The sequence below is a fragment of the Streptomyces sp. URMC 127 genome, assembly GCF_051386535.1.
Classification (GTDB): domain Bacteria; phylum Actinomycetota; class Actinomycetes; order Streptomycetales; family Streptomycetaceae; genus Streptomyces.
In genome coordinates this window covers 1-52,712 of sequence record NZ_JBPQTW010000029.1, presented here as the reverse complement: position 1 = coordinate 52,712, position 52,712 = coordinate 1, and the positions used below count along the sequence as shown (strand labels likewise).

Below are 52,712 nucleotides of genomic sequence, written 5' to 3'. Positions count from 1 at the left end.
CCCCCGCCCCGGGCGCGTGCCCCGGCCCGCCGTCCGGTCCGGCGGGCCCCGCGGCGGGGGTCGGCGGAGGCTCCGGCAGCCCCGCCGGAGGCGTCCCCGTTCCGTCCGTGACCGTCGGTGCGCCTCCCTCCAGGTCCAGCAGTTCCACCGCGCGTCTGCTCACCCGCTCCACCAGCACGCGCGGCAGCCAGCCCGCCCCGGCGAGCGCGCCCGCGCCCTCCGGGGCCAGGGCGGCGGCGATCTCCCGCGGAGCGGGCCGCTCCACCGGGTCTTTGGCCAGGCAGGACTCCACCAGGGCGCGCAGGTCCCCCGCCAGGCCCGGCCCGAGGACGGGCGCCTCGTGGACGACCTTGTACAGCAGGACCGCCGCGCTGTCGCCGGGGAACGGCGGCTCGCCCGTCGCCGCGTAGGCGAGCACCGCGCCGAGGGAGAAGACGTCCGCCGCGCCGGTCACGGCCTGCCCGAGGATCTGCTCCGGGGCCATGTAGCCGGGCGAGCCGACGGAGACGCCGGTGGCGGTCAGGGACGCGGTGCCGTCCGTGGCACGGGCGATGCCGAAGTCGATCAGCCGCGGCCCGTCGAGGGTGAGCAGCACGTTGGACGGCTTGACGTCGCGGTGGACCAGGCCGAGCGCGTGGACGGCGGCCAGGGCCTGCGCGAGACCCGCTCCGAGGGCCCGTACGGTCCGCTCCGGCTGGGGGCCGGTGGCGAGGACGGCCTCGGTGAGGGACGGGCCCGCCACGTAGCCCGTGGCGACCCAGGGCACCGGGTCGTCCGGGCCGGCGTCGAGCACGGGCGCCGTCCACGCCCCGCCCACGCGGCGGGCCGCGGCCACCTCCCGCCGAAAACGCGCGCGAAACTGGTCATCCAGGGCAAAATGGGGATGTACCACCTTGACGGCCACGGTGCGGCCGCCGGCGCTGCGCCCCAGGTACACCCTTCCCATACCGCCCGCGCCCAGCCGCCCCAGCAGCCGGTACACGCCGATGACCTGCGGATCTTCCGCCTGCAAGGGCTCCATCGGGCCTTTCGCCTCCCCCGGCGGGGGCCCGTGGGCCCCGGTGTCGGCCTATGACTCAATTCACGGGGTGCCCCAGGAACCCCCCAGGGCGGTTTCCCCATCCACCTGGACGGAACAAACCGTCATGTCCTTCGGGGCAGCAGCAACGTCCGGAGCGACGCGATGACGTACCAGCAACCAGGGGTCTGCCCGACCTGCGGCCGGCGCCGCGGATCGCGCGGCAAGAAATGGACGATCATCGTGGCGTCCATAGCCGTGGTGGGGCTCATAGCCGCCGGCATCCTGAACTACTTCAAGATCGGCCCGTTCTCGGACAAGGGCAAGCCGGTCAGCTTCGGCCAGGAGCAGACGGGCAACGGCGGCGGCCAGGCCGGCGGCTCGAACGCCGCGAAGCCGGACTCCCCGGTCCTGATGCCGACCGGGCCGGCGGCCGAGTTCAAGAACACCAGCACGCTCTCCGACGGCACCCAGGTGGCCGTGACCACGCTGGACGGCAAGAAGTCCGGCTTCAAGGGCAAGGTGTGGGTCTGGGCGCCCAAGGCGTACAAGGACCCCAAGTTCAAGGACCACGGGTTCCCGGTCCTGATCGCGCTCCCGGGCGGCCCCGGCTTCCCGAACAACTACTGGATGGACGACGGCGGCCTGCACCTCGAGTCGTCGATCACCAAGTGGTACAACGAGGGCAAGGGCAAGCCGTTCATCGTGGCGATGCCGGTCCTCAACCCGCAGCCGGACACCGGCGGCCTCTACTGGGACGGCAGTGACATCCCGGGCCAGCCGAAGATGGGCACCTGGCTGACCGAGGACGTGCCGGACCTGATCAAGGCCAACTTCCGCACGGTGAAGTCGCGCGACGGCTGGGCCTTCATGGGCTCCTCCTCCGGTGCCTTCGCCGGCATGAAGGCCGTCCTGAAGCACCCGGACAAGTTCAAGGCCGCGATCGCCTCCGGCCCGGACATCGTCCCGGACTCGCGGCTGTGGAACGGCCACGAGAAGGAGAAGGCCGAGAACAACCCCGAGGTGCTGGCCAAGCGGCTGATCGCCGAGAACAAGCCCGGGACCGACGTCTACCTCGCCTTCCAGTACGGGACGAAGGAGACCAGCGTCATCCCGCACGTGGACAAGTTCATCGCCACGTACGGCAACAAGGGCCCGATCCACACCCGGCTGCAGAAGATCGAGGGCGGCAAGCACAACGCCGTGACCTACATCCAGGGCATGGACATGGGCAGCATGCAGTGGATCAGCGAGCAGATGACGGGGCCCGTCGCCCCGTGAGCGCGGCCCCGTAAGCCCGGCCGCGTACGTCCGGCCCCGTAGGCCCGGCCGCGCGGGCCCGCTGCGGTTTTCGTTCCTGCCAGGAGCCCTGGCCCCCGCCCGGGGGTCAGGGCTCCAGCAGTTCCACCCGCACGTCGGCCGGGAAGCCCGTCGTCGGGCCCGTGCGGCGCGCGAACTCGGTCACGCCCGCGAGCTGCTCCGGCCCGAAGCGGAAGTCCAGCGTCGTGAAGTAGCGCTCCAGCAGCCCGGCGTCGAAGGACTCCCAGCGCGCCGCCTGCTCGGCGACCTTCGCGACCTCCTCCAGGGAGACGTCCCGGGAGGCGAGGAAGGCCTCGTGCACCTGGGCGACGATGTGCGGCTCGCGGGCCAGGTAGTCCTTGCGCACGGCCCACACCGCGAAGACGAACGGCAGCCCCGTCCAGTCCTTCCACATCTGCCCGAGGTCGTGGACCGCAAGGCCCAGCCGCGGGGCGTCGTGCAGGGAGGCCCGCAGCGCGGCGTCGCCGATCAGCACGGCGGCGTCCGCCTCGCGCATCATCAGGCCCAGGTCCGGCGGGCAGGTGTAGTAGTCCGGGCGCACGCCGTACCGCTCGGCCAGCAGGAGCTGCGCCAGGCGCACGGAGGTGCGGGAGGTGGACCCGAGCGCGACCCGGGCGCCGTCCAGCTCCTCCAGCGGCACCTGCGAGACGATCACACAGGACATGACCGGGCCGTCGCAGCCCACGGCGATGTCCTTGAGGGCGACCAGGTCGCCGGCGTTGCGCAGGAACTCGACGAGGGTCACCGGGGCGATGTCCAGCTCGCCCTCGATCAGCTGCCGGCTGAGCTTCTCCGGCGTGTCCTTCGTGAGGTCCAGGTCCAGCAGGCTGCCCGTGCGGGCGAGGCCCCAGTACAGCGGCAGGCAGTTCAGGAACTGGATGTGACCCACGCGCGGACGGCTGCGCTGCGGGGCGGCGGAACGGGGGTCGGCGTCGGAGTCGGTCGTTACGGCCGAGGCTGAAATGTCCACATCGGGAGGCTAGTCCCGGACCGCCGGGCCGGTGGGAGCGGGGTGCCGCTCCGCGCGGTGCCCGACCGGGGATCTTTTCCGTCAGGAACACCGGGAAAACCATCCGACAGCGTGATCTTCAACTCCTTCCGCGGGAGAACCTCGCGTGCTAGGCTCGCCGCAAGTTGCAGTTTGGTTTCCCTTGCAGTACAGAGCCTGCGGAGCATGTGACCCGCAGGCTTTTGTAGTTTTCAGACTTCTCGCAGGTTCTGGAGCAGGGCAACCCTTTGGGCCCAAGGAGGGCTTTATGGCTACCGGAACCGTGAAGTGGTTCAACGCTGAAAAGGGCTTTGGCTTCATCGCCCAGGACGGCGGGGGCCCCGACGTCTTCGTCCACTACTCCGCGATCAACGCCTCTGGCTTCCGCTCCCTCGAGGAGAACCAGACGGTGACCTTCGACGTCACGCAGGGCCCGAAGGGCCCGCAGGCGGAGAACGTCACCCCGGCGTGATCCCCGGGCCCTCCGGCCCGAACTCCTGCAGTACCCAAGGAGCCCGGCCTTCCGCTTCGGCGGAGGAGCTGGGCTCCTGCCTTTTTCCGATCGTTCATGTTGCGATCGTTCATCAACTCTTAGCGAGTTCTTATCGATCAATTTTCTTCGAAGCCTTTCGCCGATGTACGGATTTCGATCACCGGGCGGCCGATCAGGCGGGTGCGGGCGTTTCGGAGTTTCGTCGGCGGGTTTCGCGACGAGACATGAGTGACCGGACACAACGGAACGGTCAGGAGAGCCGCATGCACTTGCGCACGCACCTGCGATGGCACCTCCGCACGAAAGCCCGGGCCGCCGCCTGCGCCCTCGCCCTCACCCTGGGTCTCACGGGCCCCGCGGCCGCTGCCGGGCCCCTGCCCGCCTCGGCCGCCGCCCCGGGCGACGTCGTCACCTCGGCCCTCGCCCCGGGTGACATCGTCACCTCGGCCCCCACCTCCTTCCACCCCCTCCCCGGCCAGCCCACCCGCACCAGGGCGTGGCACATCACCTACCGCTCCACCACCGCCAGGGGCGCCCCGGACGTCGTCTCCGGCACGGTGATCGTCCCCCAGGACGGCAGAACCGGGCCCCGCCCGCTCATCACTTACGCCGTCGGCACCGTGGGCCTCGCCGACCACTGCGCCCCCTCGGCCGGCTTCCCGCGCGGGACGACCGCCGAGGCCAACCTGATCCAGCTGCTCACCCAGCGCGGCTGGGCCGTGGCCGTCACCGACTACGAGGGACTCGGGACGCCCGGCCCCCACACGTACACCGTCGGCCGCTCCGAGGGCCATGCCGTCCTCGACGCCGCCCGCGCGGCGCTGCGGCTGCCCGGGACGGGGCTCGCCCCGGACAGCCCCGTCGGCATCATGGGCTACTCGCAGGGCGGCCAGGCCGCCGGCTGGGCGGCCGAGCTGCACGACTCGTACGCGCCCGAGCTCGACGTCAAGGGGACGGCGGCGGGCGGCGTCCCCGCCGACCTCCTCGCGGCCGCCGCCTACAACGACGGCCGCATCGGCGCCGGCCTGATCCTCATGGGCGCCATCGGGCAGGACGCGGCCTATCCCGAGCTGGACCTCGGCTCGTACCTCAACGACAAGGGCCGGGCCAAGGTCGCCTTCCTCCGCGAGCACTGCGTGGCCGCCGCCACGGTGGCGGGCCTGTTCAACCGGATCTCCGACGTGACCGTCCGCAACCCGCTGCAGCAGCCGGACTGGCAGCGCGTCCTGCACTCCTCCGACCTCGGCACGCACGCCCCCGGCCGGCCCGTCCGTCTCTACCACGGCACCAAGGACGAGCTCGTCCCGTACGACAGCGCCGCACTGCTGCGCGCCGCCTGGTGCGCGAAGGGCGCCACGGTGGACTGGCGGCCGCTGCCGCAGGGCGGGCACGGCTCCAGCGTGATCGCCGAAGCCGTGCCGGCGGCGAACTGGCTCGCCGACCGGTTCGCCGGCAAACCGGCGGCCGGCAACTGCTGACGTCCGCGAGCACGTTCCGCGAGCAACTGCTGACGTCTGCCGGCCGGCAACCACTGACGTCCACGCACGAGCGCTGAACGCCCCGTTCAGCGCTCGTACAGCCGCTCCACCTCGTCCGCGAAGTCCCGGGCGATCGCCGCGCGCTTGAGCTTCAGTGACGGCGTCAGGTGGCCGGCCTCCTCCGTGAAGTCCACGGTCAGGACGGCGAAGCGGCGTATCGACTCCGCCCGCGAGACCGTCGCGTTCGCGTCGTCCACCGCCGTCTGCAGCTCCGCGAGCAGCTCGCCGTCGCGCGCCAGCTCCTGCGGCGCCAGCCCCTCCTTGCGGTGCATGCGCGCCCAGTGGGCGATCCCGTCGGGCTCCAGGGTCAGTAGGGCCGTGATGTACGGGCGGTCGTCGCCGACGACCATGCACTGGCCGACGAGCGGGTGTGCGCGCAGCCGGTCCTCCAGCGGCGCGGGGGCGACGTTCTTGCCGGCGGAGGTGACGAGCAGCTCCTTCTTGCGGCCGGTGATGGTGAGGTAGCCGTCGGCGTCGAGCGCGCCCAGGTCGCCGGTGGGGAACCATTCCCCCGGCGCCGCGGGCACCGCCTCCCCCCGCTCCCCGTCCCAGTACCCGGCGAAGACGTGCCCGCCGCGCAGCAGCACCTCGCCGTCCTCCGCGATCCGCACGGCGCCGCCCGGCAGCGGCCAGCCGACGGTGCCCAGGCGCGGGCGGTGCGGCGGGGTGAGGGTGGCGGCGGCCGTGGTCTCGGTGAGGCCGTAGCCCTCGAAGACGTCGATGCCCGCGCCCACGCAGAACGCCGCGAGGCGCTCGCCGAGCGGGGAGCCGCCGCTGATCACGTAGCGGACGCCGCCGCCGAGCGCGGCCCGGATCCGCCGGTAGACCAGCGGGTCGTACAGCGCCCGGGCGAGCCGCAGGGCGGGGCCGGGCCCGGGGCCGCTGCCGTGCCGCCGGGCGAGCTCCGCCTCGCCGTAGCGCCGCGCGATCCGGGCGGCGCGGTCGAAGGAGGCGGCGCGGCCCAGCTTCTCGGCGGTCGCGCGGCCGGTGTTGTAGACCTTCTCCAGCACGTAGGGGATGACCAGCAGGAACGTGGGCCGGAAGCCGGCGAGGTCGGTCAGCAGGTCCTCGGTGCGCAGGGACGGGGCGTGACCCACGCGGACGCGGGCGCGCATGCAGCTGACGGCGACGGTCCGGCCGAAGACGTGCGAGAGCGGCAGGAAGAGGAGGGTGGCGGCGGGCGCCTTGCTGACCGACTTGAAGACGGGGTGCAGCAGCTCGGTGGTGTTGTCGGCCTCGGCGAAGAAGTTGGCGTGGGTGAGCACGCAGCCCTTGGGGCGGCCGGTGGTGCCCGAGGTGTAGATGAGCGTGGCGACGTCGCCGGGGCCGCGGGCGGCGCGCGCCTCGGTGACGGCGTCGTCCGGCAGGCCGCGCCCGGCCGCCATCAGGCCGGGGACGGCGCCGGCGTCGAACTCCCACAGGTGCGCGAGGCCCGGCAGCGCCGCGCGCTCCCCCTCGACCAGGCGCGCCTGGTCCGGGCTCTCGACGGCGCAGGCGGCGGCGCCGGAGTCCTTGAGGATCCAGCGGACCTGGGAGGCGGAGGAGGTGGGGTAGACGGGGACGGTGACCAGCCCGGCGGCCCAGGCGGCGAAGTCCAGCAGCGTCCACTCGTAGCGGGTGCGGGCCATGATGGCGAGCCGGTCGCCGGGCCGCAGCCCGTGCGCGATCAGGCCCTTGGCGGTGGCCAGCACCTCGGCCGCGAAGGTGGCGGCGCTGACGTCGCGCCAGGTGCCGTCGGGCTGCTTGCGGCTGAGCACGGGGTCGGCGGGCGCCTCGGCGGCGTTGTCGAACGGCAGGTCGCCGAGCGAGCCCCGCGCCACGGGCGGCACGAGCGGGGGGAGGGACGCTTCGCGGACGACGCCGTCGACGAAGGTGATGCGGGGTGGGGCAGCGGTGTGCGGAATGGACACGTGCGGCTCCCTACGGGGGCTACCAGTCGGTAAGTGGCGGCAATCTACGCCCCGCAAGCCCCGCGTTGAAGACCGCCGCACGGCCCGCACGCCCGGTATCAGCCGCACCACGGCACGGCCCCGCGCCGCCGCGGAAACCCGCCGCAACGGCGCCCCCACGACGGCGAGGGTCCGGCGGAATGCCCGTCCGCCGGTGGCTACGCCCGCGCGATGCCGCCCGCGGCGACCGGCGCCCATCGCCGCCCGTTCGCCAGGTTCTCCAGGCCGTTCCACGCGAAGTTCATCAGGGTCGCCGCCGTCTCCTCCTCGGACGGCGCGGCACCGTCGCGTTCGTTGGACCAGCCGGCCAGCGACTCGGCCGCGCCCACCAGGGCGTGGGCGATGCCGGCGACCTCCGTCGCGGGCAACGGTGCGCTGCAGCCGCCGTCCGCGGCCGACTCGGCGATCAGCTGGGTGACGACGTCGACGAGCTGCTGCCGCAGCGCGGCGATCTCCAGGGCGAACGGTTCGCCGTGGGTGCGCGCCTGGCAGTGCAGCACCGCCCAGCCGTCGGGGTGCGCGGCCGTGTGGGCGAAGAACGCCCGCAGCCCGTTCCACAGCCGCCGGTCGGCAGGCTCCCCCGGGTCCACGGCGCCCCGCACGGCCGCGATGAGCGCCTCGGCCTCGCGCCGGATGCAGGCGCTGAAGAGGTCTTCCTTCGAGTTCAGGTAGAGGTACACCAGGGGCTTCGACGCCCCGGCGAGCTCGGCGATCTCGTCCATCGACGCGGCCCGGTACCCGCGCCGCGCGAAGACGGCCACGGCGGCGTCGAGCATCTGGCGCTCACGCACCTCCCGCGGCATCCGCTTGGGCCTGGTCTGTGCAGTATTCACGACAAACATCCCTCCGCCCCCGTCACGTTACCGGCAGGTAATGTTACGGGGCGGAGGGACGCGGGATAGGGCCGTTCGGGCACTCCCTGCTGACGAGTCAGTCAAGATCTCGTCAGCAGCGGCTCCGGCACGCGGACCGTCAGGCGGCCACGGGCTGCGGCGCGGCCTCCACACGCGGCTCGTCGTCCAGGCGGGAGCCGTCGGCCGTCGCGTACGCCTCGCGGTCGAGGATGCCCTCGCGGGAGGCCACCAGGATGGGGACCACCGACTGGCCGGCGACATTGGTCGCCGTACGCATCATGTCCACGATCGGGTCTATCGCGAGCAGCAGACCCACACCCGCCATCGGCAGGCCCAGCGTCGACAGCGTCAGGGTCAGCATCACCGTCGCTCCGGTCAGGCCGGCCGTCGCGGCCGAGCCGATCACCGAGACGAAGGCGATCAGGATGTAGTCCTTGAGCTCCAGCTGCACGTCGAAGACCTGCGCGACGAAGATCGCGGCGATGGCCGGGTAGATCGAGGCGCAGCCGTCCATCTTGGTCGTCGAGCCGAACGGCACGGCGAAGGACGCGTACTCCTTGGGCACGCCGAGGCGCTCGGTGACCTTCTGCGTCAGCGGCATCGTGCCGACCGAGGAGCGGGAGACGAAGGCCAGCTGGATGGCGGGCCAGGCGCCGCGGAAGAACTGCAGCGGGTTGACCTTGCCGACGCCGGCCAGCAGCAGCGGGTAGACCACGAAGAGGACCAGGGCGCAGCCGACGTAGATGTCCGCGGTGAAGGTCGCGTACTTGCTGAGCAGGTTCCAGCCGTACGTGGAGATGGCCGTGCCGACGAGGCCGAGCGTGCCCAGCGGGGCGAGCTTGATGACCCACCACAGGGCCTTCTGCAGCAGCTCCAGCACGGAGTGGCTGAGGGTGAGGACCGGCTTCGCCTTCTCGCCGGTCTTCAGGATCGCGATGCCCACGACCACGGCCATGAAGACGATCTGCAGGACCTTGAGCTGGGTGAAGGGCGTGACGACGTCGGTCGGGATGATGCCCGTGAGGAAGTCCAGCCAGGAGCCGTGCTTCTTGGGCTCGGCGCCGTCGGCGGCGGTGAGGCCGGTGCCCGCGCCCGGGTCGGTGAGCAGGCCGATGCCCAGGCCGATGACGACCGCGATCAGCGACGTGATCATGAACCACATCAGGGTGCGGGTGGCCAGCCGGGCGGCGTTGGACACGTTCCGCAGGTTGGTGATCGAAACGAGGATCGCGAAGAACACCAGCGGCGCGATGACCAGCATCAGCAGCTGGACGAAGATGTCGCCGATCTTGCCCAGGGTGGTGGACAGCCAGGAGATGTCACCGCTCTTGGCGGCCCAGCCGAGCAGGGCGCCGACGACGAGGCCGAGCAGGATCTGGGCCCAGAACGGGACCTTGGGTATGCGCCCGCGGACGGACGCGGCGGGGGACGGGGGTGTCGATGACAACGGAAACTCCGGTTACAGACGGAAGAAAAAGGGCGTGAGGCGCCGAGGAAATCCGTTTGCGCAGGATCTCCGGCCGCGGTGGACATGCGTCAGCGGCGACAACAGGCCGCGGTGACACAGCGGCAAAGATCGACGTGCAGGCGCGCCACGAGCACGGGGCCCGTGGGGAACTGGTGCGCTGCTGCTGTCTTCATGTCCAACACGTTAACACTTGGACTTTGAGGAGCTCAAAGATCTGCTTTGGGCTCGTGATGCCCGCGGGGGCGTGAAAATACGCCGGTGCCCCCGCGTGGAGCGGGTTGCTCCACGCCGGGGCACCGGCGCGAAATCGGGCAAACGTGACGAGGCTTACACCTCGGTGACGAGGCTTACACCCCGGCGGCGAGGCTTACACCTCGGTGACGGGGCTTACACCCCGTCCTCCTGTCCGGCGTTGGCGTTGATCGCGGCCTTGGCGCGGTCCACGCGCTCGACGATCTGCGCGGACATCGCGTCGCGCTGCTTGCGCAGCAGCACCCAGCTCAGCGGCGCGGACAGGACGAGGGCGAGCAGCACCATCCACATGAGGTTCGAGCTGCCCACGCCCAGCGGGATGACGTGCGCGTAGGCGAGCACGTAGACGACGGCGAAGCAGCCGATGAGGAGGCCGAATCGCAGGGCGGTGTAGCGGAGCGACGCGTACTTCTGGCTACTCACGGACGGGACCTTCTTCTCGACGACGACCGAAGGGGGCATGTTCAGTCAAACACAGCCAGTACAGCACGCCCCGGAGTGGATCTCAGACCCGCATCGGCTGCGGCGATTCGCGCAGCGAGGCGTCCGGGCCGGGGTACTCGCGGATGACCTCGTAGCGGGTGTTGCGCTCGACCGGGCGGAAGCCGGCCTCGCGGATCAGCTCCAGCAGGTCGTCGCGGGTGAGCTTGTTCGGCGTGCCGTAGTTGTCGGCGTCGTGCGTGATCTTGTACTCGACGACCGAGCCGTCCATGTCGTCCGCGCCGTGCTGCAGCGCGAGCTGGGCGGTCTGCACGCCGTGCATCACCCAGAAGACCTTGACGTGCGGGACGTTGTCGAACAGCAGCCGCGAGACCGCGAAGGTCTTCAGCGCCTCGGCGCCCGAGGCCATCGTCGTGCGCGCCTGGAGCCGGTTGCGGATCTTGCCGTCCTTCATGTCCACGAAGTCGTGCTGGTAGCGCAGCGGGATGAAGACGTGGAAGCCGCCGGTCTCGTCCTGCAGCTCGCGCAGCCGCAGGACGTGGTCGACGCGGTGCCGCGGCTCCTCGATGTGGCCGTAGAGCATGGTGCACGGGCCCTTGAGGCCCTTGGAGTGCGCCAGGCGGTGGATGCGCGACCAGTCCTCCCAGTGGGTGTCGTGGTCGACGATGTGCTGGCGGACCTCCCAGTCGAAGATCTCCGCGCCGCCGCCGGTCAGCGACTCAAGGCCCGCGTCGATCAGCTCGTCGAGGATCTCGTCGGCCGGCAGGCCGGAGATCTTCTCGAAGTGCATGATCTCGGTGGCGGTGAAGGCCTTCAGCGAGACGTTCGGCAGCGCCTCCTTGAGGGCCTTCAGCGAGCGCGGGTAGTAGCGCCAGGGCAGCGTCGGGTGGAGGCCGTTGACGATGTGCAGCTCGGTGAGGTTCTCGCTCTCCATCGCCTTGGCGAGGCGGACGGCCTCCTCGATGCGCATCGTGTACGCGTCCTTCTCGCCCGGCTTGCGCTGGAACGAGCAGTACGCGCACGACGCCGTGCACACGTTCGTCATGTTGAGGTGACGGTTGACGTTGAAGTGGACGACGTCGCCGTTCTTCTGCGTGCGGACGTGGTGGGCGAGCCCGCCCAGCCAGGCCAGGTCGTCGGACTCGTAGAGGGCGATGCCGTCCTCACGGGTCAGCCGCTCCCCGGCGAGGACCTTCTCCTCCAGCTCGCGCTTGAGCCCCGCGTCCATGACGTCCGCCTCTCCGATACTTCCGCTTTACGAACCCTCCCGAGCGTATCCCTACGCCTCGTCGGGCAGTTCGCCGACCCGGTTCTCCCACTTCGTGGACAGCACGATCGTGGTACGGGTGCGGCTGACGCCCTTGGTGCCGGACAGCCGGCGGATGGTGCGCTCCAGGCCGTCGACGTCGCTGACGCGGACCTTGAGCATGTACGAGTCGTCGCCGGCGATGAACCAGCAGTCCTCGATCTCCTCCAGGTCCCGCAGCCGGCGGGCGACGTCCTCGTGGTCGGCGGAGTCCGAGAGCTGGAGGCCGATCAGCGCGGTGACGCCCAGGCCCAGCGACGCGGCGTTCACGGTCGCGCGGTAGCCCGTGATGACGCCCGCCGCCTCCAGGCGGTTGATCCGGTCGGTGACGCTCGGCCCGGAGAGGCCGACCAGCCGGCCCAGCTCCGCGTACGAGGCCCGGCCGTTCTCCCGGAGGGCCTGGATGAGCTGCCTGTCCACCGCGTCCATAACCTGGCACCTTTCAATAATCGGCGAACTCGCCGTTTTTCATGTAGAATCTAAGGCATGCAGGGCTCGAAGTCCTGCAAATCTTCGCTCAACTCGCTAGATCAACGACGATCCTTCAGGAGTGACGTACACCGTGTACACGATCGAGATGGCCTACGCCCGCATGCGCGAGATGCAGGACCTGGCCAACCGCTCGCGTGCCCACCAGACCGCCGAGCGCCGCGCCGAGGCCAAGGCCGCGCGCGAGACCAGCCGCACCGCGCGCGCGAAGAAGCGCTAGTCCCCCTCCCGGGAGCGCGCCTCACCCAGCTCTCCCTTCCACCGGCGGTACAGCCGGTGCGGCACGCCCGCCGCATCCAGCACCCGCCCCGCGACGAAGTCCACCAGATCCTGGATGTGCGTCGCCCCCGCGTAGAACGCCGGAGAGGCGGGCAGCACCACTGCGCCCGCCTCGTCCAGCGCCACCAGCTGCTTCAGCGACTGACCGCCGAGCGGCGTCTCCCGCACCGCGACCACCAGCGGCCGCCGTTCCTTGAGCGTCACGCTCGCCGCCCGCTGCAACAGGTCCTTCGACAGGCCCAGCGCCACCCCGGCCACGCAGGCCGTGCTCGCCGGGACGATGAGCATCCCCTTCGCCGGATACGAGCCCGACGACGGGCCCGCGGCGAGATCGCCCGCGGGCCAGTACCGCACGTCATCCAGACCGGCGGCCGCGAAGTGCGGCTTGCCGTCCGCGCCCAGCGCCAGCCACTCGCGCAGGTCCTCCCGCCAGTGGGCGTCGCGGAACTTGATCCCGGTCTCGTCCAGCAGCGTCAGCCGCGACGCGCGGCTCACCACCAGATCGACGGCCTCACCGGCCGCCAGCAGCCCCCGCACCACGGCGGCGGCATACGGCGTGCCGGACGCCCCGGACACCCCGACCACCCACGGCCGGCGCTCCGGGCGCTGCGCTACACGTTCGTACGGCTCCACGCCCTTGAGCCTAGCCGCAGGCCCACGACCGCCCGCGCGAGGCGGTACCGGCTAGACGCCGAGCCCCCGCGCCACAAGATCGAGCAGTGCACACACGAAAAGCGCAATGCCGATGAAACCATTGACGGTGAAGAATGCCCTGTTCAGGCGGGACAGGTCGTGCGGCTTGACGATCGTGTGCTCGTAGAGGAAGGCCGCGGCCACCACGGCCAGACCCACCCAGAAGAACGCCCCCGCGTCCGTGATCGCCCCGTACCAGGCCAGCAGGCCCGTCGTGATCACGTGGCAGACGCGGGCGCCGTGCAGCGCCGCCGGGACGCCGAAGCGGGCCGGGGTCGACTTCACGCCGTGCGCGCGGTCCGCCATCACGTCCTGGCAGGCGAAGATCAGGTCGAAGCCGCCGATCCACACGCCCACAGCGAGGCCCAGGACCACCGCCTCCCACGACCACTCCCCCGTCACCGCGAGCCACGCGCCCACCGGGCCCATCGCCTGGGCCAGGCCCAGGATCGCGTGCGGGAAGTCGGTGAATCGTTTCCCGTACGGATAGACCACCATCGGGACGACCGCGATCGGGGCCAGCGCCAGGCACAGCGGGTTCAGCAGCGCGGCCGCGCCCAGGAAGAAGAAGACGGCGATGCCGGCGCCGGTCCACGCCGAGCGCACGGACACCGCGCCCGTGACCAGCTCGCGGTTGGCGGTGCGCGGGTTCCGGGCGTCGATCTCGCGGTCGATGATGCGGTTGCAGGCCATCGCGAAGGTGCGCAGGCCGACCATCGCGACGGTGACCAGCAGCAGCCGCGTCCAGTGGACGTTGCCGTACGTCTTGAACATCGCGGTGAGGGTGGCGATGTAGGCGAAGGGCAGCGCGAAGACGGAGTGCTCGATCATCACCAGGCGCAGGAACGCGCGGGTCCGGCCCGGCTGCGGGATCGCGGCGGCGGAGGCGCTCACAGCCCGTACTCCGGTTCATCCCCACAGGCGCGGGGAGCAGACCCTGCCCCCGCGCTGCCCATGAACGCCGTGTCACGGACACTCACAGTCCGTACTCCTTCCACCGCTTGGTCACCCGATCGGCGACTTCCGGATCCGACTCGACCATCCGAGGCCACCCCCCGTCCCGCGTGTAGCCCTCCTCGGGCCACTTCGCCGTCGCGTCGATGCCCGCCTTGCCGCCCCAGAACTGCTGGTACGAGGCGTGGTCGAGGTGGTCGACCGGGCCCTCGACGACGGTCAGGTCGCGCGCGTAGTCGGTGTTGCCCAGCGCCCGCCAGGACACCTCGTGCAGGTCGTGCACGTCGCAGTCCGCGTCCACCACGATGATCAGCTTGGTCAGCGACATCATGTGCGCGCCCCAGATGGCGTGCATGACCTTCTGCGCGTGCTTGGGGTACTTCTTGTCGATCGAGACGATCGCGCAGTTGTGGAAGCCGCCGGACTCGGGCAGGTGGTAGTCCACGATGTCCGGAATGATGATCTTCAGCAGGGGCAGGAAGAACCGCTCCGTGGCCCGGCCGAGCGGGCCGTCCTCCGTCGGCGGGCGGCCGACGACGATGGACTGCAGCAGCGGCCGCTTCCGCATCGTCACGCAGTCGATCGTCAGCGCCGGGAACGGCTCCTGCGGCGTGTAGAAGCCGGTGTGGTCGCCGAAGGGGCCCTCCGGGAGCATCTCGCCCGGCTCCAGCCAGCCCTCGATGACGACCTCCGCGTTCGCGGGGACCTGCAGCGGGACGGTCTTGCAGTCGGTCATCTCGATCCGCTTGCCCGAGATGAAGCCCGCGAAGAGGTACTCGTCGATGTCGCCGGGGAGCGGCGCCGTGGAGGCGTACGTCACGGCCGGCGGGCAGCCGAAGGCGATCGCGACCGGCAGCCGCTCGCCGCGCTTGGCGGCGACCTGGTAGTGGTTGCGGCTGTCCTTGTGGATCTGCCAGTGCATGCCGATGGTGCGCTTGTCGTGGCGCTGGAGGCGGTAGAGGCCCAGGTTCCGCACGCCCGTCTCGGGGTGCTTGGTGTGGGTCAGGCCCAGGTTGAAGAAGGAGCCGCCGTCCTCGGGCCAGGTGAAGAGCGCGGGCAGCTTGTCGAGGTCGACGTCGTCGCCGGTGAGGACGACCTCCTGGACGGGGGCGTCCTTGACCTTGCGCGGCGGCACGTGGGCCATCGCGCCGAGCTTGCCGAACGCCTCGCGCATGCCGGTGAAGCCCTGCGGGAGCTCCGGCTTGAGCAGGCCGCCGATCTTCTCGCTGATCTCGTCGTAGGAGGCGAGGCCCAGGGCCTTGAGCAGCCGGCGGTCGGTGCCGAAGACGTTCATGGCCAGCGGCATGGCCGAGCCCTTGACGTTCTCGAAGAGGAGGGCGGGGCCGCCCGCCTTGTTCACCCGGTCGGTGATCTCGCCGACTTCCAGGTACGGATCGACTTCCGCCTTGATGCGCTTGAGGTCGCCGTCGCGCTCCAGCGCCCGGAGGAACGAGCGAAGGTCGTCGTAAGCCATGCGTTCCAGTATCAAGCACGGACTACCCTGGCTGGGTATCGGGGCCGCGAACCGGCCCGTACCGCCGTCTTCGGGGAGCCGTCCACATGCTCAGGTATCTGCCGTTCCTGCTGATCCTGGCGTTGTGGATCTACGCCTTCGTCGACTGCCTGAACACCCCGGAGAAGGAGGTCCGCGGCCTGCCGAAGATCGCCTGGGTGTTCGTCATCCTGCTCTTCGGCGAGGTGCTGATCGGGCCGGTCGCCTGGCTGATCGCGGGGCGCCCGCGGGCCGCGGCCCGCCCGCGCGGCGGCGGGCGGCAGTGGGTCGCGCCCGATGACAACCCGGAGTTCCTGAAGTCGCTCCGCCGCGACCAGGGCGACCCGCCGCCCGCGGGCTGACCGCGCAGGCGGCCCTGCCCCGCAGACCTGCCCCGCAGACGGGAGCGGGGCTGACATCCCGTCAGACGATTCGCCCGACCGGCCGTCACCCGCCGACGGGCACGTCACCGGCCGTACGGCGTAGCAGCCCATCCCCCGATCGGGTCATAAGAAAAGCGGATTCCGGGCCCCGCACACCGTCCTCCGGGTCAACTCCTCCCTCTTCACCGCCATTTGGCACCCCGTTCACACCCCGTCTCCTGTGCTCGGCACACCCGTGCCGGGAGAGTCCGAGAGGCCACACTGAGGCCTCACGCGACTCCAGGGAGAGGGGCACACGCCATGCCCGACATGACCCGACGCAGACTCCTCGGCTCCGCCGCGGGTGCCGTCGGCGGCGCCGCCGCGCTGTCGCTGCTGCCGCCGAGCGTGCAGCGGGCCGTCGCCACCGGCCCGGCCCGGCGCGGCTCGCTGCGCGACATCGAGCACGTGGTCCTGCTCATGCAGGAGAACCGGTCCTTCGACCACTACTTCGGCACCCTCAAGGGCGTGCGGGGCTTCGGCGACCCGGACGCCATCAAGCTGCCGGGCGGCAGGGACGTCTTCCACCAGCCCGACGAGAAGAACCCCGCCGGCTACCTGCTGCCGTTCCGGCTCGACACGCACAAGTCGAGCGCCCAGGCCATCCCCTCCACCAGCCACGCCTGGTCCGTGCAGCACGAGGCGTGGAACGGCGGGAAGATGGACCGCTGGATGCCGGCGCACCACAAGGCGGACGGCAAGAACGGCCCGTACGTGATGGGCTACCACACCCGCGAGGACATCCCCTTCCAGTTCGCCCTCGCCGAGGCGTTCACCCTCTGCGACAACTACTTCTGCTCGGTCATGGGGCCCACCTGGCCCAACCGGCTGTACTGGATGACGGGCACCATCGACCCGGGCGGCAAGCGCGGCGGCCCCGTCATCGACAACACCGCGCCCGAGCCGTACCGCTGGACGACGTACGCGGAGCGGCTGCAGGCGGCGGGGGTCAGCTGGCGCGTCTACCAGGAGGAGGACAACTACGGCTGCAACCTGCTGGAGCAGTTCCAGCAGTTCAAGGACGCGAAGCCGGGCGATCCGCTGTACGAGCGGGGGATGCGCAGGCTGCCCGCGGGGACCTTCGAGGAGGACGCCCGCAACGGCAGGCTGCCGGCCGTCTCCTGGATCATCCCGACCGCGGCGCAGTCGGAGCACCCGCGCTACCTGCCGGCCGCGGGCGCGGACTACGTGGCGCGGAAGATCGAGGCCATCGCCGACAACCCCGACGTGTGGGCGAAGACGGTCTTCATCCTGAACTACGACGAGAACGACGGCCTCTTCGACCACGTGCCGCCGCCGGTGCCGCCGGAGGGCACGGCGGACGAGTTCGTGGGGAAGCTGCCGATCGGCGGCGGCTTCCGGGTGCCGTGCCTGATCGTGTCGCCGTGGACGGTGGGCGGCTGGGCCGCGGGCGACCCCTTCGACCACACCTCGGTGCTGCGCTTCCTGGAGGTGTGGACGGGGGTGCGGGAGCCGAACATCAGCGCCTGGCGGCGCCGCGCCTTCGGCGATCTGACGTCGGCGTTCGGCTTCACGGACCGGGCCAAGCGGCCGCCGCGGCTGCCCGCGGACACGGCGCGGCAGCTGGAGCAGGCCAAGTGGGACGTGGCCCACCTGCCCAAGCCCGTGCTGCCGGGCGCCCGGCAGCAGCCGCCGGAGCAGGAGAAGGGCTCGCGGCGCAGGCGCTGAGGAGCCTCACTCGGCGCCGCCGGGCGGGGCGCCGGGGTCGCCGGAGCCGCGCAGCTCGTACTCGGCGCGGAGCTTGCGCCAGCGTTCGAGGGTCCACCCCGACCAGTCCGCGGGCCGGCCGGCGAGGGCCTCCAGCAGGTACTCGAAGTGGTGGTGCCAGCCGGCCAGGCAGTCCAGGCGTACGGTGTCGGGTCCGGTGAACTCGTTGGTGAAGTGCAGCAGGGTGCCGCCGACGCCCGCCGGGGCGTCCTCCAGCTCGAAGCGGATCCGGCCGTGGATCTCGACGGTGTACTCGGCCAGCCGCTGCGGCTGCCAGGCGGTGACGCGGCCGGGCGCGACGGTGGCGTGCCCGGCGGCGTCGGTGTTCAGCCAGCGGAGCGTGATGGCCCCGCCCTCCCGCTGCTCGAAGGGCTCGGCCGCGGCCAGCCAGGTGGGCAGGCCCTCGGGCGTGGCGACGGCCAGCCACACCTCGGCCCGCGGGTGGGGCAGCGACAGCTCGTAGCGCAGGAGGTGGCTGTCCTCACCCCGCGGCTCGGACTTCCCGTAGAGGGAGGGGATCTCCATACCCTCAAGCTCTACCACCGCGGCCCGCCCCGCGCGCTTCGAGGAGCGTGCGGGGCGGGCCGTCCGAGGGGATGGGCGCGGTCAGACTCCGGCGTACGAGTGCTTGCCGGTGACGAAGATGTTCACGCCGTAGTAGTTGAAGATGTAGCAGCCGAAGGCGGCGAGGGCGATGTAGGCGGCCTTGCGGCCCTTCCAGCCGGCGGTCGCGCGGGCGTGCAGGTAGCAGGCGTAGGCGACCCAGGTGATGAAGGACCAGACCTCCTTGGGGTCCCAGCCCCAGTAGCGGCCCCAGGCGGCCTCGGCCCAGATGGCGCCCGCGACGATCGTGAAGGTCCACAGCGGGAAGACCGTGGCGTTGATGCGGTAGGCCAGCTTGTCGAGGGTGGCGGCCGAGGGCAGGCGGGACATGGGGTTGTCGGTGCGCAGCGCGAGCTTGGCCTTCAGGCGGGCGTAGCGGCGCTCCTGCGGCAGCTCGCCGAGGTAGCGGCGCAGGCCGGCGCCGGTGCGGCCCTCGACGAGGCGGGCCTCGTAGCCGTCGCGGAAGAGGTAGAGCAGCGTCGAGCAGGCGCCGACCCACAGGGCCGCGCCGGAGAGGATCGCGCAGGAGACGTGGATCCACAGCCAGTACGAGTGCAGGGCCGGGACGAGCTGGTCGCTCTCGGTGTAGAGCACGGAGACGGCGAGGCCCAGGTCGAGGAGGATCGTGGTGGTCAGCGGCAGGCCGAGCCAGCGCACGTTCTTCTTGGCGGCCAGCAGGCCGAGGTAGACGCCGACGACCGTCATGCCGAAGGTCGTGGAGAACTCGTACATGTTGCCCCAGGGCGCCCGCTCCACGGACAGCGCCCGGGTGAGCACCGAGCCGGCGTGCAGCAGGAAGGACAGCACGGTCAGCGAGACGGCGATGCGGCCGTAGACGTCGCCCTTCTCGCTGCTGCCGGCGGCGCCGGGGCCGTCGGGCACGTCGCGGGCGCCGGCGCCCGCGCGGGTGACGACCTTGGGCCGCTCCAGGACGGCGGTGCCGCCCCCTTGGGCGCTCTGCACGCCCGCGGCGCCGGAGCGGGCCGCCCCGGCTTCGGTGGTGATCGCGGCGGCGGTGCGGCCGACGGCGCTCCGGCTGCCGAACACCCACTCGGCGATGTGGGCGAGGAAGGCCAGGGTGTAGACGGCCATGGCCGAGTAGATCAGCACGTTGCTGATGTGGGCCAGGTTCTCGTTGGCTGCGGCAGCGATGGCGGTCACGCGCGCGCTCCTTCGGATGCTGCGGAGGAATCCGCGGACTCGGCGGACTCCGCGGGGTCGGGGGCGTCCGTGGCGGTCACGGGCGGGGCGTCGGCCTGCAGGGCGGCGGCGAGGTCGGCGAGCTCCTCGGGGAGCTTCGCGGACTCGCTGCGGCCGAGGCCGGCCAGCTCGACGACGGTGTGCCCGTCCGCGGCGCGCACGGCCCGCACCCAGACGCGGCGGCGCTGGATGAACAGGGAGCCGGCCACGCCCACGAGGGCGGCGACCGCGCCGGCGAGCGCGGTGGCGTTGCCGGGCTGCTGGGAGATCTGGAAGGTGGCCCAGGGCTTGATGCCCTCGAACTTCAGGGTGCCGCCGTCGGGCAGCGTCATGGTGTCGCCGGTCTTGAGGACCTGCGCGAAGGGGTTGCCGTCCTTGTCCTTGAACTGCTTCATCTTGGACACGTCGAGCTGGTAGACGTTCTGCGGCGTGCCGCTGTCGGTGCCGAGGCTGCCGTGGTAGGCGGTGAGGACGAGGCGCGGATTGTCCAGGTCGGGGAACTGGGACAGCATGGTGCCGGTCTTCAGGTCCAGGGTGGGCACGAAGTTGCCCTTGAAGCCGATCTGGTCCTTCTTGCCGTCCTTGGTGCGGTAGTCGCCGACCTTGAGGACGGTCGACTCGGTGATGTTGTTGTCGATCGGCAGGGACGGGATGCCGCCGCGGAAGGCGATGTCCCCCTGGCCGTCGCGGACGGTGACGACGGGCGCGTAGCCGTGGCCGATCAGGTAGACCTTCGAGCCGGAGGTCTCCAGCGGCTCGTTGACCTTCACGGTGGCCTTGCGGCCGGGCCCGTCGGCGCCCTCGTGGTAGGTGACGTGCGCCTCGTAGGTGCGCGGGGTGCCGCGCTGGGGGCCGGTGCGCTCGTACGTCGCCTCGAAGTCGTCCAGGTAGAAACTGAAGGGCTTGAGGTCGTCGGCCGTGAACAGCGAGCCGGACTTGAAGTCGTCGTACTGCACGAGCGTGTTGGCGAACCCGTCGCCCTCGACGATCAGCTTCTGGCCCTCGGACTTCCACAGCTGCCCGGAGGCGAAGGCGATGAGCAGCACGATCAGCGCGATGTGGAAGACGAGGTTGCCGGCCTCGCGCAGGTAGCCCTTCTCGGAGGCGACGGAGCCGTCGCCGGCCTCGGTGCGGAAACGGCGCTTCTTCAGCAGCGCGCGGGCCGCGGCCAGGACCTGCTCGGGCTCGGCGTCGGTGCGCCAGGTGGTGTGGGCGGGCAGCCGCTTGAGGTTGCGGGGGGCGGCCGGCGGGCGGCCGCGGAGCTGGCCCACGAACTGCCAGGTGCGCGGGACGATGCAGCCGACCAGCGACGTGAACAGCAGGATGTAGATCGCGGAGAACCACACCGAGCTGTAGACGTGGAAGAGGCCGAGCTTGTCGTAGAGCGGCCCGAGCGTCTCGTGGGCCTTCCGCCACTCCTCGGCCTTGACCGCGTCCACGCTGGTCTGCGGGACGAGCGAGCCGGGGATGGTCGCCAGGGAGAGCAGGAACAGCAGGATCAGCGCGACCCGCATGGAGGTCAGCTGGCGCCAGAACCAGCGCGCCCAGCCGATCGCCTCGCGGCCGGCCCAGGCCGCTCCCCCGAGCGCGCCCGGCTTGCGGACGCCGCCGAAGGAGCCGGGCACGGCCTGGCCGCGCTCCTCCTGGGGCGTCGTGGACAGCCGCGCGCCGGCGGCGGCGTCCGTCTCCTCGGCGGCGCGCTCGGCGCCGGGGGTTGTCTCTGTCGTGCCCATGAAATCAGACCTCGGGGGAGAAGGAGCTGGACCACGTCTGCAGTTCGCGGATCATGCTGTCCCACACCCCCGTGACGAGGAGCACGCCGACCACGACCAGCATCAGCCCGCCGGCGCGCATGACCCATGCATAGTGCCGCTTGACCCAGCCGAACGCACCCAGCGCGCGCCGGAAGGCCACCGCGCTGAGGATGAACGGCAGGCCCAGGCCCAGGCAGTAGGCGACGGTCAGCAGCGCGCCGCGCCCGGCGCTGGCCTGGGTGGAGGACAGGGAGAGGACGGAGGCGAGCGTCGGGCCGATGCACGGCGTCCAGCCGAGCCCGAAGAGCGCGCCCAGCAGCGGCGCCCCCACCAGGCCCATCGTCGGCCGGGTGTGGAAGCGGAACTCGCGCTGCCCGAACCGGGTGAGCAGCCCCATGAAGGCGAGGCCCATCGCGATGGTGAGGACCCCCATCACCTTGGTGATGGTCTGCTGGTAGGTCAGCAGGGCGTGGCCGATCCAGCCGAAGAGCGTGCCCGTGGAGACGAAGACGAAGGTGAAGCCGAGGACGAAGAGGGTGGACCCGGCGAGCATCCGGCCCTTGCGGGACTCGGCGAGGTCCGCTCCGCTGACCCCCGTCACATAGGAGAGGTAGCCGGGGACCAGGGGCAGCACGCACGGCGAGAAGAACGAGACGAGCCCGCCGAGCAGCGCGACGGGCAGGGCCAGCAGCAGCGCCCCGGAGAGCACCGTCTGGTTCATCTCGCCGACGGCGACCGTGACGGCGGCGGAGGTGGCGGGGGTCACGGGGTCACTTCTCCGCGACCAGCGGGTCGAGCGTCTTGCGCAGCTCTTCCTCGGTCAGCGCCTTGATCGCGCGAGCGGCGATCTTCCCGTCGCGGTCGATGAAGACCGTGGAGGGGATGGACTGGGGGTTGAGGCTGCCCGCGGGGAAGCGCAGCAGGAGCTTGCCGGCCGAGTCGTACAGGCTCGGGTACGGGACCTCGAACTCCTTCTCGAACTTGATCGCCGGGGCGGGGTCGGAGTCGCGGGTGTTGAGCCCGACGAACTGCACGCCCTTGTCCTTGTAGTCGTTGGCGACGTTGACGAGGTTCTTGGCCTCGGCCCGGCAGGGGGCGCACCACGAGCCCCAGACGTTAAGGACGACGATCTTGCCCTTGTAGTCCTTCGCGACGTCGAGTTCCTTGCCGTCCAGCGTCTTGCCGGAGAGGTCGGGCGCGTCCTGCCGCCCGCTCTTGTCGCTGACGACGCTCACACCGCCCGTGCCCTGCACGAACTGGGTCTGCCCGCCGCTCTTCGGATTGCTGCCCGAGCCGCAGGCGGTCAGGGCCAGGGCCGCGACGGCGGCGAGGATGGCCGGCATGGTGATACGCCGGTGTGGTCCGGGGCGTCGGAAGGCGCGGCAGGCACTCATGTGAAAAGTTTCGCATGGTCCGTTTAGGGATCTTCCGCGCCCCCCTGTGAGGCGAGCCGCCGCCCGGCCGGGCTTCGCAAGGCCCCCGCGGCACCGCTCAGGCGCCCACTCCGGCGTGCCACTTCTCGCCGACCTCCAGCCGGCGCAGGCCCCGCAGCACCGCCGGGTCCTGGGCGTCCAGCCAGTCCGTGAACTGACGGAAGGAGACCAGCCGCACGTCCTTGTACCGATCGTCGGCGATGCGTTTCAGAGCTTCCTCCACGGCATCCATATAAATGCCGCCGTTCCACTCCTCGAAGTGGTTGCCGATGAAGAACGGCGCACGATTCGTCTCGTACGCCCGCTCGAATCCGGCGAGATAGGCGTCGGTCGCCTGCTGTCGCCACTCCGGATAGTGCACCGAAGGGCCGCGCGTGGTGTTCTTCGACTGATTGGCGAGGATGTTGTAGTCCATCGACAGGACCTCGAACGAATGCCCGGGAAAGGGAATCTGCTGCAGCGGGAAATCCCACAGGCCGTGCTTCTTCGACGGCCACACCTGCGTCCCGCCCGGCGAACTCGCGTCGTACCGCCAGCCGAGCTTCGCCGCCGTCGGCAGCAGGTTCTCCTGCCCCAGCAGACACGGCGTCCGCGCGCCCACCAGCTCCTTGCGGTAGTCGAACGGCAGCGGCTCCAGATCGGCGAACCCGGTGTTCGTCCGCCACTCCGTCACGAAGGAGACCGCCTGCTCGATCTCCGACTCCCAGTCCTCCCCCTCCCACCGGCCGACCGAGCCCTCGCCCGAACAGAAGTGGCCGTTGAAGTGGGTGCCGATCTCGTGCCCCTCCAGCCACGCCTCCCGCAGGTTCGCGAGCGTCGCCCGGACGTGCTCGTCGGTGAGGTAGCCGATGTCGGAGGCGCCGACCGGGTTGTTCGGCGGCTTGTACCGGTGCCGCTTCGACTCCGGCAGCAGATACAGCCCGGACAGGAAGAACGTCATCCGCGCGTTGTGCTCCTGCGCCAGCTTCCTGAACCGCGGGAAGAGCCCGTTGCCGACCTCCCCCGCCCCGTCCCACGAGAAGATCACGAACTGCGGCGGCTTCTGACCCGGCTCCAGCCGCTCGGGCTCCGGGGGCTGATTGGGCTGCGGCCCCGCGTCCGCCGTCGAACCGTCACCGATCGGCCTCGCCTTGGCCCGCTCGACCGCCTTCGCCGCCGGACCGCTGCGCCGTTCGGGAGCCGCGGTGGCGGAGCAGCCGGCGACGCCGCCCAGCGCCGCCGCCGCTCCCACACCCCACCCGAGGAGACCCCGTCGGCTGATGTCGCGCATGTCGACTCCGTCCGTGCTCGCCGTGCCCCACGCCGTATGCCGTCCATATAAGACGACATTGCGTGAGAGGGCGCGTCGAGTACGGCGGTTGCGCAGTTTCCCCCGTCTTTACGGAGTTGCCCCGCATTTACGCAGCCGGAGCCGCCTTACGGAGCAACGCGGGCTCCGCCGAAAGGGCTTCGGAAAGGCCGTACGGGAGGGCTTCCGTAAGAGCCTCAGGCAGGCCCTCAGGCGCCGAACGCCTTGGACCCGCCCTTCACCGGCTTGGCCCCCGCGAGGAGATGCGCCGGCACCAGATCCCGGGCCGGTTCGCTGTACCCCACCGAGACGATTTTGTCCCCCCTATAGGTGAAGGTCGTCAGACTCGCCAGGGTGCATTCGCGCTTCCGCGGGTCGTGCCACAGCCGCCGCCGCTCCACGAAACTCCGCACGATCCAGATCGGCAGCTGGTGGCTCACGCACACCGCCTCATGGCCGCGCGCCGCGTCCTTCGCCGCGTCCAGCGCGCCCATCATCCGCACGACCTGCTCGACGTAGGGCTCGCCCCACGACGGGCGGAAAGGATTCGTCAGGTACTTCCAGTTCGCCGGCTTCTTCAGCGCACCGTCACCGACCCCGAACGTCTTGCCCTCGAAGACGTTCGCCGCCTCGATCAGCCGCTCGTCCGTCGCCAGGTCCAGCCCGTGCGTCTTGGCGATCGGCGCGGCCGTCTCCTGCGCCCGCTCCAGCGGCGAGGCCACCACATGGGTGATGTCCCGCCCCGCCAGATGCTCCGCCACCCGGTCCGCCATCCGCCGGCCCAGGTCCGACAGGTGATAACCCGCCCGGCGCCCGTACAGCACGCCCTCCGGGTTGTGCACCTCACCGTGGCGCATCAGGTGCACGACGGTGATGTCGTCCCGCTTCCCCTCCGCACGCTCGCCCGCGCTCACTTCGCCCCCTCCTCGGTCGCCTCGGCCGCCGCCCGTGCCGCAGCCGGCAGCGCCGCCGCGATCCGCTCGACCGCCGCCGCGTCGTGCGCCGTCGACACGAACCACGACTCGAACGCCGACGGCGGCAGGTACACGCCCTGCGACAGCATCGAGTGGAAGAACGCGTTGAAGCGGAACGCCTCCTGCCCCCGCGCGTCGTCGTAGTTCCGCACCTCGCGCCCGGTGAAGAACACCGAGAACATGTTGCTGGCCTTCTGCAGGCGGTGCGCCACGCCCTGCTTCGTCAGCGCCTCGCTCACCAGCCCGCTGATCTCCGCGGACACCGCGTCGACCTTCTCGTACGCCGCGTCGTCCAGCAGCCGCAGCTGCGCGAGACCCGCCGCCGTCGCCACCGGGTTACCCGACAGCGTGCCCGCCTGGTAGACCGGGCCCGCCGGGGCCAGGTGCGCCATCACATCGGCCCGGCCGCCGAACGCCGCCGCCGGGAAGCCGCCGCCCATCACCTTGCCGAACGTCATCAGGTCCGGCTTCACGCCGTCGACGCCGTACCAGCCCGCCTTCGACGTGCGGAAACCCGTCATCACCTCGTCCGAGATGAACAGCGCGCCGTTCTTCGCGCACGCGTCCTTCAGCCCCTGGTTGAAGCCCGGCAGCGGCGGCACCACACCCATGTTGCCCGGCGACGCCTCCGTGATCACACAGGCGATCTCCCCCGGGTTCGCGTGGAACGCCTCGTGCACCGCCTCCAGATCGTTGTACGGCAGCACGATCGTGTCCCCGGCCTGCGCGCCCGTCACACCCGGCGTGTCCGGCAGCCCGAACGTCGCCACGCCCGAACCCGCCGCGGCCAGCAGCGCGTCCACATGACCGTGGTAGCAGCCCGCGAACTTGATCACCTTGGCCCGGCCGGTGAACCCGCGCGCCAGCCGGATCGCCGACATCGTCGCCTCGGTCCCCGACGAGACCAGCCGCACCTGCTCCACCGGCTCGACCCGCGCCACGATCTCCTCGGCCAGCGCGACCTCGCCCTCACCCGGCGTACCGAAGGACGTCCCCCGGGCCACCGCCTCCTGGACGGCCGCGATCACCTCGGGATGCGCGTGCCCGAGGATCATCGGCCCCCACGAACACACGAGGTCGACGTACTCCCGGCCGTCGGCGTCGGTGAGGTACGGACCGGTGCCGGACACCATGAACCGGGGCGTACCACCCACGGCCCGGAAGGCCCGGACCGGGGAGTTCACGCCGCCGGGCGTCACGACAGCGGCGCGGTCGAAGAGTGTCTGCGAGACTGGCGCATGCATGGGGTATGGGTAGCTCACGCTAGCCATGGTCTCAGAGCCTCGCGACGAGTCAGCTCCGGGCGTTTCGCACGCCCCGCACGGGGGAGGTCTCTGAGACGATGATCGGGTTGCGCGGCGGGGGCAGTGCTGCGTAGGAAAAAGCGGTCAGGTGGAGATATGCAGCGCGGTGGCGGACTGGGTGAGGGCACCGGTGACCTGGGCCCCGAGCGCGCCCGGCAGTCCCGCAGGGGACGCCACAGGGGCCGGCGCGACCGGCGCGAGGAGCAGCTCCCTGAGCACCCGGGCGGCACGGACAGCACGAGCGGCATCGGCAACCCGAGCAGTACCGGCAACACTGGCAACACGAGCACTACGCACAACACAGGAAACAGGAGCGGCCGCGTGGGGGTGACCTACAAATACTTCGGCGCACCCAGCAGCGCAGCCGCGGCCAACGTCCCCATCTCCATGCGCCCCGAGGAGCTCGGCGGCGACGAGCTCGGCATGGGCGGCATGTTCACCCGGATCAAGCCGGAGACCGTGGCCGCCATGGTGCTCACCGGCATCGAGGGCATACCCCTGCACAAGGTCCCCCCGCTGGAGCTGGTCGTCCTCCACCCCGACTACGCCGTCGTCAAACTGCCCATGACCGTCGTCGACCCGCTGCGCGGCATCGGCGAGGAGTCCGTGGGCGCCGCCGCCTTCATCTGGTCCACCGTCCCCGACCGCGGCGGCCCCCGCGACGCCTTCGGCGTCTACCAGCTCCTGCGCGAGTGGCAGGACTTCTCCCACCGCCTCCACGAGAACGGCCACCAGCCGTACTGCCTCGTCTGGCCCTGACCCCTCTCGTACGCTGCGATCATGCTGATCGCCCGCTCCATCGCCCTGTTCCTCCTCGCCGCCCTCCTGGAGATCGGCGGCGCCTGGCTGATCTGGCAGGGCGCGCGCGAGCACCGCTCCCCCGGCTGGATCTGGACCGGCGCGGGCATCGCCGCCCTCGGCGCCTACGGCTTCGTCGCCACCCTCCAGCCCGACGCCCACTTCGGCCGCATCCTCGCCGCCTACGGCGGGATCTTCGTCGCCGGCTCGCTCGCCTGGGGCATGGCCGCCGACGGCTACCGGCCCGACCGCTACGACGTCCTCGGCGCACTCGTCTGCCTCATCGGCGTGGCGATCATCATGTACGTGCCACGCGACCGCTGAATATCCTGCCCGGGAACGAGGGACGAGGGACCAGGAAGCCAGGAAGCCAGGAGGCAGCCCCACCATGAGCACCCGCACCGCCGTCATCACCGGCGCGAGCAGCGGCATCGGCGCCGCCACCGCCCGCCGGCTCGCCGCCGAGGGCTACCGCGTCGTCCTCACCGCCCGCCGCGCCGACCGCATCGAGGCCCTCGCAAAGGAGCTCCCCGGCGCCCGGGCCCACGCCCTCGACGTCACCGACCGCGCCGCCGTCGACGCCTTCGCCGCGACCCTCGACCGCGTCGACGTACTGATCAACAACGCCGGCGGCGCCCACGGCGCCGACCCCGTCGCCACCGCCGACCCCGCCGACTGGCGCACCATGTACGAGGTCAACGTCCTCGGCGTGCTCCACATGACCCAGGCCCTGCTGCCCGCCCTCACCGCGAGCGGCGACGGCACGGTCCTGATCCTCTCCTCCACCGCCGCCCTCGGCACCTACGAGGGCGGCAGCGGCTACGCCGCCGCCAAGCACGGCGCCCACGCCGTCGCCGAAACCCTCCGCCTGGAGCTGTGCGGGCAGCCCGTCCGCGTCATCGAGATCGCCCCCGGCATGGTGCGCACCGACGAGTTCGCCCTCACCCGCTTCCGCGGCGACCAGGCCAAGGCCGACGCCGTCTACGCGGGCGTCGCCGAGCCGCTCACCGCCGAGGACGTCGCCGACACCATCGGCTGGGCCGTCACCCGGCCCCCGCACGTGAACGTCGACCTGCTCGTCGTCCGCCCCCGCGCGCAGGCCAGCAACTACAAGGTCCACCGAGAGAACTGAGGAACGCCCCCATGCGCGTCATCGCCTTCGACCACCTCGTCCTCAACGTCGCCGACGTCGAGCGGTCCCTCGCCTTCTACACCGGCCCGCTGGGCCTCGACCCCGTCCGCGTCGACGAGTGGCGCGCGGGCCGGGCCCCCTTCCCGTCCGTGCGCGTCTCCCCCACCACGATCATCGACCTGGTGGAGCGCGAGCGCGGGGACACGGCCGCGTCCAACGTCGACCACATCTGCCTCGTGGTCGAGCCCCTGGACTGGCAGGCCGTCGTCGACTCCGGCACCTTCACCGTCGTCGACGGCCCGGGCCAGCGCTTCGGCGCCCGCGGCAACGCGGAGTCCCTCTACGTCCTCGACCCGGACGGCAACACGGTGGAGCTGCGCTGGTACCCGCAGGACGTCCAGGGCTAGGGGGCCTGGCGCCACCCCGGATCCGGGAGCCCGCCCCAGCGCGCCGGCCGCCCTCCCCCGCCAGAGTGGATCCCACCGCAGCGGGACCGACGGGGAGGGCGGGCGGCCATGGCCACGATGACCGGACGACAACGGCGGGGCATCAGCACCGGCTGGCTGATCACGATGACCGGGCTGAGCCTGGTCGTGACGGCCCTGGCGATCCGCGTCTACCTGCCGCCCGACATGGACACCAGCCGCGTCCCGCCGCGCAGCGACCTGCACTACGCGCTGCTGGTCGGCCACATCTTCACCGGCGCGGTGGCGGCGCTCCTGGGACCCTTGCAGTTCTGGCCCCGGCTGCGGGCCCGCCGCCCGCGCCTGCACCGCTGGACCGGGCGCGCCTACTTCTTCGCGGGCGTCTTCCCCTCGATCCTGTTCGCGGTGCCGGTCGTCTGGTTCGCCCCGGTGGGCTTCTCGAACCAGGCCGCGCTCGGCACCCTGGACGTGCTGTGGGCCGTCACGGGCGTGGCCGCGTACCGGGCGGCGCGGCAGCGGCGCTACGCCGACCACCGGCTGTGGATGATCCGCAACTTCTCGATGACGTTCGTCGCGATCAGCTCGCGGGTGATCCAGCCCTTCGTCGAGCACGCCGTCGCCGCCCAGGCCGAGGACCCGCTGGCGTACGGCGGCGACCCGCTTGCCGCCACCCACGACGTCGCCAGCGCGAGCGCCTGGCTCGCCCTCGTCCTGAGCCTGATCGCGGCGGAGACGTGGATCCGCCACCGCTACGGGCGGCGGGCGGTGCGTGACAGGGCGGTCAGCCCTTCACACACACGACCTGCTTGAGCTTGGCCACGATCGCGACGAGATCCCGCTGCTGGTCCATGACCTGCTCGATCGGCTTGTACGCGGCCGGGATCTCGTCGACCACGCCGCGGTCCTTGCGGCACTCGACGCCGCGCGTCTGGTCCGCCAGGTCCCGCTCGGAGAATCGCTTCTTCGCCTGGTTGCGGCTCATCCGGCGGCCGGCGCCGTGGGAGGCGGAGTTGAACGAGTCCTCGTTGCCCAGGCCGCGGACGATATACGAGCCCGTGCCCATCGAGCCCGGGATGATGCCGTACTCACCGCCGCCCGCGCGGATCGCGCCCTTGCGGGTGACCAGCAGGTCCATGCCCTCGTAGCGCTCCTCGGCCACGTAGTTGTGGTGACAGGAAATGACCGGTTCGAAGGTGACCTTGGCCTTCTTGAACTCCTTGCGGACCACGTCCTTAAAGAGCGCCATCATGATCTCACGGTTGTGCCGCGCGTACTCCTGGGCCCAGAAGAGGTCGTGCCGGTAAGCGGCCATCTGCGGGGTGTCCGCGAGGAAGACGGCGAGGTCACGGTCGACCAGGCCCTGGTTGTGCGACAGCTTCCGGGCCTCGCCGATGTGGTACTCGGCGAGCTCCTTGCCGATGTTGCGGGAGCCGGAGTGCAGCATCAGCCAGACCGAATTTGTCTCATCGAGACAGAACTCAATGAAATGGTTTCCGCCTCCGAGCGAACCCATCTGCTTCAGTGCACGACTCTGACGGAATTTGACCGCCTCCGCGACCCCGTCGAACCGCCCCCAGAAGTCGTCCCACCCCGCCGTCGGCAGCCCGTGCAGCCGGCGCGGGTCGACCGGGTCGTCGTGCATCGCGAAGCCGACCGGGATGGCCTCCTCGATCTTCGACCGCAGCCGCGAGAGGTCGCCGGGCAGGTCGTTGGCCGTCAGCGACGTCTTCACCGCGGACATCCCGCAGCCGATGTCGACGCCGACCGCCGCCGGGCACACCGCGCCCTCCATCGCGATCACCGAGCCGACCGTGGCGCCCTTGCCGAAGTGGACGTCCGGCATGACCGCGAGTCCCTTGATCCATGGCAGGGTGGAGACGTTGCGCAGCTGCTGCATCGCAACGTCCTCGACCGTGGCCGGATCGGTCCACATGCGGATCGGCACCCGGGCGCCGGGCACCTCGGTGTAGGACATGGTTTTCCTCATAACCCCGTAAAAACAAAATAACGCAAAAGCCGGACATATCTCACGATTCACGACAGCGAACCGGCAGACGCGGCGGCGCGTGCGGTAGACATACTGTCCAGCCGCCGCCTCCGCGGCGGCAACACGTTTTCCGGCTCGGGATGCGGCCCGCAGCCGGTGGAAGGGAGCCACGGACAGTGCAGCGAAGGGCTCACGCACCGGCCGCCGCACTGGCCGCCGCCCTGCTCGCCGCGGTGCTCAGCGCCTGCGGCGGCGGGGCCGGCGCCGACGGCGGCGACGACTCCAAGCCCGGCCACGCCGGCTCCTCCGCGCCCGCCGCGCAGCCGGGCAAGTACCACAGCCTCCCGGAGCCCTGCGGCTACGTGAACCGCGACACCCTGCGCCGGCTCCTGCCCGTCACGGGCGAGGACGAGGACGGCCGCGACACCGCGAAGCTCTACAAGGGCCAGGCCGCGATCACCTACGACACCGACCGCCGCGTCGGCTGCCGCTGGAAGCTGGAGACCCCGCAGGGCACCCGGCACCTGGCCGTCGACTTCGAGCGCGTCGTGTCGTACCAGCCGGGCGTCAGCGACGAGCAGCGCGCGGAGCAGCTCTACGGCCGGCAGGCGGCCGCCGCCCACATCCCGGTCTCCCCGGCCTCCCCGTCCGCCTCCGGAGCGTCCGCTTCCGGAGCGTCCGGCTCCGCCGCGGCCTCCGCCGGCGCCTCGCAGGGCGCGAGCTCCGGCCCGCACCCGCAGGGCGGCGCGGCGAGCGGTTCGCCGTCCCCGTCGGCGTCCCGTACGGGCGCGCCGTCGGCCTCCGGTTCCCCGGCCGGCGGTGCCTCGCTCGCGCCGCGCGTCCTCGACGATCTCGGCGACGACGCGTTCATCGACGACAAGCTGATCAACTCGGGCTCGGGCGTGCACCGCGACATCAACATCGTCTTCCGGGCGGCGAACGTGATCGTCACCATCGCCTACGACCAGTGGTCGGTCGACAAGCTGCACGTCCCCGCCAGTGAGGACCTGCAGGGCAAGGCCCAGTCCCTGGCCCGCGAGCTCGAAGCGGGGCACTTCGGCAATTAGCTTCCGGTAGCTTCCGGCAATCAGCTTCCCGGCGATCAGCCCGAACCGGCCCGGCGCGTACGCCCCGATTGCGGCCCCCGGCCCGCACCGGCCGCGTACCGTGCCGAGCAGACGGGCCGGACCGGATCGCACCGGCCCGGCCGACCAGACCGGGCGGGCCGCCCAGGCGCCCGCCCCTCGACACCGAACGAGCGAAGGACCCATGCACCGAACAGCCCCGCGACTCGCCCGACTCCTCGCCTGCGCCGCAGTACCGGTGATGCTCGTCGCCACCGGCTGCTCGGACGACGACGGCGGTTCGAAGAAGAAGGCCTCGACCACCCCGTCGCAGTCGGCGACGGCGCCCAGCGCCTCCCCGTCCGTCAAGGCGGCCACGTTCGCCAAGCTGCCGCCGGAGGTCTGCAAGACCGTCGGCGAGAAGACGATCGACTCGCTGGTGCCGAAGGCGAAGAAGAAGGAGGGCGAGGCCCTCCCCACCAGCGACGCCAACGACTCGGCGAGCTGCTTCTGGAACGGCCTGAACGACGAGGACGTCAAGGACCTGCAGTTCCGTTCGCTGACGGTCTCCTTCAAGCGGCTGTCCTCCGACCCGACGCTCGGCTCGGGCGAGAAGCGCGCCGAGAAGTTCGCCGAGCAGCAGGTGACGAAGGCGGCGACGGCCGACGGCGCGAAGGACGCGAAGACCGGCAAGGCCGAGGGCATCGGCGACGGCGCGAACCTGGTCGCGACGGACACCAAGAAGGACGACGACGACTACCGCAACGCGACGGTCGTGGCCCGTACGGGCAATGTGGTGGTCACCGTGAAGTACAGCGGCGCCGTTGTGCGCGGTGCGCGTTACGCGGCCAGCAGCTTGCGCACCCGGTCCGCGCCCACCGCGAGGAGCAGCGTGGGCAGGCGCGGGCCGGTGTCGCGGCTCACCAGCAGGTGGTAGAGGAGCGCGAAGAAGGACCGCTGGGCGACCTTCAGCTCCGGGGTGGGCTTGGCGTCGGGCGTGAGGCCGGCCTGGACCTTGGGCACGCCGTAGACGAGCGTGGTCAGGCCGTCGAGCGACCAGTGGTCGTCCAGGCCCTCCAGGAGCAGCCGCAGCGATTCGCGGGCCTGGTCGTCGAGGGAGGCCAGGAGCTCGGTGTCGGGCTCGGAGCGGACGATCGTGCGGGACTCGGCGGGGACCTGGGTGTTGATCCAGTGCTCGGCGCGGTCCAGGCGCGGCCGGACCTCGTCGAGGTCGGTGACCGGGTTGGCCGGGTCGAGGTCGCTGAGGATGCGGATCGTCTGCTCGTCGTGGCCGGCGGTGATGTCGACGACGGAGGCGAGCGTGCGGTACGGCAGCGGCCGCGGGGTGCGCGGCAGCTCGCCGGCGGCGGTGCGGGCGGCGCGGGAGTGGGCGGCGGCGTCGGCGGGCAGGACGGTGCCGTCGGCGACCTTGGCCTCCAGCTTGTCCCACTCGTCGTAGAGCCGCTGGATCTCCTGGTCGAAGGCGATCTTGAAGGACTGGTTGGGCTTGCGGCGGGCGTACAGCCAGCGCAGCAGCGGCGCCTCCATGATCTTCAGGGCGTCGCCCGGGGTGGGGACCCCGCCCTTGGAGGAGGACATCTTGGCCATGCCGCTGATGCCGACGAAGGCGTACATCGGGCCGATGGGCTGCTCGCCGCCGAAGACCTTGCGGACGATCTGGCCGCCGACGACGAAGGACGAGCCGGGCGAGGAGTGGTCGACGCCGGAGGGCTCGAAGATGACGCCCTCGTAGGCCCAGCGCATGGGCCAGTCGACCTTCCAGACCAGCTTGCCGCGGTTGAACTCGCTGAGCAGGACGGTCTCGGTGTGGCCGCAGACGCAGGTGTAGGTGAGCTCGGTGCTCTCGTCGTCGTAGGCGGTGACGGTGGTGAGGTCGCGCTCGCAGGCGCCGCAGTAGGGCTTGTACGGGAAGTAGCCCGCGCTGCCGGCGCTGCCGTCGTCCTCGGCGGCGGCGCCGGAGCCCTCGGCGGCCTCCAGCTCGGCCTCGTCGACGGGCTTCTGCTGCTTCTGGCCCTGCTTCTTCGGCTGGCCGGTCGCCTTGTCCTTCGTCCGGTACTGGTCGAGGATCGCGTCGATGTCGGCGCGGTGCTTCATCGCGTGCAGGATCTGCTCGCGGTAGACGCCGGAGGTGTACTGCTCGGTCTGGCTGATCGGGTCGTACTCGATGCCGAGCTCGGCGAGCGCGGCGACCATGGCGGCCTTGAAGTGCTCGGCCCAGTTCGGGTACGCGGAGCCGGCGGGGGCGGGCACCGACGTCAGGGGCTTGCCGATGTGCTCGGCCCAGGACGCGTCGATGCCGGGGACGCCGTTCGGCACCTTGCGGTAGCGGTCGTAGTCGTCCCAGGACAGCACGTGGCGGACCTGGTGGCCGCGGCGGCGGATCTCGTCGGCGACCAGGTGCGGGGTCATGACCTCGCGGAGGTTGCCGAGGTGGATCGGGCCGGAGGGCGACAGGCCGGAGGCGACGACGATCGGTTTGCCGGGGGCCCGGCGCTCCGCTTCGGCAATGACCTCGTCGGCGAAACGGGAGACCCAGTCGGCCTCGGTGCTCTGAGCCTGAGCCACGGCACTTCCTTCCTTACGGTCCTGGCATGACCATTGTCCCAGACGGGAGGGCCGGCTCCGGGGTTGCCCGGCTCCGCCGAAATTACCGCGGGGGCCGTGGTAGGCGCATGGGATAATCGGCGGGACCATCAATGCCGCCTACTGGAATGGCACCTTCCCATGGCTTCGGTTCCCTCCCTCGCTTCCTCGCTCCACCAGCGCATCGCGGACGCCCTCTCGGCAGCCCTGCCGGAGGCCGGTGCCGCCGATCCGCTGCTGCGACGCAGCGACCGGGCCGACTTCCAGGCGAACGGCATGCTGGCGCTGGCGAAGCGCCTCAAGGGCAACCCCCGCGAGCTGGCGGGCAAGGTCGTCGAAGGGCTGCCCGCGGGCGAGCTGATCAAGGAGGTCGAGGTCTCGGGCCCCGGCTTCCTGAACATCACGGTCACGGACGGGGCGATCACGAAGACCCTGGCCGCGCGCGCCGCGGACGAGCGGCTGGGCGTGCCGCTCACGGAGCGGCCCGGCACGACCGTCATCGACTGGGCCCAGCCGAACGTGGCCAAGGAGATGCACGTCGGTCACCTGCGCAACTCGGTGATCGGCAATTCGGTCGTGCGGATCCTGGAGTTCACCGGCGAGAAGGTGATCAGCCGCCACCACATCGGCGACTGGGGCACCCAGTTCGGCATGCTCATCCAGTATCTGATCGAGCACCCGCACGAGCTGGACCACAAGGCGGGCGAGGAGGTCTCCGGCGAGGAGGCCATGTCGAACCTCAACCGCCTGTACAAGGCCTCGCGCGCGCTCTTCGACTCGGACGAGGAGTTCAAGGCGCGCGCCCGGCGCCGGGTGGTGGACCTCCAGGCGGGCGACGAGGAGACCCTCGCGCTGTGGCAGCGGTTCGTCGACGAGTCGAAGATCTACTTCTACTCGGTCTTCGACAAGCTGGACGTCGAGATCCGTGACGAGGACATCGTCGGCGAGTCCGGCTACAACGACATGCTGGCGGAGACCTGCCGGATGCTGGAGGAGTCCGGTGTCGCGGTGCGCTCCGAGGGCGCGCTGTGCGTGTTCTTCGACGACGTGAAGGGCCCGGACGGCAATCCGGTGCCGCTGATCGTGCAGAAGTCGGACGGCGGCTTCGGCTACGCGGCCACCGACCTCTCGGCGATCCGCGACCGCGTCTTCAACCTGAAGGCCGACACGCTGCTGTACGTGGTGGACGTCCGGCAGTCCCTGCACTTCAAGATGGTCTTCGAGACGGCCCGGCGGGCCGGCTGGCTGACGGACGACGTCAAGGCCGTGCAGCTGGGCTTCGGCACGGTCCTGGGCAAGGACGGCAAGCCGTTCAAGACGCGCGAGGGCGAGACGGTCCGCCTGGTGGACCTGCTGGACGAGGCCATCGACCGCGCCTCTGCGATCGTCCGCGAGAAGGCGCAGGACCTCACCGAGGAGGAGATCGCCGAGCGGGGTGCCCAGGTGGGCATCGGCGCCGTGAAGTACGCGGACCTGTCCACGTCGGCCGCCCGCGACTACAAGTTCGACCTGGACCAGATGGTGTCCCTCAACGGCGACACCTCGGTCTACCTGCAGTACGCGTTCGCCCGCATCCAGTCCATCCTGCGCAAGGCGGGCGAGGCCGGGCCGGTCGCGCACCCGGAGCTGGCGCTGGCCCCGGCCGAGCGCGCGCTGGGCCTGCACCTGGACCAGTTCGCGGCGACGGTCGCGGAGGCCGCCGGGGAGTACGCCCCGCACAAGCTGGCCGGCTACCTCTACCAGCTCGCCTCGCTGTACACGTCGTTCTACGACCAGTGCCCGGTGCTCAAGGCCGAGGACGCGGCCCAGGTGGAGAACCGCCTCTTCCTGTGCGAGCTGACGGCGCGCACGCTGCGCCAGGGCATGGAGCTGCTGGGCATCCGCACGCCCGAGCGCCTGTAGCGCCCGGCGGGAGGGGGCGGGTCAGGCGGCTTCGCCGCCGCCCTCGCTCCCTCCCCCGCCCAGCTCGAACCAGACGAGCTTGCCGGTGAGCCCCTGGGGCTGCCGGCGCAGCGCGAACCCTCCCCAGCTGTCGGCGCAGCGCATGACGAGCGCGAGCCCGCGGCCTTCTTCGGCGTCCTCTCGGGGCAGGGCGGTGGCCCGCAGGCCCGGCAGGGCGGGGTTGGTGTCCCACACGGTCACGCGCACCGCGCTGCCCTTGCCGTCGCGCCGCACGCGTACGGAGGCGGGCCCGCCGGAGTGCCGGTAGGAGTTGGTGACCAGCTCCGAGGTGAGCAGTTCGGCGGTCTCGGCCACGCGCGCGTAGCCGTGCTCCTCGAAGATCGTGCGGAGGGTGCGGCGGGCGATGCAGGGCGCGAGCGGGTCGGAGGGGACCTGGAGGGTGTACTCCCAGCTCTCGGGGAGCCCTGGGTCGGTGCTCATGGGCGCGTCTCCGCGGAGGGGGTCGGTGTGCGCCACAAGCTAGGGCCGCTGCCCGGGGGCTTTCCACTGTTTCGGCGGAATTCCCCCGGGCACCGGCCCTTCGGCTTGTGATGTCAGAGCTGCCGGGCGACCTCGGTCGCCCAGTAGGTGAGGATCATCTGGGCGCCGGCGCGCTTGATGCCCGTGAGGGTCTCCATGATGGCGCGGTCGCGCTCGATCCAGCCGTTGGCGGCGGCGGCCTCGATCATCGCGTACTCGCCGCTGATCTGGTACGCGGCGACGGGCACGTCGACGGCGTCGGCGACCTTGGCGAGGATGTCCAGGCAGGGCATGGCCGGCTTGACCATGACCATGTCGGCGCCCTCGGCGAGGTCGAGGGCGAGCTCGCGCGCCGACTCGCGGGAGTTGGCCGGGTCCTGCTGGTAGGTCTTGCGGTCGCCCTGCAGGGAGGAGCCGACGGCCTCCCGGAAGGGGCCGTAGAAGGCGGACGCGTACTTGGCGGTGTAGGCGAGGACGGCGACGTCCTCGTGGCCGGTCTGGTCGAGGGCGTCGCGGATGACGCCGACCTGGCCGTCCATCATGCCGCTGGGGCCCACGACGTGGGCGCCGGCGTCGGCCTGCACCTGGGCCATCTCGGCGTAGCGCTCCAGGGTGGCGTCGTTGTCGACGCGGCCGGAGGCGTCGAGGACGCCGCAGTGGCCGTGGTCGGTGAACTCGTCCAGGCACAGGTCGGACATGATGACGAGGTCGTCGCCGACCTCGGCGCGGACGTCACGGATGGCGACCTGGAGGATGCCGTCCGGGTCGGTGCCGGCGGTGCCGGCGGCGTCCTTCTTGGCCTCCTCGGGCACGCCGAAGAGCATGATCCCGGAGACGCCGGCCTCCAGCGCCTCGACGGCGGCCTTGCGCAGGGTGTCGCGGGTGTGCTGGACGACGCCCGGCATGGCGGCGATCGGCACGGGCGCGCCGATGCCCTCCCGCACGAAGGCGGGGAGGATCAGGTCGGCCGGGTGCAGCCGGGTCTCGGCGACCATGCGGCGCATGGCCGGGGTGGTGCGCAGTCGCCGGGGCCGGGACCCCGGGAACGTGCCGTACGTGGTGCTCAACTCCGTGCCCTTCTACGCGATCCGGGACGTCGCTCGCTCGGGCGGGTCACCGGGTCGCCGGCCTCCAGGGCGGCGTCGCGGCGGGCCGCGCCGAACTCGGCGAGCGCCTCGGCGAGCTTGAGCACCGAGGGCTCGGGCGACAGCACGTCGACCCGCAGGCCGTGCTCCTCCGCGGTCTTCGCGGTGGCCGGGCCGATGCAGGCGATGACGGTGACATTGTGGGGCTTGCCGGCGATGCCGACGAGGTTGCGCACCGTGCTCGACGAGGTGAAGAGCACGGCGTCGAAGCCGCCGCCCTTGATCGCCTCGCGGGTCTCGGCCGGCGGCGGCGAGGCGCGGACGGTGCGGTACGCGGTGACGTCGTCGACCTCCCAGCCCAGGTCGATCAGGCCGGCGACCAGGGTCTCGGTGGCGATGTCGGCGCGCGGCAGGAAGACGCGGTCGATCGGGTCGAAGACCGGGTCGTAGGGCGGCCAGTCCTCCAGCAGGCCGGCGGCGGACTGCTCGCCGGAGGGCACGAGGTCGGGCTTGACGCCGAACTCGACGAGCGACTTGGCGGTCTGCTCGCCGACGGCCGCGACCTTGATGCCGGCGAAGGCGCGTGCGTCGAGCCCGTACTCCTCGAACTTCTCGCGCACGGCCTTGACGGCGTTCACGGACGTGAAGGCGATCCACTCGTAGCGGCCGGTGACCAGGCCCTTGACCGCGCGCTCCATCTGCTGCGGCGTGCGCGGCGGCTCGACGGCGATGGTCGGGACCTCGCTGGGCACGGCGCCGTAGGACCGGAGCTGGTCGGAGAGCGACGCGGACTGCTCCTTGGTGCGCGGCACGAGGACGTTCCAGCCGAAGAGCGGCTTGGACTCGAACCAGGAGAGCCGGTCGCGCTGCTCGGCAGCGCTGCGCTCGCCGACCACGGCTATGACGGGCTGGGCGCCGTCGGCGGAGGGCAGCACCTTGGCGGCCTTGAGGACCTGGGCGACGGTGCCGAGGGTGGCGGTCCAGGTGCGCTGGCGGGTGGTGGTGCCGGCGACCGTGACGGTCATCGGGGTGTCGGGGCCGCGGCCGGCGGAGACCAGTTCGCCGGCGGCGGAGACGACGGAGTCGAGGGTCGTGGAGACGACCGCGGTGACCGCGCTCGCGCCGACCTCGGACCAGCAGGTGGCCGAGGCGGTGCGGGCGTCGATGAAGCGCACGTCGGCGCCCTTGCCGTCGCGCAGCGGGACGCCGGCGTAGGCGGGCACGCCGACGGCCGTGGCGACGCCGGGGACGACCTCGAAGGTGATGCCCTCGGCGGCGCAGGCGAGCATCTCGTCGGCGGCGTTGCCGTCGAGGCCGGGGTCGCCGAGGACCGCACGGACGACCCGCTTGCCGCTGCGCGCGGCCGTCATGACAAGATTGGCGGTGTCCCTAAGGACAGGGACGTCCGCGGTTTTTGATGCCTCGTCAGTAACCGTCTGGGCAGGCATGTCCACATGGGCGCGCGCATGCGTGCGCACCACGTCGAGCACCTGCGGATCGGCGATCAGGACGTCCGCGGCCGCGAGCGCCTCCACGGCGCGGAGCGTCAGCAGGCCCGGGTCTCCGGGGCCGGCACCCAGGAAGGTGACGTGCCCGTGCACGGGGTGGTTCGGGGCGGTGGGGTTCAAAGTGCTCGCTCCCCCATAAGACCGGCCGCACCCTTGTCGAGCATCGCAGCGGCGAGCTCGCGGCCCATGGCCACGGCTTCTTCGCGGGACGACGGCACGGGGCCGGTGGTGGACAGCTGCACCAGCGTCTTGCCGTCGGTCGTGCCGACGACGCCCCGCAGGCGCATTTCGGTGACAATCTGCCCGTCGGCCAGCAAGTCGGCCAGCGCGCCCACGGGCGCGGAGCAGCCGGCTTCCAGGGCGGCGAGCAGGGAACGCTCGGCCGTGACGGCGGCCCGGGTGTACGGGTCGTCGAGCTCGGCGAGCGTCGCGGCGAGGTGTGCGCTGGTCGCGGCGCACTCGATCGCCAGGGCCCCCTGGCCGGGGGCGGGCAAAACTGCGTCGGTCTCCAGGAACTGGGTGACCTCGGCGCTGCGGCCGATCCGGGCCAGGCCCGCGGCCGCCAGCACCACGGCATCCAGCTCGCCGCTCGCGACGAAGCCGATCCGGGTGTCGATGTTGCCGCGGATCGGGACCGTCTCGATCTCCTTGCCGAGCTCGCGGGCCCAGGCGTTGAGCTGGGCCATGCGGCGCGGGGAGCCGGTGCCGATGCGGGCTCCCCGCGGAAGGTCCTGGAACACCAGGCCGTCGCGGGCGATCAGCACGTCGCGCGGGTCCTCGCGCGGCGGGACCGCCGCGAGGACCAGGTCGTCGGGCTGCGCGGTCGGCAGGTCCTTCAGGGAGTGCACGGCGAAGTCGATCTCGCCCGCGAGCAGCGCGTCGCGCAGCGCGGAGACGAAGACGCCGGTGCCGCCGATCTGCGCGAGGGACTCGCGCGAGACGTCGCCGTAGGTGGTGATCTCCACCAGCTCCACCGGGCGGCCGGTCAGCTGCCGCACGGCCTCCGCCACCTGCCCCGACTGGGCCATGGCGAGCTTGCTGCGGCGTGTGCCGAGGCGCAGCGGCCGCTTCGAGGTGTCGTTCATGCCGGCTCCCGTGCCGTGTTGTGCGTACCGGCCTGCGAGTCGGCCCGGCTGACGGCGGCGACCGCCTGCGGGTCGAGGTCGAAGAGCTCTCGCAGCGCGTCGGCGTAGCCGGCGCCGCCGGGGGTGGAGGCCAGCTCCTTGACGCGCACGGTGGGCGCGTGGAGGAGCTTGTCGACGACGCGGCGCACGGTCTGGGTGATCTCCGCGCGCTGCTTGTCGTCCAGGTCGGGCAGGCGGCCGTCGAGGCGGGCGATCTCGCTCGCGACGACGTCCGCGGCCATGGTGCGCAGGGCGACCACGGTGGGGGTGATGTGGGCGGCGCGCTGGGCGGCGCCGAAGGCGGCGACCTCGTCGGAGACGATGGCGCGCACCTGGTCGACGTCGGCGGCCATGGGCGCGTCGGCGGAGGCCTCGGCCAGCGACTCGATGTCGACGAGCCGGGCGCCGTCCAGGCGGTGCACGGCGGCGTCGATGTCGCGCGGCATGGCGAGGTCGAGGAGGGCGAGGCGGACGCCGGTGCCGGCCGCGTCGGCGCACGCGGCGTCGAGGGCGCAGGTCGCGCCCGCACCGCCGGCGGCCGTCTCCGTACGGGAGGCGAGGGCGACGCGTATGGCCTCGGCCGTCAGCACGACGCCCATCGCTCCGGTGCAGCTGACCACGACGTCCGCGAGCGCGAGCTCCTCCGGGACGGCGGCCATCTCCACGGCCGAGGCCGTGAAGCCGGCGGCGGCCCGGGCGCCCGGCTCGGTGAGGATCTGCACCAGGCGCTCGGCCCGCTCCAGCGTGCGGTTGGCGACGGCCACGTGGGCCACGCCCGCGCGCGCGAGCGTCGCCGCGGCCAGGGAGGACATCGAACCGGCGCCGATGACGAGGGCCCGCTTGCCGCCGGCCCAGTCGCCGAGCGCGGCGCCGTCGGCGAGCCGCTCCAGCCCGAAGGTGACCAGGGACTGGCCGGCCCGGTCGATGCCGGTCTCGCTGTGGGCGCGCTTGCCGACCCGCAGGGCCTGCTGGAACAGGTCGTTCAGCAGCCGGCCGGCGGTGTGCAGCTCCTGCCCGAGGGCGAGGGCGTCCTTGATCTGGCCGAGGATCTGGCCCTCGCCGACGACCATGGAGTCCAGCCCGCAGGCCACCGAGAAGAGGTGGTGGACGGCCCGGTCCTCGTAGTGCACATAGAGATACGGAGTGAGCTCGTCCAGCCCGACGCCCGTGTGCTGGGCGAGGAGCGTGGACAGCTCGGCGACGCCCGCGTGGAACTTGTCCACGTCGGCGTAGAGCTCGATGCGGTTGCACGTGGCGAGGACGGCCGCCTCGGTGGCCGGCTCGGCCGCGAGGGTGTCCTGCAGCAGCTTCGCCTGCGCCTCGCGCGCGAGGGCGGCGCGCTCCAGCACGCTCACCGGCGCGCTGCGGTGGCTCAGTCCGACGACGAGGAGGCTCATGCCGGCATCACGGCGGGGACGTCCCCGTCCGGGCCCTTTCCTGCCGCCCGGCCGCCCGCGGGCGTGCGCACGGCCGCCGCACCGGAGCGGGGCTGCACGGCGGCGGCGGGCTCCTGCGCGGAGGTGGTCTCCTCGCCGGCCTTGCGCTGCTCGTGGAAGGCGAGGATCTGCAGCTCGATCGACAGGTCGACCTTGCGCACGTCCACGCCCTCGGGCACGGAGAGCACGGTCGGCGCGAAGTTGAGGATCGACGTCACGCCGGCGGCCACGAGGCGGTCGCAGACCTGCTGGGCCGCGCCGGCCGGGGTGGCGATGACGCCGATGGAGACGTCGTTGTCCGTGATGATCGATTCGAGTTCGTCGGTGTGGCGCACGGGCAGCCCGGCGACCGGCTTGCCGGCCATCGCGGGGTCCGCGTCGATCAGGGCCGCGACGCGGAAGCCGCGGGAGGCGAAGCCGCCGTAGTTGGCGAGGGCCGCGCCGAGGTTGCCGATGCCGACGATGACGACCGGCCAGTCCTGGGTCAGGCCGAGCTCGCGGGAGATCTGGTAGACGAGGTACTCGACGTCGTAGCCGACCCCGCGGGTGCCGTACGAGCCGAGGTAGCTGAAGTCCTTGCGGAGCTTGGCGGAATTGACGCCCGCCGCGGTCGCGAGCTCCTCGGAGGAGACCGTGGGCACCGAGCGCTCGGAGAGCGCCGTCAGCGCGCGCAGATACAGCGGAAGCCGGGCGACGGTGGCCTCGGGAATCCCTCGGCTTCGGGTCGCCGGTCGGTGAGTTCGGCCAGTTGCCACGGTGCTCCTGCGGGTAGAGCGGGGCTGCGGGCGGCGCCTCGTCCCAGGACCGCCCCGTCGAACGCAGGCTATGCCTTTGTGAACGCGTGCACAAAGATGGTGTCCGTTTTGCCCGGTCAAAGTGACCGGTGTCACGCGGCCTTTCGGCCCTGAGCGGGAACCATTCGGCCCCTTCGGCGGACGACCGGCCGCACCGTCACAGCAGTCGCACCCGTCACACACGACCCAGGAGAGCGTCGACGTGCACACGGCGCTCCTCCTGACTCACGCTACTTCCCGGCGGTAACCCCGGACCCGGCCAGAAAAAACCCCGGACACCAACAAATCGACACATGATGGTAGTCGACTCAGGCACCCATCCAGCACGTTTGAACGAGCCGGAAGCACGTCATTGCATACGGGCGCGCACCGAAGCGCACGGAGGCACACCGCGTGCGGGCACAATGGCGGACATGTCCCCCCTGCTGCGCCGCCGCCCCCGCAAGAACCCCGCCGACAGCACGGTCACCCTGATCGGCAAGCCCGGCTGCCATCTGTGCGACGCCGCCGAGGCCGTCATCGCCGGCGTCTGCGGCGAGCTCGGGGCCCGCTGGGAGAAGAAGGACATCACCCAGGACGAGGAGCTCCACCGCAAGTACTGGGAGCAGATCCCCGTGATCCTCGTCGACGGCGCCCAGCACGACTTCTGGCGCGTGGACCCCGACCGCCTGCGCAAGGCCCTGACGGGCTGACCCTCCCACCGCTCATCCCCGTCCCCCCAAGCGCGCGCACGCCGACGCGCCGGGCGTAACCGGAGCGTCAAGGGAAGTTCACACCCCGGAATCAGCCCGGCTCCGGTTACCCCGAACAAACTGGCTATGCTCGGGCCATGGCCGCACTGGGATGGATCACTCCGCGCAGGCGCTCTGCCACGGCACGCAGCGTGCTGGCAGGCGAGGCCGCGGCGGAGGCAGCCCGCAAGACCGCTCAGGAGAGCGCCGCCGAGACCGCCCCGGAGGGCGCGCGGGAGCCGGCCGAGCCGGACTTCCCCGTCGTCGGCGACGTGCGGGCGGCGGCCTTCTTCGACCTCGACAACACCGTCATGCAGGGCGCCTCCCTCTTCCACTTCGGGCGCGGCCTGTACAAGCGGCGCTTCTTCCAGAAGCGCGAGCTCGCCCGCTTCGCCTGGCAGCAGGTGTGGTTCCGGCTGGCCGGCGAGGACGCCGAGCACATGCAGGACGCCCGCGACAGCGCCCTGTCCATCGTCAAGGGCCACCGCGTCTCCGAGCTGATGACCATCGGCGAGGAGATCTACGACGAGTACATGGCCGAGCGGATCTGGCCCGGCACCCGCGCGCTCGCCCAGGCCCACCTCGACGCCGGCCAGAAGGTCTGGCTCGTCACCGCCGCGCCCGTCGAGGCCGCGACGATCATCGCCCGCCGCCTCGGCCTGACCGGCGCGCTGGGCACCGTCGCCGAGTCGATCGGCGGCGTCTACACCGGCAAGCTCGTCGGCGAGCCGCTGCACGGCCCCGCGAAGGCCGAGGCCGTCCGCGCCCTGGCCGCGGCCGAGGGCCTGGAGCTGGACCGCTGCGCGGCGTACAGCGACTCCGCCAACGACATCCCGATGCTGTCGCTCGTGGGGCACCCCTACGCCGTCAACCCCGACGGGCGGCTGCGCAAGCACGCCCGCGAGCACGGCTGGCGGCTGCGCGACTACCGCACGGGCCGCAAGGCGGCCAAGGTCGGCATCCCGGCGGCGGCGGGCGTCGGCGCCCTTGCGGGCGGCGCGGCCGCGGCGGTCGCCCTGCACCGGCGCAGGCGCTGACGCGCGCCTGACGCGCGCACCCTCACGCCCCTGCCCCGGCCCCGCACGCCCCGGCCGCCGCACGCTCTAGCGGCTCCGGGGCGGCTTTGCACGGCGGCGCGCCGTACCGCGCCGTCCACATCGCGCCACTACCCCGCGCGTTCGCCACACAGGTTCGGCAACAGTGCGTAGCCGGCCGTCACTCTCAGGCAATCCTGTCTTCATACCCTCACACCCTTCCCCCCAGTCCTTCCGTGCCCGGATTGCCACAACACGCCGCCCATTCGGCCACACCATGACCAAATCTGTTCAACCTCCTTTCATAGTTCGATATTTGATCGATCTCGAACCGGTAAGAGACCGAACGGAAACGATGATTTGAGCAACTCGGTGTAGTGCTGCCTGTACGAAGCGTTATTCTCCTCAGACGCAAACCGGTACCCCCTTGTCCCTACGACGAGTGAACGGTCCCGTACTGCACGTGATGGAAGCTCTGCCTCTGGGAGTCCCGTGTACCCACACGTCGGGGTTGACGCCTCGGGCCTGGCTACGCTTCGCGCTACGGTCCTCGACCGCCTGCGCGGCTTCGTCCCCACCGCGTACGCCGTCCCCGCCCTCGCCACGCTCGCCCCTGCCGCAGGAGGCGGCCGCGCCGGTCACGCCGGCCCCTGCTACGCCCTCGCCGAAAGCAGCGCGGCCGTGGGCAGACGAGCCGCCCGCCGCGGCGGTGCGGCCACCGCACCGTCCGCCGCGGCCTCCGGCTCCGCCACGTCAACGCGCCGCCCCAGCGCGGACAGCGACAGCGCCCGCATGCTCGACCTGGTCGAGCGCGCCCAGGCCGGGGAGGCCGAGGCCTTCGGCCGCCTCTACGACCAGTACGCCGATACGGTCTACCGCTACATCTATTACCGGGTCGGCGGCCGGGCCACCGCGGAGGACCTCACCAGCGAGACGTTCCTGCGCGCCCTGCGCCGCATCGGCACCTTCACCTGGCAGGGGCGCGACTTCGGCGCCTGGCTCGTGACGATCGCCCGCAACCTGGTCGCCGACCACTTCAAGTCCTCAAGGTTCCGGCTCGAAGTGACCACCGGCGAGATGCTCGACGCCAACGAGGTCGAGCGCAGTCCGGAGGACTCCGTCCTCGAGTCCCTCTCCAACGCCGCACTGCTGGAGGCGGTGCGCAAGCTCAACCCCCAGCAGCAGGAGTGCGTCACCCTGCGCTTCCTGCAGGGGCTCTCCGTCGCGGAGACCGCCCGCGTCATGGGCAAGAACGAGGGCGCCATCAAGACCCTCCAGTACCGCGCGGTCCGCACCCTGGCCCGCCTCCTCCCCGACGACGCGCGTTAACGATTCGTATGCGTTCACTCACCAGCGGTCACATCGTCCAGGACGCGTAACCCGCCCGTCGCACCGGTCGTTGTGCGGGATGCAGACTCCCTGCGGTCACGCCATGCCCGCAGTCACTCACTCGATCGAGTGGATGCTCATCACGGCGTGCAACCCTCCAGGCGTTCAGAGGAGTCGACCGTCATGACGAGAGGAGGTGCCGCCTGTGATCGCGAACGTATCGGCGCACCGGCGGGCGAACGCCTTCGCCCAGTCCCTGGAGCATCAGGAAGTCCAGGGCACGGCGGCCACAGAGCCCGAACCGCCGGCCGAAGGCGCCGAGCAGGGCAGGCTGCTGGCCCTGGCGGGCCGGCTGGGAGACCTGCCCAGGCCCGGTCTCGACCCCGAGACCAGGACCGTGCAGCGGGCGCAGCTCATCGCTGCCATGGAGACCCAGTTCGCCGGGGGTGACTCCGCGACGATCCCCGAGCAGAAGACCCGCCGCTCGGGCCGCGGTGCCCACCGCGCCCTGGGCCGGCTGCGGCCGCGCTCCCGCTGGTCGAAGGGGCTCGCTGCCGGCGGTCTGACCGTGGGCGTGGCGGCGGGCGCGTTCGGCGGCGTGGCAGCGGCCAGTTCCAACGCCCTGCCCGGCGATTCGCTCTACCCGCTCAAGCGCGGGATGGAGGATCTCCGCCTCGGCATGGCCGACGACGACTCCGACCGCGGCAGCCTGCTCCTCGACCGGGCCTCGACCCGCCTGCAGGAGGCCCGCCGCCTGATGGAGCGCGGCAAGCTCGGCGGCCCTCTGGACCACGAGGTCCTCGGCGAGATCCGCAGGACCCTCTCGGGCATGCGCCAGGACGCCTCCGAGGGCCACCGCCTGCTCCACACCGCCTACAAGCACGACCGCTCGATCGGCCCGATCCAGCGGCTCTCCAGCTTCGCGGCCTCGCACCGCGAGAGCTGGACCCAGCTCCGCGAGAAGCTCCCGGTCCAACTGGCCGACGTGGGCGCGGAGGTGAGCTCGGTCCTCTCCGCCATAGACGATGAGGTCGGCTCGCTGCGGTCCCTGCTGCCTCCCGCGCACCACGGCAAGCACGCGGCCCCGGCCCAGCCGGAGACGGACCGGTCCGGCACGCCCGGCCGCACGGCCCGCCACACCCCGCAGCCGTCCGCCTCGGCGGGCGGCGGAGGCAAGCACGCGGCCGGTAAGCAGCAGTCGGCGTCCCCGGGCGCCCATGAGGAGCACGAGGGCCTCCTCGGCGGCACGGGGCTGCTCAAGCCCCCGTCGCCGCCCGGCAGTGCCACGCCGGGCGGGACGCCCCGCGGCAAGGACAGCAAGCCGGCCAAGCAGCCGAGCATCGACATCCCGCCGGTGCTGCCGCAGATCATCCCCGGCCTGGGAATCCAGGGCGGGGAGGACCCGAAGTAGGGCGGAGACGACCGAGGCGGTCGGTGTTCTTCTGATCCCGTGACGAAGGGATCAGAAGAACACCGACCGCCGACGTACGAGCGCCGGAAAACGTCTTACGTGCGTCAGAAGAACACGGACCGCCGCTCCACAAGCAGCTTGTAGAGCGTGTGCTGAATCGTTTCTCGCACCTGGTCGGTGAGGTTGAACATCAGCATCGGATCGTCCGCCGCCTCCGCCGGATATCCGTCCGTCGGGATCGGCTCACCGAACTGGATCGTCCACTTCGTCGGCAGCGGCACCAGACCCAGCGGGCCGAGCCAGGGCCACGACGGCGTCAGCGGGAAGTACGGGATCCCCAGCAGCCGGGCCACCGTCCGCGCGTTGCCGAGCATCGGATAGATCTCCTCGGCCCCCACGATCGAGCAGGGCACGATCGGCGCCCCGGCACGCAGTGCCGTCGACACGAAGCCGCCCCGCCCGAACCGCTGCAGCTTGTACCGCTCCGAGAACGGCTTCCCGATCCCCTTGAACCCCTCCGGCATCACACCGACCACCTCGCCCCGCTCCAGCAGCTGCTGGGCGTCCTCCGCGCAGGCGAGCGTGTGCCCGAGCTTCCGGGAGATCTCGTTGACCCCCGGCAGCATGAAGACCAGGTCCGCGGCGAGCATCCGGATGTGCCGGTCCGCCGGGTGGTGGTCGTGGACGGCCACCTGCAGCATCAGCCCGTCCACCGGCAGCGTGCCCGAGTGGTTGGCGACGACCAGGGCGGCGCCCTTGTCCGGGATGTTCTCGATGCCCTTCACCTCGACCCGGAAGTACTTCTCGTAGAAGGGCCGCAGCGCGGACATCAGGACCTGGTCGGTGAGCTCCGCGTCGTAGCCGAACTCGTCGACCTCGTACTCGCCGGTGATCCGCCGCCGCAGGAAGCTCAGCCCGTGCGCCAGCTTCCGCTCCCAGCCGCCGGCCCCCGCGGCCTCCGCCGCCCGCTCGCCCGCCGCGGCCCCCTCCGCAAGCTGCTCGGACGCCTCCTGGGCGGCCCGGGCGTCGTCGGCGCGGTCCAGGTGCCGCTGCGGCGGCACGGGCGCGAGGGAGGACGACATCCGGCTCGTACGGGCCCGCCCCGGCCGCTTGCCCTTGCCGCGCTTGGACCGCGGCTCCTCGCCGCCGAACGGGATGACCTTCGCGTCCGCCATGGTGGGTGCGCTCCTCACTTCTGGCCGCGGCCGGCAGGCAGTGCCGCGGCGATCCGGTCGACGGTACGGGCCAGGGTCTCGGGCGGCAGCAGCCCGGGACCCCGGCTGCGCGCGTAGTCCTCGAAGGCGCCCGCCGTCGTGTAGCGCGGGTCGAAGCCGAGGGTCTCGCGCATCTGGGTGGTCCGGACGACCCGGCCATGGGTGAGCAGCCGTATCTGCTCGGGCGAGAAGTCCGTCACGCCGACCGAACGCAGTGCGGAGCCGACCCAGGTGACGGTCGGCAGGAAGAAGGGGAGGGTGGGGCGCCCGAGCCGGCGCGCCGCCTGGGAGAGCAGCAGGACCCCGTCACCGGCGACGTTGAAGGTGCCGCTGTTGAGCGTGCCCCTGCGCGGCTCCCCGGAGGCGATCCGCAGCACCTCGATCACATCGTCCTCGTGGACGAACTGCAGCCGCGGGTCGAAGCCGAGGACCGTGGGCAGCACGGGCAGCGCGAAGTACTCCGCGAGCGGCGAGTCGGCGCACGGCCCGAGGATGTTGGCGAAGCGCAGCACGCACACCGCCACGTCGGGCCGGCGGCGGGCGAAGCCGCGCACGTACCCCTCGACCTCGACCACGTCCTTGGCGAAGCCGCCGCTGGGCAGCGACTTGGGCGGGGTGGTCTCGGTGAAGATCGCCGGATCGCGTGGCGCGGACCCGTAGACATTCGTGCTGGACTTGACCACCAGCCGCTTCACCGACGGCGTCTTCTGGCACGCGCCGAGCAGCTGCATCGTGCCGATGACGTTGGTCTCCTTGACCGAGGCCCGGCTGCCGCGCTTGCCCAGCGGGGTGCCGTTCACATCCATGTGGACCACCGTGTCCACACCGTGTTCGGCCAGAACCCGCGCGATCCTGGGATGGCGGATGTCCGCCCGTATGAAATCGGCCCCGCCGAGATGGTGCGCGGGTGGCACCGCGTCCACCCCGATCACCCGCTCCACATCGGGCTCGCGCTGGACGCGGCGGACGAACCTGCCGCCCAGCTGCCGCGCGACTCCGGTGACGAGCACGACCTTGCCCAAGATCAGCGCCTTCCTCTGCCCACGATCCGCCCGGGCCGCCCGGGACCCGGCCCACGAGTGGTGCTGCCGCGGCCACCGTAGCGGGTCGTTGTTGCGCTGTGATGACCGGCCGATGCGCGGAGCTACATTTCAAGCCGTAGCCGAGGTTTCACACACCGCAACGCGCGCCCGATGCACCGCAGCCCTCCCACCAGTGATCGGTGGAAGGGCTGCGGTACGAGCACAAGCGGCGTGCTGCTTACTTCTTGTTGCGACGCTGAACGCGCGTGCGCTTGAGCAGCTTGCGGTGCTTCTTCTTGGCCATCCGCTTACGCCGCTTCTTGATAACAGAGCCCACGACTACCCTCGCTTACATCGATTCACTCGGTGCGGGGCGTCCGAGCCCACACGACCTACATCGGGCCAGCCTACCCGGCACCGGGCGATCAGCGTAATCCAGGGCCCCCGTCAGGCTGTTTCCACCCCCACGTAGGACTCTCGGAGGTACTCGTGCACCGCTTGCTCCGGGACCCGGAACGACCTGCCCACCCTGATCGCCGGCAGATGACCGCTGTGCACCAGCCGGTACACGGTCATCTTGGACACTCGCATCACCGCGGCGACTTCCGCCACGGTCAGGAACACGACCTCGTTGAGAGGCCTCTGGTCAGCAGCCATGACACACCTGAACCTTCCGCACATGACGCGCACCGGCTTCCCCTCCGGTGACTCCTCGTCGCTGCGCGCTCACTCCCCAGGTTAGGGGCGGGTGATGCGAGTGGGGAAGAGGAGCAGCCATCGGCCGCCTACTGTGACAGACACGCTCGATTGAGTACATAGCGAGTAAGCGGTCGGTAGTAATCAGACCGCACAGTGTCATCAAGCGGAACGACGACGGACACCCGCCCCTCCGCCTCTCCCACGAACGGCGCGGGGTCGTCCGCGTCGGCCGGGCCGATGGCCTCAATACCCAGCTGACCTGCCCCGCAGAGCCAGCCGTGGTCCCCGATGACCATCGCCGGCAGCGGTCCGTCCCCGTCCATCGCGGCCCCCAGGGCCAGCCGAAGCGGGAGCGGAGAATGCGTATGTACGCCCGGCTCACTTCGGCACCCGCGCGCGCCGGGTTCACGCACCAGCGCGACGCCTCGAACGTAGTCCAGGTTGTAGGTGCGTACCCCGAACCGGGTCGTTATGTCGACACTTCGGCCCTGCGCCGGGCGGAGGACAGGACAGCCCGCCGCCGAGAGGGCGGCGGCCAAGGAGGCGTAGAAGTCCAGGAGCGGGTACGGATGACCGGTCCCGATGAGCACCGGAGCGCGGGCTTCGGCCACCGCGGCCAGCCGGTCGGCAAAGGCACCCAGTGCCACGATCGTGCGGTCGGGGTCGATGACATCCTGCCCCGAAGCGTGGCCGGGATCGACCGAAACCCCGCACTTACGGGCCATCAGACGCAACAAGTCACCCAGCCGCCAGACCCGTTCGGGCTCCAGCCCGAGCAGCGCCCGGGGGTCTCCGGCCACGAACATCCGATACCGGCTCAGACTCCGCTCCCGGGAGGCCGATACGACGCCGGCGAGACCGGAGCGCAGGAGGTGGGAGCGGAGGGCGGCGGGGGTGGTGGAGCACGGAGCGAACGGCCGGGTCGACAGCACGCTTCCGATGCTGACGGAAGTCCGCGCGGTACGGGGCGGCTTCGGGGGAGGGATCCCACGGTCGGCCTAATGCCTACGGCCGGCTTAAGGCGTACGGGCGGGCTGGGGTCGCACGGCGGCCGGCCTGCGGCCTGGGGTCGCACGACGGCCCGACTCAGGCCGCACGACGGCCGGACCAAGGCCGCACGGCGGCCGCCCGGGTTTAACCCGGTTACGGCAGGAGGCCGTGCGCCGGGAAGACCGCCCGCCGGGTTGCGAGGATCGCCTGGTCCAGCCGGTCCCCCGGGTCGTAACCGGAATCCACGAAGTCCTTCCACTCGGGCTGGACCCCGTCCGTCATCCGGTGCGGCCCCGGCTGCCGGGTGCGCCGGTACACCTCGGCCCGCCACTCCTCCGGCACGGCCGTCTCAGGGGCCACAGGCGCGCCCGCGGCGATCGCCACCAAGTGAGCCCAGGAGCGCGGCACGACGTCCACGACGGCGTATCCACCGCCGCCCAGGGCGACCCAGCGCCCTTCCGCGTGCTCGTGCGCCAGGAAGTGACAGGAGGCGGCGATCAGCCGCTGGGCGTCGAGCGAGACGGCCAGGTGGGCCAGCGGGTCCTCGAAGTGCGTGTCGGCACCGTGCTGGGTCACGAGCACCTGCGGCCGGAAGGCCGCCACCAGCTCGGGCACCACGGCGTGGAACGCCCGCAGCCAGCCGGCGTCACCGGTGCCCGCGGGCAGCGCCAGGTTGACCGCGGTGCCCTCGGCGGACGGCGCGCCGGTCTCCTCGGGCCAACCGGTCTGCGGGAAAAGGGTGCTGGGGTGCTCGTGCAAGGAGATCGTGAGGACCCGCGGGTCCTCCCAGAACGCCGCCTGGACGCCGTCGCCGTGGTGCACGTCCACGTCGACGTACACGACACGCTCGGCCCCGAGCTCCAGGAGCCGGGCCACGGCGAGGGCAGCGTCGTTGTAGACGCAGAAGCCGGAGGCCGCGCCGGGCATCGCATGGTGCAGCCCGCCGGCGAAGTTCACGGCGTGCGCCACTTCGCCGCGCCATACGGCCTCGGCGGCGGCCACGGACTGCCCGGCGATGAGAGCAGAGGCCTCGTGCATACCGGGGAAGGCGGGGACGTCGCCCGTAGCGATGCCGTAGGACTCGTCGGCGGAGGAAGGGTCGGCGGAGGCCGCACGGACGGCGGCGATGTAGTCCTCGCGGTGCACCAGCCGAAGAGTGGAGTCGCCGGCGGGCCGGGCGGCGGTGACTCGCAGCGCCTTGTCCAGGCCGAGCGCTTCGACCAGCCGCATGGTCAGGGCGAGCCGTACGGGATCCATGGGATGGCCTGGACCGAAGTCGTAGCCCGTCACTGCCTCGTCCCACATCACCTGTGCACGGCCGCTCATGGGCGTCACGGTACTAGGGGCCGGGAAGCCGGGTAAACGCAAAAAAGCCTCAGGCCCGGTATCAATGATCCCAGACCTGAGGCTGAATAATTGCTCGGCGGCGTCCTACTCTCCCACACGGTCCCCCATGCAGTACCATCGGCGCTGAAAGGCTTAGCTTCCGGGTTCGGAATGTAACCGGGCGTTTCCCTAACGCTATGACCACCGAAACACTATGAAGATATCGAACCGCCGCACCCCCGAAGAGGGGCGTGTTCGTTACTTCAGAACTAACACAGTGGACGCGAGCAACTGAGGACAAGCCCTCGGCCTATTAGTACCAGTCAGCTCCAACCGTT

The 52,712-nt window shown here is 71.4% G+C and carries 51 protein-coding genes and 1 rRNA gene; 18 read left to right on the top strand and 34 right to left on the bottom strand.

Annotated features, from left to right (window positions below; all coding sequences use genetic code 11):
* A partial coding sequence (locus ACSNOH_RS10040) for a serine/threonine-protein kinase (RefSeq protein ID WP_436720893.1) occupies window positions 1-1,021 on the bottom strand: 1,021 nt, incomplete at its 3' end.
* Window positions 1,022-1,270: 249 nt separating this feature from the next.
* On the opposite strand from ACSNOH_RS10040, the gene ACSNOH_RS10035 reads away from it, so the two are divergent.
* On the top strand, window positions 1,271-2,299 hold the full coding sequence (locus ACSNOH_RS10035) for an alpha/beta hydrolase (RefSeq protein WP_436720899.1): 1,029 nt from the start codon (window positions 1,271-1,273) through the stop codon (window positions 2,297-2,299).
* A gap of 106 nt (window positions 2,300-2,405) precedes the next feature.
* Here ACSNOH_RS10035 and ACSNOH_RS10030 read toward each other — a convergent pair whose 3' ends face one another.
* A complete protein-coding gene (locus ACSNOH_RS10030; protein ID WP_436720898.1) occupies window positions 2,406-3,302 on the bottom strand; it encodes a menaquinone biosynthetic enzyme MqnA/MqnD family protein in 897 nt (298 codons plus the stop codon).
* 292 nt (window positions 3,303-3,594) lie between these two features.
* On the opposite strand from ACSNOH_RS10030, the gene ACSNOH_RS10025 reads away from it, so the two are divergent.
* The gene (locus ACSNOH_RS10025) at window positions 3,595-3,798 is read left to right on the top strand and encodes a cold-shock protein (protein ID WP_030620150.1); all 204 of its coding nucleotides are present in this window, start codon (window positions 3,595-3,597) and stop codon (window positions 3,796-3,798) included.
* A gap of 284 nt (window positions 3,799-4,082) precedes the next feature.
* The gene (locus ACSNOH_RS10020) at window positions 4,083-5,297 is read left to right on the top strand and encodes a lipase family protein (protein ID WP_436720892.1); all 1,215 of its coding nucleotides are present in this window, start codon (window positions 4,083-4,085) and stop codon (window positions 5,295-5,297) included.
* 86 nt (window positions 5,298-5,383) lie between these two features.
* Here ACSNOH_RS10020 and ACSNOH_RS10015 read toward each other — a convergent pair whose 3' ends face one another.
* From ACSNOH_RS10015 to ACSNOH_RS09990, 6 genes are all read right to left on the bottom strand, one after another.
* Window positions 5,384-7,267 carry an AMP-dependent synthetase/ligase gene (locus tag ACSNOH_RS10015; RefSeq protein ID WP_436720891.1) on the bottom strand — a complete coding sequence of 628 codons (1,884 nt, stop codon included), beginning with the start codon at window positions 7,265-7,267 and terminating at the stop codon, window positions 5,384-5,386.
* 197 nt (window positions 7,268-7,464) lie between these two features.
* Window positions 7,465-8,109: a TetR/AcrR family transcriptional regulator gene (locus tag ACSNOH_RS10010; protein WP_436720897.1), complete on the bottom strand. Its 645-nt coding sequence runs from the start codon at window positions 8,107-8,109 to the stop codon at window positions 7,465-7,467.
* A gap of 169 nt (window positions 8,110-8,278) precedes the next feature.
* On the bottom strand, window positions 8,279-9,607 hold the full coding sequence (locus ACSNOH_RS10005) for a dicarboxylate/amino acid:cation symporter (protein ID WP_436720890.1): 1,329 nt from the start codon (window positions 9,605-9,607) through the stop codon (window positions 8,279-8,281).
* 408 nt (window positions 9,608-10,015) lie between these two features.
* Window positions 10,016-10,303 (bottom strand): DUF4229 domain-containing protein, encoded by a 288-nt coding sequence (locus tag ACSNOH_RS10000; protein WP_436720889.1) that lies wholly within the window; start codon window positions 10,301-10,303, stop codon window positions 10,016-10,018.
* An 82-nt stretch (window positions 10,304-10,385) separates the two neighbouring features.
* Window positions 10,386-11,549 carry an aminofutalosine synthase MqnE gene (gene mqnE / locus ACSNOH_RS09995; RefSeq protein WP_436720888.1) on the bottom strand — a complete coding sequence of 388 codons (1,164 nt, stop codon included), beginning with the start codon at window positions 11,547-11,549 and terminating at the stop codon, window positions 10,386-10,388.
* Window positions 11,550-11,600: 51 nt separating this feature from the next.
* Window positions 11,601-12,056: an Lrp/AsnC family transcriptional regulator gene (locus tag ACSNOH_RS09990; RefSeq protein WP_391836494.1), complete on the bottom strand. Its 456-nt coding sequence runs from the start codon at window positions 12,054-12,056 to the stop codon at window positions 11,601-11,603.
* A gap of 121 nt (window positions 12,057-12,177) precedes the next feature.
* Here ACSNOH_RS09990 and ACSNOH_RS09985 point away from each other — a divergent pair, with 121 nt between their 5' ends.
* Window positions 12,178-12,336 carry a hypothetical protein gene (locus ACSNOH_RS09985; protein ID WP_436720887.1) on the top strand — a complete coding sequence of 53 codons (159 nt, stop codon included), beginning with the start codon at window positions 12,178-12,180 and terminating at the stop codon, window positions 12,334-12,336.
* On the opposite strand, the gene ACSNOH_RS09980 is transcribed toward ACSNOH_RS09985, so the two are convergent.
* From ACSNOH_RS09980 to ACSNOH_RS09970, 3 genes are all read right to left on the bottom strand, one after another.
* On the bottom strand, window positions 12,333-13,028 hold the full coding sequence (locus tag ACSNOH_RS09980) for a UbiX family flavin prenyltransferase (protein WP_436720886.1): 696 nt from the start codon (window positions 13,026-13,028) through the stop codon (window positions 12,333-12,335). The two genes, ACSNOH_RS09985 and ACSNOH_RS09980, sit on opposite strands and share 4 nt — an antisense overlap.
* Window positions 13,029-13,079: 51 nt before the next feature.
* Window positions 13,080-13,982, bottom strand: coding sequence for a menaquinone biosynthesis prenyltransferase MqnP (gene mqnP, locus ACSNOH_RS09975; RefSeq protein WP_436720885.1), 903 nt, complete (start codon window positions 13,980-13,982; stop codon window positions 13,080-13,082).
* An 82-nt stretch (window positions 13,983-14,064) separates the two neighbouring features.
* A complete protein-coding gene (locus tag ACSNOH_RS09970) occupies window positions 14,065-15,516 on the bottom strand; it encodes a menaquinone biosynthesis decarboxylase (protein ID WP_436720884.1) in 1,452 nt (483 codons plus the stop codon).
* A gap of 86 nt (window positions 15,517-15,602) precedes the next feature.
* Here ACSNOH_RS09970 and ACSNOH_RS09965 point away from each other — a divergent pair, with 86 nt between their 5' ends.
* Both ACSNOH_RS09965 and ACSNOH_RS09960 read left to right on the top strand, forming a co-directional pair.
* Window positions 15,603-15,896 carry a PLD nuclease N-terminal domain-containing protein gene (locus tag ACSNOH_RS09965; RefSeq protein ID WP_436720883.1) on the top strand — a complete coding sequence of 98 codons (294 nt, stop codon included), beginning with the start codon at window positions 15,603-15,605 and terminating at the stop codon, window positions 15,894-15,896.
* Between the two features lie 321 nt (window positions 15,897-16,217).
* On the top strand, window positions 16,218-17,645 hold the full coding sequence (locus ACSNOH_RS09960; RefSeq protein ID WP_436720882.1) for a phosphocholine-specific phospholipase C: 1,428 nt from the start codon (window positions 16,218-16,220) through the stop codon (window positions 17,643-17,645).
* 6 nt (window positions 17,646-17,651) lie between these two features.
* Here ACSNOH_RS09960 and ACSNOH_RS09955 read toward each other — a convergent pair whose 3' ends face one another.
* The 8 genes from ACSNOH_RS09955 to hemL form a co-directional block, all read right to left on the bottom strand.
* On the bottom strand, window positions 17,652-18,209 hold the full coding sequence (locus tag ACSNOH_RS09955) for an SRPBCC domain-containing protein (RefSeq protein WP_436720881.1): 558 nt from the start codon (window positions 18,207-18,209) through the stop codon (window positions 17,652-17,654).
* 81 nt (window positions 18,210-18,290) lie between these two features.
* The gene (gene ccsB, locus ACSNOH_RS09950; protein WP_436720880.1) at window positions 18,291-19,448 is read right to left on the bottom strand and encodes a c-type cytochrome biogenesis protein CcsB; all 1,158 of its coding nucleotides are present in this window, start codon (window positions 19,446-19,448) and stop codon (window positions 18,291-18,293) included.
* Window positions 19,445-21,220: a cytochrome c biogenesis protein ResB gene (resB, locus tag ACSNOH_RS09945; RefSeq protein ID WP_436720879.1), complete on the bottom strand. Its 1,776-nt coding sequence runs from the start codon at window positions 21,218-21,220 to the stop codon at window positions 19,445-19,447. The genes ccsB and resB overlap by 4 nt, the downstream gene beginning before the upstream one ends.
* A gap of 4 nt (window positions 21,221-21,224) precedes the next feature.
* Window positions 21,225-21,962: a cytochrome c biogenesis CcdA family protein gene (locus ACSNOH_RS09940; protein ID WP_436720896.1), complete on the bottom strand. Its 738-nt coding sequence runs from the start codon at window positions 21,960-21,962 to the stop codon at window positions 21,225-21,227.
* Window positions 21,963-22,011: 49 nt separating this feature from the next.
* Window positions 22,012-22,635 carry a TlpA family protein disulfide reductase gene (locus ACSNOH_RS09935; RefSeq protein WP_436720878.1) on the bottom strand — a complete coding sequence of 208 codons (624 nt, stop codon included), beginning with the start codon at window positions 22,633-22,635 and terminating at the stop codon, window positions 22,012-22,014.
* Window positions 22,636-22,732: 97 nt separating this feature from the next.
* Complete coding sequence (locus tag ACSNOH_RS09930) at window positions 22,733-23,944, bottom strand: hypothetical protein (RefSeq protein ID WP_436720877.1); 1,212 nt, start codon at window positions 23,942-23,944, stop codon at window positions 22,733-22,735.
* A 227-nt stretch (window positions 23,945-24,171) separates the two neighbouring features.
* Window positions 24,172-24,819: a histidine phosphatase family protein gene (locus tag ACSNOH_RS09925; RefSeq protein ID WP_436720895.1), complete on the bottom strand. Its 648-nt coding sequence runs from the start codon at window positions 24,817-24,819 to the stop codon at window positions 24,172-24,174.
* A gap of 53 nt (window positions 24,820-24,872) precedes the next feature.
* On the bottom strand, window positions 24,873-26,207 hold the full coding sequence (gene hemL, locus ACSNOH_RS09920; RefSeq protein ID WP_436720876.1) for a glutamate-1-semialdehyde 2,1-aminomutase: 1,335 nt from the start codon (window positions 26,205-26,207) through the stop codon (window positions 24,873-24,875).
* A 354-nt stretch (window positions 26,208-26,561) separates the two neighbouring features.
* Here hemL and ACSNOH_RS09915 point away from each other — a divergent pair, with 354 nt between their 5' ends.
* From ACSNOH_RS09915 to ACSNOH_RS09895, 5 genes are all read left to right on the top strand, one after another.
* A complete protein-coding gene (locus ACSNOH_RS09915) occupies window positions 26,562-26,999 on the top strand; it encodes a hypothetical protein (RefSeq protein ID WP_436720875.1) in 438 nt (145 codons plus the stop codon).
* Between the two features lie 21 nt (window positions 27,000-27,020).
* Window positions 27,021-27,362 carry a YnfA family protein gene (locus ACSNOH_RS09910; protein ID WP_436720874.1) on the top strand — a complete coding sequence of 114 codons (342 nt, stop codon included), beginning with the start codon at window positions 27,021-27,023 and terminating at the stop codon, window positions 27,360-27,362.
* 64 nt (window positions 27,363-27,426) lie between these two features.
* Window positions 27,427-28,170 carry an SDR family NAD(P)-dependent oxidoreductase gene (locus tag ACSNOH_RS09905; protein ID WP_436720873.1) on the top strand — a complete coding sequence of 248 codons (744 nt, stop codon included), beginning with the start codon at window positions 27,427-27,429 and terminating at the stop codon, window positions 28,168-28,170.
* 11 nt (window positions 28,171-28,181) lie between these two features.
* Entirely contained in the window at window positions 28,182-28,577 is a 396-nt protein-coding gene (locus tag ACSNOH_RS09900; RefSeq protein ID WP_436720872.1) for a VOC family protein, read from the top strand.
* A gap of 108 nt (window positions 28,578-28,685) precedes the next feature.
* Window positions 28,686-29,405: a DUF2306 domain-containing protein gene (locus ACSNOH_RS09895; protein ID WP_436720871.1), complete on the top strand. Its 720-nt coding sequence runs from the start codon at window positions 28,686-28,688 to the stop codon at window positions 29,403-29,405.
* Here the strand turns inward: ACSNOH_RS09895 and ACSNOH_RS09890 are convergent.
* Window positions 29,377-30,570, bottom strand: a complete 1,194-nt coding sequence (locus tag ACSNOH_RS09890; protein WP_436720870.1) for an RtcB family protein — start codon at window positions 30,568-30,570, stop codon at window positions 29,377-29,379. The two genes, ACSNOH_RS09895 and ACSNOH_RS09890, sit on opposite strands and share 29 nt — an antisense overlap.
* A 188-nt stretch (window positions 30,571-30,758) precedes the next feature.
* Here ACSNOH_RS09890 and ACSNOH_RS09885 point away from each other — a divergent pair, with 188 nt between their 5' ends.
* A complete protein-coding gene (locus ACSNOH_RS09885) occupies window positions 30,759-31,649 on the top strand; it encodes a hypothetical protein (protein WP_436720869.1) in 891 nt (296 codons plus the stop codon).
* A 202-nt stretch (window positions 31,650-31,851) separates the two neighbouring features.
* On the top strand, window positions 31,852-32,583 hold the full coding sequence (locus ACSNOH_RS09880) for a hypothetical protein (protein WP_436720868.1): 732 nt from the start codon (window positions 31,852-31,854) through the stop codon (window positions 32,581-32,583).
* Here the strand turns inward: ACSNOH_RS09880 and lysS are convergent.
* Entirely contained in the window at window positions 32,487-34,232 is a 1,746-nt protein-coding gene (gene lysS, locus ACSNOH_RS09875; protein WP_436720867.1) for a lysine--tRNA ligase, read from the bottom strand. The genes ACSNOH_RS09880 and lysS overlap by 97 nt on opposite strands.
* A gap of 159 nt (window positions 34,233-34,391) precedes the next feature.
* On the opposite strand from lysS, the gene argS reads away from it, so the two are divergent.
* Window positions 34,392-36,152, top strand: a complete 1,761-nt coding sequence (gene argS / locus ACSNOH_RS09870; RefSeq protein WP_436720866.1) for an arginine--tRNA ligase — start codon at window positions 34,392-34,394, stop codon at window positions 36,150-36,152.
* 21 nt (window positions 36,153-36,173) lie between these two features.
* Here argS and ACSNOH_RS09865 read toward each other — a convergent pair whose 3' ends face one another.
* From ACSNOH_RS09865 to ACSNOH_RS09840, 6 genes are all read right to left on the bottom strand, one after another.
* Window positions 36,174-36,632, bottom strand: a complete 459-nt coding sequence (locus ACSNOH_RS09865; protein WP_436720865.1) for an ATP-binding protein — start codon at window positions 36,630-36,632, stop codon at window positions 36,174-36,176.
* A 113-nt stretch (window positions 36,633-36,745) separates the two neighbouring features.
* Window positions 36,746-37,738: a porphobilinogen synthase gene (gene hemB, locus ACSNOH_RS09860; RefSeq protein ID WP_436720864.1), complete on the bottom strand. Its 993-nt coding sequence runs from the start codon at window positions 37,736-37,738 to the stop codon at window positions 36,746-36,748.
* Window positions 37,735-39,384 (bottom strand): uroporphyrinogen-III synthase, encoded by a 1,650-nt coding sequence (locus ACSNOH_RS09855; RefSeq protein ID WP_436720863.1) that lies wholly within the window; start codon window positions 39,382-39,384, stop codon window positions 37,735-37,737. The genes hemB and ACSNOH_RS09855 overlap by 4 nt, the downstream gene beginning before the upstream one ends.
* Entirely contained in the window at window positions 39,381-40,349 is a 969-nt protein-coding gene (gene hemC, locus ACSNOH_RS09850) for a hydroxymethylbilane synthase (protein WP_436720862.1), read from the bottom strand. The genes ACSNOH_RS09855 and hemC overlap by 4 nt, the downstream gene beginning before the upstream one ends.
* The gene (locus tag ACSNOH_RS09845) at window positions 40,346-41,785 is read right to left on the bottom strand and encodes a glutamyl-tRNA reductase (RefSeq protein ID WP_436720861.1); all 1,440 of its coding nucleotides are present in this window, start codon (window positions 41,783-41,785) and stop codon (window positions 40,346-40,348) included. Before ACSNOH_RS09845 ends, hemC begins: the two co-directional genes overlap by 4 nt.
* Complete coding sequence (locus ACSNOH_RS09840; RefSeq protein WP_436720860.1) at window positions 41,782-42,579, bottom strand: redox-sensing transcriptional repressor Rex; 798 nt, start codon at window positions 42,577-42,579, stop codon at window positions 41,782-41,784. Before ACSNOH_RS09840 ends, ACSNOH_RS09845 begins: the two co-directional genes overlap by 4 nt.
* Window positions 42,580-43,022: 443 nt before the next feature.
* Here ACSNOH_RS09840 and ACSNOH_RS09835 point away from each other — a divergent pair, with 443 nt between their 5' ends.
* The 4 genes from ACSNOH_RS09835 (at window position 43,023) to ACSNOH_RS09820 (ending at window position 47,123) form a co-directional block, all read left to right on the top strand.
* On the top strand, window positions 43,023-43,310 hold the full coding sequence (locus tag ACSNOH_RS09835; RefSeq protein ID WP_436720859.1) for a glutaredoxin family protein: 288 nt from the start codon (window positions 43,023-43,025) through the stop codon (window positions 43,308-43,310).
* Between the two features lie 137 nt (window positions 43,311-43,447).
* Window positions 43,448-44,386, top strand: coding sequence for an HAD family hydrolase (locus ACSNOH_RS09830; RefSeq protein WP_436720858.1), 939 nt, complete (start codon window positions 43,448-43,450; stop codon window positions 44,384-44,386).
* Window positions 44,387-44,875: 489 nt separating this feature from the next.
* Window positions 44,876-45,712, top strand: a complete 837-nt coding sequence (locus tag ACSNOH_RS09825) for an ECF subfamily RNA polymerase sigma factor, BldN family (protein ID WP_436720857.1) — start codon at window positions 44,876-44,878, stop codon at window positions 45,710-45,712.
* Window positions 45,713-45,917: 205 nt separating this feature from the next.
* A complete protein-coding gene (locus tag ACSNOH_RS09820) occupies window positions 45,918-47,123 on the top strand; it encodes a DUF5667 domain-containing protein (protein ID WP_436720856.1) in 1,206 nt (401 codons plus the stop codon).
* Between the two features lie 104 nt (window positions 47,124-47,227).
* On the opposite strand, the gene ACSNOH_RS09815 is transcribed toward ACSNOH_RS09820, so the two are convergent.
* The 7 genes from ACSNOH_RS09815 to rrf form a co-directional block, all read right to left on the bottom strand.
* Window positions 47,228-48,298: a lysophospholipid acyltransferase family protein gene (locus ACSNOH_RS09815; protein ID WP_436720855.1), complete on the bottom strand. Its 1,071-nt coding sequence runs from the start codon at window positions 48,296-48,298 to the stop codon at window positions 47,228-47,230.
* Window positions 48,299-48,312: 14 nt separating this feature from the next.
* Complete coding sequence (locus ACSNOH_RS09810) at window positions 48,313-49,359, bottom strand: NAD-dependent epimerase/dehydratase family protein (RefSeq protein ID WP_436720854.1); 1,047 nt, start codon at window positions 49,357-49,359, stop codon at window positions 48,313-48,315.
* A gap of 238 nt (window positions 49,360-49,597) precedes the next feature.
* Window positions 49,598-49,696 carry a 30S ribosomal protein bS22 gene (locus ACSNOH_RS09805; protein WP_003948845.1) on the bottom strand — a complete coding sequence of 33 codons (99 nt, stop codon included), beginning with the start codon at window positions 49,694-49,696 and terminating at the stop codon, window positions 49,598-49,600.
* Window positions 49,697-49,806: 110 nt separating this feature from the next.
* Entirely contained in the window at window positions 49,807-50,016 is a 210-nt protein-coding gene (locus ACSNOH_RS09800) for a helix-turn-helix domain-containing protein (protein WP_123975194.1), read from the bottom strand.
* 128 nt (window positions 50,017-50,144) lie between these two features.
* Window positions 50,145-50,999, bottom strand: a complete 855-nt coding sequence (locus tag ACSNOH_RS09795; RefSeq protein WP_436720894.1) for a phosphatase — start codon at window positions 50,997-50,999, stop codon at window positions 50,145-50,147.
* 202 nt (window positions 51,000-51,201) lie between these two features.
* Window positions 51,202-52,374, bottom strand: coding sequence for an acetoin utilization protein AcuC (locus ACSNOH_RS09790; RefSeq protein ID WP_436720853.1), 1,173 nt, complete (start codon window positions 52,372-52,374; stop codon window positions 51,202-51,204).
* 92 nt (window positions 52,375-52,466) lie between these two features.
* A 5S ribosomal RNA gene (gene rrf / locus ACSNOH_RS09785) occupies window positions 52,467-52,583 on the bottom strand.
* Window positions 52,584-52,712 lie beyond the last annotated feature (129 nt).

What these genes read in the sequence shown, in the direction of transcription:
- ACSNOH_RS09960 (WP_436720882.1), top strand. Translation starts at nt 16,218, where the DNA reads ATGCCCGACATGACCCGACGCAGACTCCTCGGCTCCGCCGCGGGTGCC.
- ACSNOH_RS09970 (WP_436720884.1), bottom strand. Translation starts at nt 15,516, where the DNA reads ATGGCTTACGACGACCTTCGCTCGTTCCTCCGGGCGCTGGAGCGCGAC.
- hemL (WP_436720876.1), bottom strand. Translation starts at nt 26,207, where the DNA reads ATGGCTAGCGTGAGCTACCCATACCCCATGCATGCGCCAGTCTCGCAG.
- ACSNOH_RS09890 (WP_436720870.1), bottom strand. Translation starts at nt 30,570, where the DNA reads ATGTCCTACACCGAGGTGCCCGGCGCCCGGGTGCCGATCCGCATGTGG.
- ACSNOH_RS10010 (WP_436720897.1), bottom strand. Translation starts at nt 8,109, where the DNA reads ATGCCGCGGGAGGTGCGTGAGCGCCAGATGCTCGACGCCGCCGTGGCC.
- mqnE (WP_436720888.1), bottom strand. Translation starts at nt 11,549, where the DNA reads ATGGACGCGGGGCTCAAGCGCGAGCTGGAGGAGAAGGTCCTCGCCGGG.
- ACSNOH_RS09955 (WP_436720881.1), bottom strand. Translation starts at nt 18,209, where the DNA reads ATGGAGATCCCCTCCCTCTACGGGAAGTCCGAGCCGCGGGGTGAGGAC.
- ACSNOH_RS09965 (WP_436720883.1), top strand. Translation starts at nt 15,603, where the DNA reads ATGCTCAGGTATCTGCCGTTCCTGCTGATCCTGGCGTTGTGGATCTAC.
- ACSNOH_RS09880 (WP_436720868.1), top strand. Translation starts at nt 31,852, where the DNA reads ATGCACCGAACAGCCCCGCGACTCGCCCGACTCCTCGCCTGCGCCGCA.
- ACSNOH_RS09835 (WP_436720859.1), top strand. Translation starts at nt 43,023, where the DNA reads ATGGCGGACATGTCCCCCCTGCTGCGCCGCCGCCCCCGCAAGAACCCC.
- ACSNOH_RS09900 (WP_436720872.1), top strand. Translation starts at nt 28,182, where the DNA reads ATGCGCGTCATCGCCTTCGACCACCTCGTCCTCAACGTCGCCGACGTC.
- ACSNOH_RS09830 (WP_436720858.1), top strand. Translation starts at nt 43,448, where the DNA reads ATGGCCGCACTGGGATGGATCACTCCGCGCAGGCGCTCTGCCACGGCA.
- ACSNOH_RS09800 (WP_123975194.1), bottom strand. Translation starts at nt 50,016, where the DNA reads ATGGCTGCTGACCAGAGGCCTCTCAACGAGGTCGTGTTCCTGACCGTG.
- ACSNOH_RS09895 (WP_436720871.1), top strand. Translation starts at nt 28,686, where the DNA reads ATGGCCACGATGACCGGACGACAACGGCGGGGCATCAGCACCGGCTGG.
- ACSNOH_RS09790 (WP_436720853.1), bottom strand. Translation starts at nt 52,374, where the DNA reads ATGAGCGGCCGTGCACAGGTGATGTGGGACGAGGCAGTGACGGGCTAC.
- ACSNOH_RS09815 (WP_436720855.1), bottom strand. Translation starts at nt 48,298, where the DNA reads ATGGCGGACGCGAAGGTCATCCCGTTCGGCGGCGAGGAGCCGCGGTCC.
- ACSNOH_RS09925 (WP_436720895.1), bottom strand. Translation starts at nt 24,819, where the DNA reads ATGCGCCACGGTGAGGTGCACAACCCGGAGGGCGTGCTGTACGGGCGC.
- ACSNOH_RS09935 (WP_436720878.1), bottom strand. Translation starts at nt 22,635, where the DNA reads ATGAGTGCCTGCCGCGCCTTCCGACGCCCCGGACCACACCGGCGTATC.
- resB (WP_436720879.1), bottom strand. Translation starts at nt 21,220, where the DNA reads ATGGGCACGACAGAGACAACCCCCGGCGCCGAGCGCGCCGCCGAGGAG.
- ACSNOH_RS09910 (WP_436720874.1), top strand. Translation starts at nt 27,021, where the DNA reads ATGCTGATCGCCCGCTCCATCGCCCTGTTCCTCCTCGCCGCCCTCCTG.
- ACSNOH_RS09845 (WP_436720861.1), bottom strand. Translation starts at nt 41,785, where the DNA reads ATGAGCCTCCTCGTCGTCGGACTGAGCCACCGCAGCGCGCCGGTGAGC.
- ACSNOH_RS09990 (WP_391836494.1), bottom strand. Translation starts at nt 12,056, where the DNA reads ATGGACGCGGTGGACAGGCAGCTCATCCAGGCCCTCCGGGAGAACGGC.
- ACSNOH_RS09930 (WP_436720877.1), bottom strand. Translation starts at nt 23,944, where the DNA reads ATGCGCGACATCAGCCGACGGGGTCTCCTCGGGTGGGGTGTGGGAGCG.
- hemC (WP_436720862.1), bottom strand. Translation starts at nt 40,349, where the DNA reads ATGAACGACACCTCGAAGCGGCCGCTGCGCCTCGGCACACGCCGCAGC.
- ACSNOH_RS10020 (WP_436720892.1), top strand. Translation starts at nt 4,083, where the DNA reads ATGCACTTGCGCACGCACCTGCGATGGCACCTCCGCACGAAAGCCCGG.
- ACSNOH_RS10025 (WP_030620150.1), top strand. Translation starts at nt 3,595, where the DNA reads ATGGCTACCGGAACCGTGAAGTGGTTCAACGCTGAAAAGGGCTTTGGC.
- ACSNOH_RS09940 (WP_436720896.1), bottom strand. Translation starts at nt 21,962, where the DNA reads ATGAACCAGACGGTGCTCTCCGGGGCGCTGCTGCTGGCCCTGCCCGTC.
- argS (WP_436720866.1), top strand. Translation starts at nt 34,392, where the DNA reads ATGGCTTCGGTTCCCTCCCTCGCTTCCTCGCTCCACCAGCGCATCGCG.
- ACSNOH_RS09905 (WP_436720873.1), top strand. Translation starts at nt 27,427, where the DNA reads ATGAGCACCCGCACCGCCGTCATCACCGGCGCGAGCAGCGGCATCGGC.
- ACSNOH_RS09865 (WP_436720865.1), bottom strand. Translation starts at nt 36,632, where the DNA reads ATGAGCACCGACCCAGGGCTCCCCGAGAGCTGGGAGTACACCCTCCAG.